Below are 57,671 nucleotides of genomic sequence, written 5' to 3'. Positions count from 1 at the left end.
TATTTCTTGTGTAAGTTTCAAAAGTTCTTATTCCTCTTTCACAAAGAATTACATTTTCATTACCTTCTGACATAATATATTCTGCTGACATTAAAAATTCTTCTATAGTTGCAGATAATCCTCTCTTTAGAAGTATAGGCTTATCTGTTTTTCCAAGCTCCTTTAAAAGATCAAAATTTTGCATGTTCCTAGCCCCAACTTGTATAACATCTACATCTTCTATAAATTTCTCAACTAGATTTGCAGACATAATTTCGGTTACTATTGGTAATCCAGTTTTTTCTCTTGCTTTCTTTAAAAGTTCCAGTCCATCAACCCCCATACCTTGGAAACTGTAAGGTGAAGTTCTTGGCTTAAATGCACCACCTCTTAGAAATCCTGCACCTGAAGCTTTAACATCTTCTGCTAAAGTTACAATTTGATCTTCACTTTCTACAGAACAAGGACCTGCCATAACAGCAATCTTGCTGCCTCCAATAGTTTCATTTCCAATTTTTATTATTGTATCGCAGGGATGAAAAAGTCTATTTGCCTTTTTATATGGCTCTTGGACATGAACTACTTTTTCCACTTCTTCATTAGCTTCAATCTGATCTGAATCAACTTTACTAGTATCTCCAACTAATCCAATTATACAGTACTGTTCTCCATTTGATTCATGAACTAAAAGCCCCTTTTCTATAATATGTTCCTTAATTCTTTCAATACTTTCTTTTGATGCATTTGGTTTCATAACAATAATCATTTAAATAACCCCCTAATTTGAATTTATTTATAAAAAAAAGAGGACCCTTAATGAGTCCTCTTTTAATATACTAAAACACCAAAATTTACTATGTGTTATATTTACACAACTTCAACTTGTTACAATATTAAACTCATTAGAAATAGGAATATTCATTTTTTTGCAATACAAATAACCAGCGCTATAATAATAGCCCCAGTTGTTACTAAAGTAATAACCATATTGCATTGTCATTCCCTTTCTAATAAGGTTTTCCATAGATTTTCCCTCCACTTAATGTTACAATCTATTTTTATATCAATATATAAATTCTGAAATTTGAAATATAAAATTCAGTTTGTTGCAAATTTAATTATTGTTTTAAATTATATCACTATTTTTTAGCATGTCAATATAAAAAATTTCAGATCAACTAATTATATTTAAACTTTCTTTAACACTTTTATACTTAGTGCAATATACTATATTAAGTCCATAATATCTCCATTCATCCTAGACAAGCTACATGATTTCAGTATGGAGGTGGTATATCAATGATAGGTTCATTCTTATTTCCTTTATTACTTTTAGGCGGACTTGGAAGAAGAGGCGGGTTTGGCCGTGGTGGTTTTGGTCAAGGATGCTGTAATCCTTGCTGTGACCCTTGCTGCAAGCCTCGTTGTAACCCTTGTTGCGATCCTTGCTGCTGTCATAAACACCATAAACATCATAAGCACCATAAGTGTAAAGAATATTGTTGCCAATGCTATCCGGTACAACCAGTACAACAATGTTGCCCTACAAACCAATGCTCATTCTTTGACTGGTTCTGCTGATAAAACTGATAATTAATTATAGATTATTAACTAATAAATAATTTGTAAATTTGTCTAAAATGCCCCGTTAAGTAGATTCTACAGTAAAATTTTACTTCATCTACTAGACGGGGCTTAATTTATAGATTCAATTTATAGTTTATAATGTGTGATTTGCTATTTGATAAGCCCCTTTTCCCTTAAGAAATCATCTGCAACATTTCTTGGATCTTGTCCTAGCTTATCAACCTTATAATTAAGTTCTCTCATAGTTTCATCATTTATCTGACCTGATAATTTATTTAAAATATCTTTTAATTCTGGATGCTTCTTCAATACATCATTCCTTACTATAGGAGCTGCATGGTATGGCGGAAATAGGCTTTTATCATCTTCAAGAGTTACAAGATTATAAGCCTTTAATAATCCATCTGTAGAAAAAGCATCTGTAATATCTGATTCTTTACTATCTATAGCTGTATATCTAAGTCCTCCATCTACAGGTTTTACATTTTTAAATTGAATTTTGTAGAGTTTTTTTATACCTACATATCCATCTTCTCTATCTGTAAATTCCATAGTAGGACCAAATGTAAGCTTATCTTCTATATTTTTAAGATCTGATATTTTTTTTAAGTTATACTTTTCAGCTGTATCTTTTCTTACAGCTAAAACATAAGTATTATTAAATCCTAATGGTTCTAACCATTGAATATTATAGTTTTCATTAAAATACTTCTTTACAATGTTATAAGCTTTATTTCCATCACTTATAGCCTTTTGTTGCATAATGTTTACTAGACCTGTTCCAGTGTATTCCACATACATATCGATGTTTCCTGACTTTAGAGCTTCCCATGCCACACTAGAACCTCCTAAATTTAATCCAGTTCTTTTTACTTTTAAGTTAGTATTTCCTTCAATTAATGAAGCAAGCATATTTCCAACTATCAGTTGTTCTGTAAAATTTTTTGAACCTATAACTATGCTTCTATTTCTATCATAAGCTTTATATCCTACTGTCCCACATGTTATAGCAATTATTAAAACTAATGTTGTGGCAATAATTATCTTGTTTCTCTTTTCATTTTTTCTTGTTCTTCTTTTTACTTTTAGAGCTTTACCATTGCTATTTGACTTTATTCCTTCTGGTACAACAGAATCCTCTATCTTACCTATTATGAAATCCATCAAAAGTGCTAATATACACGCAGGTATGGCACCTGCTAAAATCATGTAATTATCAACTCTTTGAACACCTGTGAATACTAAATATCCTAATCCCCCTGCTCCTATAAAAGCAGCGATAGTGGTAAGTCCCACAGCCGTAACAGCCGCTATTCTAATACCTGCCATTATAACAGGAAGAGCTAGCGGAAGCTGAACCATTTTAAGTTTTTGGCTCCCTGTAAGTCCAATTCCTTCTGCTGCTTCAAGCATATCTGGGTTTATATTCTTAAGTCCTGTATAAGTATTTTTTATGATCGGAAGCAGAGAATATAAGAATACCATTAGTATTGCTGGAGTACTTCCTATCCCTAATACAGGAATTAAAAACCCTAATAATGCTAAACTAGGAACTGCTTGAATTACATTAGCAAGTCCTATTATTGGCCCAGCAAGTTTCTTCTTTCTGGTTATTAATATTCCTAATGGAATTCCTATTATTATAGCTACAATTACTGCAGCTACTGTCAATCCTAAATGTTGAAGCAATAAGCTTATTATTTGATCTTTCCTTCCTCCCAAATAAACGAGAAATTCTTTCATTATATACCCACCTCCTCTTCGTCTAAAAATTGTCCACTAAGAACGCTTATTAGACTACTTCTAGTTATAAGCCCTGATAACTTATTTTGGCTATCAACTACAGGTATATATCCAACCTTTTTCTCATTCATAACCTTTAATACATCTACTATAGAGTCTTCTTTACAGACAGACACCACATCCTTATTAATAATATCTCCAAGGGTTAGCCTTCTATCTTTATCTCTGCTTCTTCTTATATCTTTCAAGGTAACTATACCTTCTAATCTATTTTCTTTGTCCACTACTAATATACTATCTACATGTCTTTCGCTCATTATCTCTGCAGCCTGAAGCATAGTTCTACTTCCAACAGCTTTAACAGGATTTTGTATCACTATGTCTTCAGCCTTTATGTACTCTGGCTGATTCCAAATTCTATTTTTACCTATAAATTCTTCCACAAAACCTTGTGATGGATTTTTTAAAATATTTTCTGGTGTATCATACTGAACTATTAGGCCATCCTTCATAATACATATTTTATCTCCTAACTTTAACGCCTCGTCCATATCGTGTGTAACAAACACTATAGTTTTTTTAAGCTTCTCTTGTAAATTAAATAGTTCATCTTGAAGTTGATTTCTAGTTATAGGGTCAAGAGCGGAAAACGGCTCGTCCATAAGTATTATTTCTGGATTAGTAGCAAAGGCTCTAGCAACGCCTATTCTCTGCTGTTGTCCTCCACTTAATTCACTTGGGTACCTATCTATATACTCTTCAGCATCCATTCCTACCATTTCTAATAATTCAATGGTTCTATTTCTTATTTCATCATCACTCCAACCTTTTAAATAAGGCACAAGACCTATATTATCTCCTACAGTCATGTGTGGAAATATTCCAGTTTGTTGAATTACATAACCTATATTTCTTCTCAATTCTATGGTATCTTTTTTGCTTATATCTTCTCCATCTATGGTAATTTTACCTGATGTTGGCTTTATAAGCTTGTTTAGCATTTTTAAAGTAGTAGTTTTTCCACATCCACTAGGTCCTATTAGTACAACTAACTCACCTTTATTTATTGTTAAGTTGATATCTTTTAAAATTTCCACATTTTTAAAGGACTTTTTAACATTTTTTAACTCTATCATGTTTTTCCTCCTTTTTCTATTAATCAAATTTCCACAAAATCTTAACCTAAGAGACAAAAACAACTTATCAAATTATATAAGTTGTTTCTTCGTACAACTTTATGTTATCACTAAAGTTGTTACTTGTCAAAAGTAGTATATACCAATTAATTTTGAATAAATTCCCTTTTTCTGTGGATTTTTTAAATTTTCTCACTATTTTAAGTTAAAAAAATAAGGCTATGTTTTAAAAGATTATTGATAAACTATAATATCAAAAAAATCTTAAAAATAGCCTTAATCTGCTTATTCCTCATATTCTAGATATCTTTTTATTCTTTGAGATAACCCCTCGTCTCCAACAACTAGAATTTTATCTCCTTTTTTAAACTCTAGATAAGGTCCTGGAGATATTAATATTTCTTCTTCCCTTTTTACTCCAATTATTGTTCCACCTGTATTGTGCCAAAATTCACTTTCACCTATAGTTTTGCCTAATATATGAGACTTTTCAGGAACTTCTATTTCTATTGGTTCTATTAAATTAGTACTTTTAAATCTATATGAGTAATCTATTATTTTTTCATTTACTTCCTGTATTTGTCTTTCTATATTTTTTCTATCTTCAAGTAAACGCTTCATAGAGCTTCTTAACATACCTATACTCTCTTTTTCTTTAAAACTTTCCATGAATCGGTATGCTTTATCTGGTGATTTTATCAAAATGCCGCTACCCTTGTTTACCTCTACCACTCCTTTATCTTCAAGAAGTTTCATAGATTTTCTTATTGTCTCTGGAGAAACGTTATATTCCCCTGCTAGAATAGACCTTCCCCTTAATTTTTCTCCTTCTAAATATTGCCCTTTATAAACCTTACTAGCAACATCCACTGCTATTTTAACATATCGCGGCATTTCTATTCCTTCGCCCATGCTGTATCCCTCCAAAAACTCTTTCGTAATCACATATCCGAATATGATTATAGCACAAACCAAGAAAGTTGCGTAACAACTTTCTTACATGACTTAAATAAATGCGTTAGCATGTGGATATTTTTCAAAACAACTTATAAAAAAATATCCTATGAAACAACTTATCTTTTATTCAATGATTAGCAAGCTTTTTAACTTGCTATCTTTAAAGTAATATCTCTGCTCATTCTAATTGTTTACTTAATAATTATATATACTATATGGTAATCTCACATGGCTTAATTAATTGCAGTGAACAAATGCTGTAATTAATACTACTATAATTTCAACAGGCTTCTCCTAAACCCCTGGCACCCTCATCAGGTTAAAACACTATGCACTTTTCTGGTAAATCAATTAATGTAATACTTACTATAGTTAATAAATCATATATGTTCTAGCTAGTAATTACTATTAAAATTTTCACTATATGTATGGTATAAGTAATAGCGGCCTTGACTTAACTAATTTAAGGTGCTAAAAGTTAGAAGTTATATAATTCATAAAGAGAATTTTGAGCAAGTCTTAGAAGTTCTTAGTTTGTGAATTTAAAAATTCCCGTAATTCCCACCTAGGACGGGTGGGAGCCAGACCTGCAGCAGGACGCTGCATAGGGCTGGGTAGGGAATTTTTAAAGGCACAAACTTAGAACTTCTTAACGCAGCGAAGATTCTCTGTTGAATTATATAACTCCGATTTTTAGTACTTTACTTTGTACTTTCAAGGCCGCCATTTTACAGTACTTTACTTAAATTATACTATCATTCGTTCGCTCCACTTACCGCATCTATCACCAAAACATCCAACTACAGATGCTCCATCTTTTATATTTACAACTTCACATCTATTAGGACAACCTTTACATTCAAAGCTGTTAGATACAAATTTTGCATCGGCAACTTCCAACCCCTTAAAGCTTGTTCTCCCTACTTTTCTCACTGCTTCTGATCCTATTATAGCTGCTCCAATAGATCCCATAACATCATGGTGCTCCGGAACACTAATTTTAAATCCAAGGGCATCTTCAAAGGATTTCTTTATACCTTTATTGGCAGCAACTCCACCTTGGAAAAATACCTTTTGCTCTATATCCTTTCCCTTTCCTACGTTGTTAAGATAATTTCTAACTAAAGCTTCACATAGTCCTCTAATTATATCGGCTTCATTATATCCTAATTGTTGTTTATGTATCATATCCGATTCTGCAAAAACTGCACACCTTCCCGCAATTCTAACAGGCACACTGGACTTTAGTGCATAATCTCCAAACCTTTCAATTGGGATTTCCAATCTTTCTGCCTGCCTATCTAAAAAAGAACCTGTTCCGGCAGCGCATACAGTATTCATTGCAAAATCCGTTACAACCCCATTTTTCAAAGTTATTATCTTTGAATCTTGCCCACCTATTTCTATTATAGTACGAACATCTTTGTCAATTTGAAGAGCTGCAACAGCATGAGCAGTAATTTCATTTTTGACTGCATCAGCACCTAATAAAGCTGCTGCTATATGTCTTCCACTACCTGTAGTACCTACAGCTTCTATTTCAGAACTATCATACTTATCTTGCAGCATTTTTAATGCCTGCTGTACTGCCTTTATTGGTCTTCCTTTTGTTCTTAAATATATTTTTTCTAATACATTCATCTCTCTGTCTAAAAGTACAATATCAGTACTAACAGATCCTACATCAACACCCATATAATACATTTTGCTGTCTCCTTTCAAGTAAATCTAAAAACGCTTCGATTCTAGTTACATATCCACCTTCTCCTGTCATTTCATCAACTACTAAACTCATAATTGGAAAATCTTTATCTTTTGATATAGAAGGCAATATAGATTTTGTTATGATTTCAGGCATGCATCCCATTGGGAATATCTGAATAGCACCATCAAGATTTCCTTTTTGAGCAAGCATTGCTTCTCCTATACACTCTCTCGCATGGCCTCCTATATAGTAAGGTAAATATTCTTTAGATGCTCTTCTAAGATCCAAGGAATTTAAATTTAATACTTTCATGGCTGCATCTTTAACCCACCAACTAGGTGTAAGCTTTCTTTTACTACATACACCATAATCCATTAACTTATCTTCTATGTTTAAGTTAGAAAATGGATCAATTACAGTATATATTTCACCTATAACAGCTACTTTTAATGGATTTTTATTTTTATCAATGGGAACTTTCTCTATCTTTTTTCTGTATAACTCAAGTATCTTAATAGCTTCTGCTGGATTATTTTTAGCAAAAACATCTCTTTTGCATTGATTTAATAGCTTTTTACATTCTCCTCTATTAACCTCATATCCAGCTAGATAATGTGCTCTTTCTTCGATTTTATCTATAAGATTTATAGCTTTAAGAGCTCTTAGTGCCGCTATAATTTTTTCATTATTACCCTTTGTACTTCCAGATATTAGATAACCAATTCTTTTCATTAACTCTTTTTTACCTATATCTTTAGGATAATCCATAACTATAAATTGAAGATCATGCCCTAACTTTTTAAGTAAATTTAATTGAAGTTCGCAATATTCTCCAAATCTACAAGGGCCGCAACTACCTACTAAGAGTATAGTATCTGCTCCCTGTTCTATACTTTGTATATAGTTACCTATCATTATTTTAAAAGGTAAACACATCTCTTCTGGCGAATGAGCAGCACCTATTTCTAATGCTGCTTTATTGTTAATTGGAGGAACTATATAATCTATTCCCATACCATCGAAAAATATTTTAGCTGCAATATATACATTACCCATGTGCGGAAATGTTACCTTCAATTCTCTTCCTCCTCTCTATCATATCAACAAAAGCTTCTATTCTTGTATTCACTCCTGCTTCCCCTGTCTGTTCATCTATTTTTAAAATGAGAAATGGAAAATCTCCAATTCTATCCTTTATAAGTTCTATAACCACTGAATCTATACCACAAGCAAAGGAAGATATATATATAATCCCATCTATCTTATTGATTGAATGTAAATATGAGGCTGCTCCATATGAATTTCTAGCAAAACTCCAAAAGGGTCTTTTAAAAAGCTTACTTACCTCTTCATCTATGTTTGCTTCTGGTACAAACTCTTCAGTAGTTATCCCAACTCCAAAATCGTGAAGCTTTTCTACCAAATTCATATTTACAAAATTATCGTATATGTTATAAGGATGTCCTAACAAAGCAATATTGATATCATATCCATTATCATTTATTCCACTTTTAAAATTTCTTTGAATTTCTAATGCCTTTACATATGCTATATCAATAGCATATAAATTTTTTGTAACCATAAAACCAAGCTTTCTAAACCAGTTATATAAGTTTTTCTCTGAATTTATATATAAGGGTAATTCAGTTATTTCGGGCATATCAGGTATAGAGTTTTTAATCATTTCAGGAAGTCCACAAAATTTAGGACAAATATATTCTTTATCTCTAATGCACATAATTCTAGGAACAATAATCAAATCACATCTATCTCTTAGACTTGCTACGTGTCCATGAAATACTTTTATCGGAAGACATGCTTCATCTACAGAATACTTAACTCCATCATTGAGTATTCTCTTATTTGTGTCATCAGATATTATAATTTCTGCCCCTAGTTCCTTTAGAAATGTTTGAATAAAAGGATAGTATTTATAATATAAAAGTCCCTTAGGGATTCCGATTTTCATGTAATTCCTCCTTTATTTTCTAGATATAATCCTACATTTATTTATTATTGAACAATAATAAAACTTTTATTCACATTAATATTTATTAGTGAAAAAATAAGGCTATATTTTAAGAGATTGTTGATTTCGTATAATATAGAAAATAATTCTAAATTTAGTATAACTACTGTAGCTAAACTTTCATTAACTCGCACAGCTCAGACAAATGAAAGTTCTTAACGCTACAATAGTTATACTGAATAAGAATTATAATTTCTCATTATAATGAACTTAACAATCTTTAAAATAGCCTTAACCTACTAATGGAAAGTTTTAAATGAATGCAAAGATCAGCATTCATTTAAAACAAAACCCAAAATAAGACTATATCTACTTGAATTTTCAAGACAACTAATGTAAAATATATACAAGATTTCATTGACCATTAGGTCAATAATAAACGAGGTGCTAATATGAGTATAAAAATTTCAAATTTAAGCAAGAGATTCAAAGCAGGAAAACAAGATTTTTGGGCATTAAGAAATGTGAATTTAGAAATAAAAAATGGAGAGATTGTTACCATTTTAGGCCCTTCTGGTTCAGGCAAGTCTACTCTTTTAAATATACTTGGTGGAATCGATAGAGCTGATGAAGGTGAGTATATTATGGGTGATTTAAATGTAACAAATCTAAATGATATGTCCCTTACAGAATACAGAAGATCTAAAGTTGGGTTTATATTTCAGTTCTATAATCTTATTCCCAATCTTACAGTACTAGAAAACGTAGAAGTAGGTACAAATATAAGCAAAAACCCACTTGATATAGATAAAGTATTAAAGTCTGTTGGAATGTATGAAAATAAAGACAAGTTTCCATCAGAGCTGAGTGGTGGAGAACAACAAAGAGTATCTATTGCAAGAGCAATTGCTAAGAATCCTGAAATTTTACTATGTGATGAGCCTACTGGAGCACTTGACTATAAAACTTCGAAAGAAATATTAAAACTTATAGAAAAAATTCACTCAGAGTACGACACTACTATATTGATTGTTACTCATAACAATTCTATAGGCCAAATGTCTGACAAAATAGTAAAACTAAAAAGTGGAGAAATTAGAGAAATAGCAGTTAATGAGAGCAAAATTTCTGCTGAAAGGATTGATTGGTAATGGTCTTAGACAATAGAATTAAAAGAGTATTATCTGAGCATAAAGGACAATATATAGGTTCTATAATGCTAGTTATTTTAAGCTGCATGCTATTTACAAGCTTTAATTTAACTTTTAAGAATACTAATGACAATATGGACTCTTTTATAGAAAAAAATATCCTTAGTGATGCTACTGCAGTGTTTCAAAAGCCAATAGAAAATATAAGTGAAATAGAAAATAAATTTAATACTAAAGTTGAAGAAAGAAAACAATTTGATTATAAGCTAAAAAATAGCACAACTTTAAGAGTTTTTAGTAAAAGTTCTAAGATTAATATACCTTATATAACTGAGGGCAGTGATATCCAAGGGGAAAATGAAATATTACTAGATCCATCATTTGCTAAATTCCATAATATAAAACTTAGAGATACTATAAAGCTGTCCCCTTATGAATTTAAAGTTGTTGGATTTATGTCTCTTCCTGATTATATGTATCCTCTAAAATCCGAAGCAGACATAATGGTAGATTCTAATGCATTTGGTATTGCAGTTATCTCTGAAAAAGATATCCTTAAATTTAACAACACTTTATCCTATTATAATTTTAAATTTATAGATAACAATTCTTCTAAGGTTAAAGAGTATATATCTAAAACAAACCCAATTTTATTTTGGCAAGATAAAAGTGAAAATCCACGATATACACTTATAGCTAAAAAACTTGAAAGCTCTGCACAACTTGGTATCCTATTACCTATAATTATATTAATTTTAACATGTCTTTTGCTCTCAATTATAATGTGGAGAATGATTAAAAGTGAGTTCATTCAGATAGGAACTCTTTACGCTTTAGGTTATACAAAAAAAGAAATATTAAAACACTATATAAAATTTCCAATAATAATTTCACTATTAGGTGGAATACTTGGTACAATCCTAGGAATTATTACTGTAAGTCCATTGCTCCATTATATGATTACCTACTTCAATATTCCGAGTATAGATAGTTCCTATAGTACTTTATATATTGCAATAAGCCCAATTATTCCATTGATATTTTTGGTTACATCTGTATGGATTATAGCCTCAAAGGCATTGAAGCTTTCTCCTCTACAACTAATGAGGGGAAACATAGGCAATAGAAAAGTAGGCAAGTTAGAAAAGAGATTAAAATTATACAGATTTAAATTTAAAACTAAATTTAAAATAAGAGAGCTATGGAGGAATATTCCTAGAACTCTAATCCTAATTTTAGGTGTTACAATAGCCTCTATGTTTCTTCTTCTAGGCTTTATAAGTAAAAATTCCATTGATTCTATATTAGAAGAGGGTTATAAAAACACCTATAAATATGAATATAACTATATACTAAATAAAATTCATAATGAAAATACTTATGGAGGGGATGAATATAATTCTTCATCTTTTAAAACAGGTGAAAATGGAGAAAATTTCTCTATTTATGGCTTGAAATCTAATGCTAAATCTATAAACTTAGTAGATAAAAATAACTCTCCTTTAGTTTTTGATAGGACTATAATTACTCTACCTTTAGCAGAAGAATTGAATCTGTCAATTGGTGATACTATACAGGTCATAAACAACTATACTAATGTTAAATCATCTTTAAAAATAGATGCTATAGCTAATTCATATATGGATAAAGCAATATACATGCCCCTTAATAAATTTAACAAAATAATGAATTTACCTGAAGATAGTTTTATTGGAATATACTCAGACAAGACTCTAAACATTGATAATTCTAAAATATTTAAATTAGGAAGTAAAACTGAATCAATTGCAGCCTTTAATTCCATAATAGAACCTTTAAAATACTCATTAATTATAATGGGGCTGATTTCAGCTATAATTTCACTTATAGTAATCTATATAATTACCTCTCTTATAGTTGAAGAAAATAAAGGAAGTATATCTATGCTTAAGGTATTAGGATATACAAATAAAGAAATAAATTCACTTATAATAAATTCAGGCCGCATACCTGTAATAATAGGTTATTTGATTTCAATCCCGCTTCTAATAGCTTCAATTAAAAAGCTTATGGACAGTGTTACAAAGGGAATTAACTTCTCACTTCCTATAAATATTAATTATATATACACTATAGCTGGATTTGTTATAATATATATAACCTACGAATTATCGAAGTATTTAGCAAGGAAAAAAGTTTTATCTGTACAGATGTCAGATAGCTTAAAGATACAAAGAGAATAAAGGAAGTGTAAATATAAAATTGTATAAAGCATTTGAAAATATTCCAATTGAAAAAAAAGAGAAAATAATTCAAGCTAGCTTAGAAGAGTTTGCAAATAATGGCTATGAAAGTGCCTCTACTAATAAAATCGTTGAAAAAGCAGGAATATCTAAGGGCCTGCTTTTTCATTATTTTAAAAATAAAGAAGGTCTATTTATATATCTTTATGATTATTATTATCCTATTTTTTTTAAGCAGCTTATGAAATTTAATGAATCTAACAATAATACAGATATTTTTGAAAAACTTAAATTATTAACTTTAGTAAAATTCGATCTTATGAATAAATATCCATTGGCTATAGAGTTTTTTAAAAAGTTTCCCACTGCTCCTAGACACCTAATAGAAAAAATCAACAAAAAGTATGAAAGTGAGAATGCAGTCGGATTTAGCAAATTATACTCAAACATTGACTATTCAAAATTTAAGGGTAATGTGGATGTAAGCAAGTGTTTAAAAGTCTTAACCTGGACCTTAGAGTCCTATGGAGAAGACTATATTATGAACAATGTAGACTCTTCTGGAGGAATAATTATAGATAAAGAAAAACTATTAAAGGATCTGGATGAATACTTAAACATACTTAAAAACGGATTTTATAAATAAAATTCAACTCTCTGTGGCCTTTTCACAGAGAGCTGTTATAATTTCATTAAACCTCGCAAGCTTATCCTTCCTATTAAAGTATAGCGGGTATTAAGGTAAGTACTGTTTTGCAATTCTAGTTTCAGGTTTATTATCAAAAGCATAAAGCACTACTAAAAATAGCCACTCTAAAGGCTTCATAATTATATAGACAAAGTCTGCACTCCATGCAGTGTTAATATGACGAGATAGGGGATATCCGTATTTGTCATAAATATATCGAATAATTTTATGAGTTTTAGGAGCCTTTTCTTGAAGCAATTGCTCAAAAGCATTAGCCACAAGTAACTGCCTATTTACGACTATCTTAGTGTTTCTTCTAATACCATATCTTAAAGGTTTTACTAGTTTTTTATGTCCTCTTAGTGAAACAGTACAAAGATAGTGCGCATCTACCTCTACTGGAGGAGGCGAAATTTTTTTAGATAGAACCCAGTCGCTGGTTTCGGTAAATGCCTTTACAATAGCATCTGGTTGCTGACCGAAGAGGGTAAGTATAAGCATTAATACAATAAGAACAGGCAACATTAAAGCAATAGCTATTCCTATCCAGCTTTTACTTTTAATTAAAAGACTGTATGAAAAGTATAGCAGTTTATTTTTATATTGCCTTTGATCATCTGAAATATCTAATACATAATCTTTTAGGATATTCTTCATAAGTGTAATAGAACAGATAATAAAGTTTAACGGAAACAAACTTAAATAAAAGACCAGTAAGTTAAAAATATTATTTGAAAGCTGAATAAGGCATAAAGAGCTTATAAATATTCCAATAAGCATAAATGAAAACATTATTATAAGCTGTAAGGGTGGCAATGCTGTTTTCTTTATCCTTAAAACAATGTATCCAATTATTCCAACCATAAATAAAGTTACAATAGTAGGAAAGTGCCAGGATGCTATAGGGGAATGAAAAGTTAATGTATCAGTAGGAATTTTTATAGCTTCAGTATAATCTTTAAAGTTTATTATGGCTATCAATGTAATTGTAAAAGCTATTCCACAAACTATGGTAAGAAAGTCAGTAATATTAATAAACTTTTGTTTCATTGATTTATTTTTAAAGGAAAAAATTAATCCAACAATATTAACTGCAGTTAGAAAAATTGGAAGTCCAAATAAAATTAATAAAATAAATAAAAATATAGCCGTCCTCATAATTCACCTCTCCCTAAAATGGCTAGAATCAAAACGCCAAAAAAACTACTTCATCTTCTAAACTCTTTATAATACTCTCAAAACTTATGGACGTCTCTTGATAATTATAAGTTTATAACAATATTTTCTCAATGTTAAAACAAAAGGAGTGCCTTAAAATTTTATCTCAAGGCACTCCTTTAATCTTTGGTTAGCTCAATCCCATTTTCTTTCTCTTATCTATAATATGTGCTTCTATATTATTAGCTACTTCTACTGGGTCATCTCCAAGAGCAACTTTTCCTCCTGTTATGCCTTCTACTTCCTCAGTTAATAACTTTACAAGCTTAGGAGCACCAGTCATAAATGGAACTGGAGATAAATGAGTGTATGCACCATAAGCTACTGCAAATATTCCATCTATTGTTGCCTTTTGTTCCATCCATTCTGGAGCGGTAACTGCTATTGGAAGATCAGGTACATCCACATTTAAATGATCTGCAAGGGCAGTTACAAGCATTGATATTCTTCCTGTATCTGTACAAGTTCCAAAACTTAATACTGGAGGTATTTTTAATAAGTTACATACTTCTTTTAGACCTTCCCCTGCTATGTCATTGGCTGCTTCTAGAGTACAAAGTCCAGCTACTTCTAATGCGTGATTTCCACATCCTCCAGCAACTACTAGTATGTCTTTTTTAATTAATTCTTTTGTAAGATTTACTGTGTTCCAGTCTTGTGGCCCATTTCTTAATGTTGAACAGTTTGCAAGTGCTACTACACCTTTAATTTTTCCTGCAGCTATCACATCCACTAATGGATCAAGCTTATTTCCAAGAGCTCCTAAAACTGCTTCAGTTGAAAAGCCTGCAATAGCCTTTTGTGTAATCTTAGGAACCATAGGTGTAACTTTACCTTTACGCTTTTTGAAGTTTTCTATAGCTAAGTTAATTAATTGATCTGCCATCTCATTTACTTTTTCAGGATAATACGGAATCTTATATTGTAATCCTGGCAAGTCTATTATAGTACTTATGCTTACTAAGGTTGCTTGATACTTTTCAGCATAATGATCTATAGCTGGTGGCGAACAGTTTTCTTCCATTGCTAGAACGTCTACTGTACCTGTAGCTAAAAGAGGTTCTATGGATAACCAGTTACCCATTAATCCTACAAAAACATCATCTACAGGGAATCTTTGAAGCAATTCTTGGCCTGTTTCAATGGAACCTACTACACGAAGTCCCTTTGCTCCAGCTGCTTTTGCTCTTTCTTGAACTTCAGCTAATCTAGCCCTTTCTATTGTTGCAGCCCCTCCCCAAGGTTGGTGACCATTGAACACTACATTTACATAGTCTGGATCCATAATACCCAAGTCAACATTTACTTCATGAGGCATAGGTGTTCCAAATAAAATATCTTGAACCATTTCAAGTCCAATTTGAGAGTTGTATATTGTTGCTATTCCTAACCGCAATGCTTTTGCTGCTAACGATTTATAGCTTCCATCTACATTTGTTAAACAGCTTGCTACGCAGTTTTGTTCTTCATGAATTGTTCCTTTAGGGTAAATATTTATCTTTTTCCAAAGTTCTTTTCTCTTTCTTGGTGCAAAAGCCTCTACCATAAGGTTTTCGTCATCTTCACCAATCTCTTGTTGCCTTTGTAGTAATTCTGCTAATTGTATAGCCATTTGATTTATTTCTTGATTTGTATCAACTCCTAACTTTTCACACATCCATTTTAATTTATTAGTATCTTTAATTATGAATGGAGTTTTTCCTTCTCCTGTTGCTTTTAATGTACGAAAAGCTTCATATGCATGGTGACTGTATGTGCCTGCTCCCATTACATTTTTTAATAGAAAGTTTCTCATTGCCATAGCATCTGGTCCAATTCCGCATACACCTTTCTCTGGTTCCCCTTTATCATTTATTCTGCATGGACCTTGAGAACATAACTGACAACTTAGTCCTTGAAGACAGAACTTACAACGAATTTTTTCCTGTTTAGTCCATCTGTCAAATACATTTGACATTCCATCTTCTCTAATTCTTTTTAACATTTCTTCAACAGAATCATGATAACTTACACGACCTTCAGCTTTTTCTAATATAGTTTCACTCATGAAATACTCACCTCTTTTTAATTTTTCTATAATAAGCTTTCCACCTAAAATTATAAATATGTATTAAATGTTAGCAAAAATGAGTAGCAGCACCCCAGGGGTGTAAATTTGATTCTGGAATTACAGAAATATTAATAACATATATATTTGATGAAGCCTTTTCGGTTAGCGATTTTAAAGAGCTTTATTTTAAAAGATGGGCAATTGAAGTTAAATATAATGAACTTAAAAATAAACTACAAATTGAAAATTTTACTGGTAAAACTCAAATGGCTATAGAGCAAGACTTTTATGCCACAATGTACTTAGCAAATATGGTTTCCCTAGTCAAAAAGGATTCTGAAATAAGTATGTCAGAAAAATATAATGATAAAAATTTAAAATATGAATACAAAGTTAATACTAATATACTAATCGGTAAACTTAAAGATACACTAATTACGTTAATAGCTATAAACAATCCATGGAAAAGCTCACGAATTTTAAAGTTTATCCAAGAAGAAATTGAAAGAAATGTAATTCCAATAAGACCCAATAGGACATTTGAAAAAAAAGAAAATAGAAATACTCAAATGATAAATAGAATGAATAAAAAAGAGCATTGTAAAATACAATATTATGTATTTGTGAGAAAGCTTTCATTAATATTGATGAGGGTTTCTTTGTTGTGCTTAAAATAAAAAGTATACATATATCACTAATAGTCTATTTAAGAAAAGTCCGTGAAAACACGCACTTTTCTTTGAAAATATATCGTATTGTAATTTTTTGAAGCTTAGCTTAATGACATTGACCCCTGGGGTCTTAGCGAAAGGTTTACCTTGAGCTTGCTATTGATGGAAAAAACATCAAGTACCTTATGCGTGTGAGTACCGCATTTTTGAAAGTTGTTATTAATGCACCAAAAGAAGATCAAATTATGGAAGTTACGTATAAGGGCAAAAGTATAAAAATGAGGGTAATAAAATTTGATTTAGATTCAGGAGAAAAAGAGATTCTAATTTCAAATATATTTGAAGATAGTTTTACAGTAGCAGATTTTAAGAAACTCTATTTCAAAAGATGGGGAATCGAAGTTAAATACAATGAATTAAAAAATAGACTTCAAATCGAGAACTTTACTGGAGAAACACCAATAGCTATAGAGCAGGATTTTTATGCGACATTGTACCTATCGAATATGGCAGCTTTAGCAAAGAAAGATGCTAATATAAAGATTGAAGCTGAAAACAGCAAGAAAAACTTAAAATATGAGTATAAGGTAAACACTAATATTTTAATAGGAAAACTAAAGAATTCATTAATACTAATGATGCTTGAAGAGAGACCACGTAAGCGTTCCAAGATGCTCCGACAAATAATAAGTGAACTTTCTAGAAATACAATACCAATCAGACCCGAAAGAAAGTTTGAAAGAAAAAAAGGAGAATGCGAAAAAGCCAATAAATATTCACTGAACAAGAAAAGATGCCTTTAAATAACTCTAATTCTTTTTCTAAAATGCAATAGTGTACGAGCCTTTATTTCCAAAACATGAAAGGCTTATTAGGGTTGCAATAAAATCGATAAATATGAAAAATCCTATTTAAGCAGCTTCAAAAATAACTTCTCAAAACAAAAAACTGTAAACTTGCAATCATTGATTTAGAAATACAAGTTTACAGTTTAAATATCAGTTCTTGTAAATAATTTCTACTTTAGCTTGATGACATTGCCCCAGGGGTCTTAGCGAAAGGTTTACCTTGAGCTTGCTATAAGCTTACCCCAAGAATCATAAATATAGCTTACTACCTGTGAACCACTATTATCAAGTAGTCCGATGATATCGCCTAGAGCATTTCTTATATAGTAGTATTCTACACCATTTAAGTTTATTGAAACAAGGCGTTCAGAAGAGTCATAAGTATAATATGTTTTATCAGTACCATTATCCTCAGAGGTTACTCTATCCCCTACAAGATGATACTTTGTCATTACTCCATTTACTGTTTTTCAGTTCTTATGCCATCAACATTGTACTTAAAGCTTATATCTTTATCATTTCCCTTTATACCTACTAGTTGTCTTCCTTGCTCCCAGGTAAAGGTGTAGCCGTCATAGGTTAGAGGATTTCCTATGGCATCATAGGTGTGAGACATGTCCTTTCCACTATCATCTATTTTACTTGCCTTTGCAGTAGTAATCTTAGTTTATAGATTGTTAAGAATGTACTGCCGCCTTCGGCTACTTTCTTGCTTAAGTATAAAACACTTTAAATTTAGCTCCTACGGGTGGCGATCTCCATCAACTTCTTTGATATATCTATATAATCTATAAAAAGAAAACTCATAGCAACATATGATGTATATATTGCTACGAACTTTACATTCTACTTATGGACATGTTCTCATATTTATACACGCCTCAGTTAACAATTCAAATTACCTCGTTAATAAAATAATCTACATGTCTTTTTTTCGTAGGTCTATAATTTCAATATTTCCTTTTAAATATGAATTTAATTTAGGAAAAATGTCATCCATAAAATTTCCATTATTCTTTTCTCTAATACTTAAACTGTTAAAATCGTCCTCTTCATTACTATTTAATATATAAATTATTTCTTCTATACTTTTATCTTTTGTAACTATTGCACAATTAAAGCTCTGTTCAATATTTAATGCCTCAATAATTTCTTCAATATTTTTAACTTCATACCATATAATATTTGGACATTCATCGCTATACATTGGTGAATTATATATCCACAATTTATTATTACAAATAAACCTATTCATTATAAATAAACGATTTATCTCATAATCATCGTCATTAAAAATGTCTTCTTCTATTGGAAAAAGAATAACCGCCTCATTAGCAAAGCATTTAATAATATTAGCTATATTCTCCAAGTAACAACAGTAATCCTTAAAGTCACCACTATCAAAAGCTTCAAGTTTATATGCTGAATCATAAATAAATAACTTCATAAATCTTTCCTCCCTCTATGGCAAATAATGCATTGGATCTCCACTCAAGTGGTAATGGTCTGGATAAATCTTACCCGTAGGAGTTTTAGTCCCATTAGGATTATAATTGTATTCTGGTTGCCCTATATGCATTTCACCAACTCTATTTCCGTTATTATCGATTATTGGTTTCTTTATCATGTCCCGAGATGGTAGTTTTTTATCTCCAACTTCCAATCCTTTTGGGATTGATTTTCTTTTCCATCTCTTTCTACCTTTTACATCCACAGTAGGATTCCCAGTTTTTCTAGTTTTGGATCTCAAACTACTACTAGTACCTTTTATATTGCCACTACTACTTGATGTAATTTTATCCGCACTATCAATGTAATTCACATGTTTTCTTGAATACAAATCACATGCCTTGTATCCTAAATAAACTATTACTCCTAATGTTGCTAGTGATACAGCTATAATTGCCTCTATCGGTATTGCACTAATGACAAATGCAACAAAGCCCCAAGAATGCCCATCATGGTCCTCTCTATTAATAGGATTATTATCACAATAGCTAAGCATGTTGTGAGATAGTAACTTTCCAACTTCACCCATAACTACATCCGCATTAATGAACCTACCCCACTCTTGGTTATAATACCTACTTTGTAGATAGTACAATCCAGTCTCTGTATCATACCTATATCCTCTATATCTATACGGATTCTTAACTCCTACACTATCCTTAAGACTTCCATCAATAGATATAAGCTTCCCCCATGAATCATAAGTATAGCTTACAACCTGAGCTCCAGTTTTGTCAAAAAGTCCAATAATATCACTTTGAGCGTTTCTTACATAGTAGTATTCAGTTCCATTTAGATTCATACTTGCAAGATTACTCTCATCATCATAGGTATAGTAAATCTTATCAGTACCATTATCCTCAAAGGTTACCTTATCTCCTACAAGATGGTATTTTGTTGTTACTCCATTTACTGTCTTTTCAGTTCTTATGCCATCAACATTGTACTTAAAGCTTATATCTTTACCATTTCCCTTTATGCCTGCTAGTTGTCTTCCTTGTTCCCAGGTAAAGGTGTAGCCGTCATAGGTTAAAGGATTGCCTATTGTATCATAGGTTATTTCCTTTCCATTAAAGCTTGTAAGCTTATCCTTCCAGTTGGAATCCCCATATCCGTAGGATATTGCTGAAGTCGGTGTTCCTAAAGCTCCTGTTGTGTATGGATATTCTGCTTTATTTAGAATATTTCCTCCGGCATCATAGGAATAAGTTATGGTTTTATTTAATATTTCATTATCTTCTCTTGTAAGCTGATTTAGTTCATCATAGTAATAAGTTATTGCCTTACCACCTTCGGTGATTGTTTTAATATTACCATTAGCATCATAGCTGTAAGATATCTTTTTCCCATTATTGTCTATTTCACTTACTTTTGTGGTAGTAGTGTTTGTAAGTTTGCCAGCCTCAAAGGTATACTTTGTTATAAAGTCACTTAATCCTGTATTTAGTGATTTATCAGTTAGTCTTCCTAAGTTATCATATTTATAGTTTACCCAGTTTCCTCTTCCATTTGTGTATAGACTATTTATTTCTTCGGAAGACAATGCTGTATTGTAACTGCTTAGTCCCTCTAGCTGTCCATTTAGCTGGTAAGTTCCTAAGAGGGTTCCTCCAACTGCTGTTTTTGCTCCTGTGAAGTCTTTAAAGCTTGTAGTGCTTCCTGAATAAACTTTATCATTTATATATAGTTTGGCATTTAAGGTGGTTCCAGATACGTTCCAAGTGAAGGCTCCGTAGTTCCATGTATTTGCTGTTACAGCTTCTGTAGATGTTATTAAAGTTACCCAGCCTCCGGCGCTGTCTCTTACAGCTAGGTTAAGCTTGTTGTTACTGTCTAAGTAAAGGCTTAGTACGCTTCCATTTCCTTCTGATGCTAGTATATATCTATTTGTTGTACCACCTTTGGTGTTAAACCATACTCCTAAGGTTCCTTGGTCTTTTTTTATCCCTAAATCATATAGGATTTTAGTGCTTTCAGATGTTGTTAAAACATTTTTTCCCTTTTGTTCTGCAGCTACTACTAGATCTTTTGTAAAGCTAGACCCTGTCTCACTATATGGCTTTGTTCCTTTTGAACCTATGGTGCTGTTGTTTAGTGGGAAATACTCCATATTTCCATTATTGTTCAATGGATTATTGTAGTAAATATTTGTAGGTCTGTTATCTTTGTCATAGTCATAGGAAGTCATATATCCTATTCCATTTACTTTTTCTTGGAAAGTACTTAAATTATTTCCCTTGTCATAGCTATAGTTGATTATGTTTCCATTAGACTCTTTTATTTTTGTAAGCCTGTCTGAAACATCGTAGATGTATCTATAGCTTACTCCGTTTATCAAGTCTTCAAGGATTCCTAAGTTGCCACTGGCATCATAAGAATATTTAAATTTTTCTTCTCCGTTAATTAGTTTAGAACTTATTCTATCCTCACTATCGTATTTATAAGACACTTTGTGTCCATTACCGTAGGTAGAGCTTAAAAGTAGTTTTGTTCTATCTTGAAATACATTAGTGATTAAATTCTGATTTCCTACATTAACTTCAGTATTGTTATCTGCTCCGTCATAGTTAAAAGTATAGCTAAATCCATTGTGACTTACTGTCTTTATTTTATCATTTTCATAGGTGTAACTATTTTTTATGGTATTTAACCCAAGATAGTTTCCTCTTCCAGCACTACGAATAACATCTATATCTGCTTTAGCTAAAGCTTCCTTAGAGTATATAAACTGATCCATTAACCCGTTTATTGAGTAGAGTCCTGAGTTGTGCATGCCTAGGGAAGTTGTAGCTCCTGTAAAATCTTTTATAGTTGCTATGTCTATGTTAGTTACTGTGTATACTTTGTCATTTAAATATAAGTTAAATGTCAGTATATTATTAGCATTTTTGCTCCAGTTAAAGGCTGCATAGTTCCATGCACTGTTTGTAGCAGTATCTGTAGAGGTTATAATTGTCCTCCAGGTTCCATCAGTATTTCTTACTGCTAAGTTTAATTTATTGCTTGTATCTAAATAAAGGCTTAGCATAGAAGCATTGCTGCTTAACTGAGAATCAAGTACATATCTTGTAGTTGCACTAGTACCTGGTTTTATCCAGGCTGCCATGGTTCCTGAATTTAATCCTAATCCTAGAGAGTATACAGACTTATTATTATCTACTGCTTTTAGTACTTGATTTCCATTTTCATCCTCTGCAAATATTGCATTATTTATAGATGGTCTTGTACCCTTTGTTCCTGTGGTGCTTCCTTCAAGAGGAAATACTTCAAGTTTTCCCTCTGAGGATATAGCTTGTACTTGTTTTAGCCTATCCATGGAGTCATAGGAATAAAATATAGAATTTCCCTTTGCATCTGTAACTCCATCTAAGTTTCCTTTAGTTGTATCATAATTATAAGTTACCTTGTTTCCAGAGGAGTCTTCTACTGACTTTAGGTAGTTTCCATCTGCTGTATATTCTGCGTTAGATGGTATAGTTAGTCCATTTGTATCTCCTATTTTAGAAGTCTTAGGGTTTCCGTATTGATCATAGCTAAAAGTATACTTTACATTTTCAGCTGAGGTTGCTTCTGTTAAATTATGTTTTGTATCATACTTGTATGTGAAGGAGCCCCCATTTATATTTACCATCTTGTTAATATCATTGTTATCAGAGTACTCAAACTGGGATTTTTTATTTGCTAAATCCTGAGTTGATATTAAATTTCCCTTATCGTCATATTGATAGCTCTCTCCAAATTCCTCCTTATAGAGCTGAAGACCATCAAAGTATGCTGTATTTTCATTGCCATAATAAAGGGCATAAAAGGTCATACTTTTATAATCTGCACCTGCTTTTATTTTTGCTGATATGTACTGCCATTCTGTAGAATCCTGATTAAAAGGAACCTCTTTCCATTCATAAGTTCCATCAACTTTTTCTATTCCTACATCAAGAGCAACTTGTCTATTAGCTGAAATTGGAACCGATTCTGCTTTAGCCCATCCAGATACAACAAATACATCTCCAGCATTACCTGATAAATTTATCTTTTGATATATGCTCTTACGTTTTAATGCACTTCCATTAATTTTAAATACCTTTTTCTTACTATCTAGTTTTGTAGGATATAATGGATCGTATGAAGTAACTAAAGTGTCTTGTGTATCCGTATAAGGATTCTTACTCCAAAATTCTGGAGTATCTGATCCATAAATAAAGTTTGGGTTTTCTAATATATTATAGCGGTTAGCTATTGATCCATCTTCTAACTGAATAGCATCAAAATATGCTGTACCACTTTCCTCTACAATACCTAAATTTGCTTCAATAGTATCTGATGCTGCGTTAGCTGGAAGGGTAAAAGTCACTTCTTGTCTTTCCCAATCATTAGTCCCTGAAACGTAATCAGAATATACTGTTTGAGTATTTCCATTTTCATCTTGATAGCTTATAAAAGCTGCTGCACCCTTTTTGTTATCATTAGATACATTATCTGTTTTTATATAGGCTGATAGAGTATAGGTATTTCCTTTAGTTAAAGTTACCTGCTGTTTGTGAAAACGCCTTTTTATATTGTCATTCTTTACTGTTTTTAAGGACTTACTTCCTAAGTATTTAATGGTAGTATCATATGTTGATGAACCATTAGTGTTTCCATCATTAACTGCTGTCCAATTAGCTTCTATTTCTGCATTATGATTTTTTAAGTAATTCATTATAGACTTTTGAAGTTTAGATTCTAAGGATAATTTATTAGGTAGCTCTTCACCAATAGAATTCTTAGCATTGTATTTATAATAAAGGGCATTTCCATCATCATCTCTTATACTTACAGTATTACCATAATCATTAAACTGATATATGTTTTTCTTCCCTCTAAAATCATTATAGGTAGTGCTATTATAGCTATACTTTACATTGAGTCCCTGCCCAGGTGAACCATCTGCATTTGTTTCAATTATTTGATTTACGCGATATGGTGCTGACGTATAATATACATACTGAATCTTGTAACCATCATAGTTTGTAGCGTATGTTAAGTTATTATTAGAATCATATGTATATGTGCTGTATTTTCCATCTGGGTAAGTTATCCTTGTAAGCTTTATTCCATCATAGTAAAAGTTTGTCCTTCTATTACTTGGATCAATTATACCTAAAAGATAACCACTTGCATTAATATCTAATGTAGTAAGTCTACCTGCTCCATCTGTTATATACTTTAAAGCTGTTCCATCATAATTAAGGGTTATAGTATTAGAATTATTATCTTTAATCTTATAAAGGTATCCTCCATCCGTAAAAATAAGTTGATTGCTTTTTTTATCCTTTATTACATACTTTTCAGTTGTACTAGTTGAGTTTATAGTCATTGTAATATCAATGCCAGTTTCATCTTTATAAACTTTTTCAGTTGAATTATATTCTAAATAATGTTTTGTTCCATCTTCATCTGTGTAAATATAGTTCTGAACCCCTTTATCCATTATAGGATTTATCTTCTGACTTAAATTTAGTCTCCAACCTAGTCCATAGCCTATACTATTATTTTTTTCATTGCTATTAAATATATGGTTTATTGAAATAGGCATTCTATTTCCATTCATTGATAAATCATTATGAACAAGAACAAGATTACCATTGTAATCGTTAACATAGCCTGTGCCGGCTCTTCCTACATCTTGAGAATGGTATGTCCAATAGTTTTCAATCCCTGTACTGTCAGTATAATATATAGTGGCTGTTGGTCTTCCATTTGCAATCCCACTTTCCGAGTCTGAAGATATAAACTGATTGTATCCACTATCTTCATTATGATTTTTAAGCATCAATCCATAATTATTTCCTGTGGAAGTCCACTCTTTAGCAATAGATGTGATATCCCATTGAAATGGGTATCCACCAGCATCTCCACTTACAATAGCGTACTCTTCTATCTTACTGTTAAATCCTGGCTTATTGTTCCATGTTATTGAACTTGAACTCCACTCTGAGTTGACTTTATGAACATCTATTTGATTTGGTGTAGAATTTGATTGGTTTAACCACAAATATAGATAAGCCTTTGTGATTATATTTGATGAACTTATATTGGGTAAGTCAAAGTATATATAAGATCTATTAATACCAGTAACGCTCCCCTTACCAACCTGTAAAAATTCTACTCCTCCATAATTTGAATTTGGTACTCCCTCTGCTACATAGCTATCATGTATATCATTAATATCTTGAGAAGTTTCTACTGTTGGGTCAATAACTATAGGGTAAGTTCTATCTGAACTATCCAGCCATTCTTTATTTGGCAGTATGTTTAATACGTAGTTATTTCCCTTTTCTTCTAAAGTTACTTCTATGTCTTTGCTTATTTCCCCTTTACCGTCATACATAAACGGAGCTTCCATAGTATATATAAGTTTTGAGTTTTCTGCGTTGTCATAAAAACCTATACTTTTATCTTTATTTAATTTTGCAATTAAGTTTTTAGCCTTTAAGGTAAATTGGAAATTTGGATTGTCTATTTTCTCATTTAAAACTATAGCTTCTTTAACTTTTTTTGATGTAACATTGTACTCTAAGTTTACTTTATTCTCTATGTTTTCGTACTTAATTTTCGAATTTATATTTTTTAAAATCTTTTTATCTTCGTCATTGTTCTGACTTTTAGCTAGACCTAGTAATGAATTATTCTCTTCTATAGTTGAAGGTACTACCTTACCTTCAACTTCTGCAATAGGACACTCTTCATCTGTACTATTACTTTTTGCTGCTTGTTCTTCTTCCTTTTCATTATTGGAAGCTGCAATGCTATTTTCATTACTTGAAGCTTCAGTAGTAGATTCTTCTATATTAGTAACAGATTTTTCTGTATTAGTAGTTTCTGTACCTTCAGCTTTTTCTTTCTCCACTGTTTTCTCACTAGTTCCAGAAGTATTTGTTGGTTCATAATTTTTCTTGACTTTGCTTACTTTCCAAGAGATTTCATATTTATCTTTGTTTATGCTTATCAACTTCTCTGAGTTTGACTTTTTAGCTATTTTAACTTTAAAATCATTTTTCTTGTTTTCTAATATACTGTTACCTTGATCATCTTTAGCTTCCACTAAAGTGTTGTCTATATCCTGCCACTTACCGTTTTCCTTGTAGTGAACTGGATCTTTGTATATTACTGCTTCATATGTATTGTCTTCAAGTAAAAAGTGTTTTATGTTTTCTTCCCTTTTTTCTTCCACCTCTTTAACTATATTAGGGGGACTTTTAGTTTCAACTTCTGTTTCCTTAAATTCAGGCTCTACATAGGCTTGTTTACCATTTAGTGTCTCTGCAAATGCTTGTGTTGGAAGTGCTGCAACAATAAAGAAAGCCACTAAAAGCCTGGATATTAGTCTTTTGTAACTGTTCACCATATTTCCTCCTTTGCCTTAGTTGTTAATATTTTGTTAATATAAGTGTATAACACCTAAACGGCAAGCTTCAAGGAGTAATATATGGTACAGTATGAATACATTTCCTAAAATACAATTCCTTTGTTACTTAATAGCCCCCTTAAGACATACCCTTACACATTCTTTATATTGTATACAATCTTCATGGTTAAATATATTTCCCTTATATTCATTCTGTAAAACACCATACCTATTCCCCGTATATTACCCAAATTCCTTAGTATGCCTGTCCCAAACATATACATAAACCTAAAAAAGCTTGGAGTTTTAACTCGCAAGCTCTTTAAACTTTCTTCTATATCCTTCTTCTATTACCTTTAACTTTATATCCTTTTCACTTATGTTGTCATAATCATCATTATCTAATATATCCTGAATTGTTAACTGTAAAAACTTACTTTTTAATATTGGTTCATAAGTTACAAAAATCTCTTCTTCTATTCTCTTTTGAGTCTTAAAGCTATCTTCATCAATTATATGTTCTACTGTAACTCCATTATGCTCTAATACGTACCCAATTAAAATGCTTCTATGGCAGTTATATGGGTTTTTTTCAGAACACATAAGTGCTATCTTGTGTCCTCTTTTTATTCCCTCTACAATCTTATGTATTCCTTTTTTAAAAGAAGCACATTCCATAATTTTATCAAAATCAATATTACCTTCTTTATCAAAAGCTTCCTCTTCTTTTCTCATTTCTCCTAGTTCACGACCCATGTATATATAGTTTATACCTGATTGCTTTATACTTCTCTCTAACTGCTCTTTATTGTATTCATTATAATATTCATTTGAAAAATAAGGTTCACTTCTAACATCCATTACGCAATCTATTCCATATAACTTAATAGTATTAATAAATTCTTCTAATTTTCTTGTAGAATGTCCAATTGTATAGCAGATCATTTTTTAGCCTCCATTTATGAAAATATTTTAAGCAATTCCTTGCTTCCTTTGTACTTTATCAATTTTTTGTAAAAGCTTTTTCATTGTATCATCAGGATTTCTATAAAATTCACTTCCTTTTATCTTAAAAAATTTCCAACCAACTCTTTCAAGGCAAATCTTCTTTTCGTATTCCTCTTCCCAACTTTCTATAGATTGTTTTTCACCATCACACTCAATGGCAATTTTTCTATTAAACCCTTCTAACACAAAGTCAATCTTATACTTTCCTACTAAAACTTGAGGTTTTATTTCATATCCATTTTCTCTAAACATTTTATAAATATCTTTTTGAAATTGGGATTCAAATATATTTTTTAGGTCAATATTTTTATTGGCTACCGAGCTAAGATCTAAGCAATAACTCAACAGCTTAGCTCGTACACAATTTTCATTTAAATCTCTTAAATCTACAGAATGGAATAACCACATTTGGTTTCTTGCTCTACTGCTAGCAACATTGAATCTTCTTAAATCTGAATCCTTTGTTAAGGCTGTAAACTTCACGTTATTAGCTATTACCATAGACAAGAATATTATATCTCTCTCATCCCCTTGAAAAGAATAAGCATTTCCACAAACAAGATTCCTAGCAATCATTTCTTTTTCTCCTATTCTTTCCTTTAACAGATTCTCTATTACTTCGCATTGTGCATCTCCAAGAAGAGATATTACACCCATGCTCATTCCATTGTATCTATAATCCCTGCAGCATTCTGCTATTTTATTAACTAATGCCTCTGCTTCTTTAATATTAATAGGCTTTAGGCTATTTCGTTCTCCTTCTACTTTAATTGCTCTTATTGGAGAACCTAATTGTTCACCACTATTAAATCTCCTTAAAGGTATAATTTGATTTGAATAACATGTTCTATTGCTAAATTCAATTATCTCAGGTACACATCTGAAATGCTCTTTTAGCATTATTCTATTTGGGAATACTCTAAGAGCTGTATTGTATATGCTAGTTCTCATATCAAACCATTCGTAATGAGGTATTTCCTTTAGATGTTTATCAATAAGGTCTTGGATCTTGTCCATATCTATCCCAATAACTCCAGGACTTATCTGCTTATCATCCCCTACTATTATGGCTCTTTTAGCTCTAAATAAAGCTGAAATAGCAAAAATATCACATTGACTACTCTCGTCAATTATTACTACATCAAATAACCCAGGTGTTAAGCTAAAGGTTTCAATTACCTTATTTATAGGCATTATCCAAACAGGAATCACCTCTTTTAATCTGTCCATCTCTTTTTGAGCAAGCTTTAAATAGTTTAATGAATTTCTTCCTTTACCTTTCCCTACTCTTTTTACAGAGTCAGACCAAGCATATAAGCTCCTTTTTTCTCGTTCTTCAATTTTAGTTATTTGATTATGCCATGATTTTTTATATATAATTTTTCTAATTAAATTACTTTCTACATCTTTTTCTGCTTCTAATTCCTTTTCTATATCCTCTATCTTATATCTATTAGCTTCTTCTAATATGCTATCAAATTGTCTCCAAGTCCAAGCTATGCTAAAGTTTTTATATTTAGTTAACATGTTAAGCTTATCTTCATCGTTAAGTATTCTTCTAACTAATTTAGGACAATCTTCATAAATTTGTTGCAGTAGCAATTGTAATTCTATTATATTAGGTCCCATCTCTTTAAGCTTATCTATTTTTCGATAAGCACTTTTTAGTGATAATATGTCTAACCTTTGTATAGCTCTTGATACATCTTCAAAGCCATTAATGTTTGAAGTAAGTTTATCCATGCTTACTATATAAGCTTTTATCCTTTCGTATTCAAGTATATATTTAATACTTAATATGCCTTTTCTTAAATAATCATAGGTATCTTTTTTATACCAATCAATATTATTTAGAAAGGTAATTCCATTCATAGAATTAATTATTTTATTCTTAACTTTTATGTCCCAATTAATTATAATGTCTATCTTGTTTATAGCCTCTTCTAGGTTAACTAATGTTTCCACATTTAGATGGTCTATTTCAGCGGCACCATATTCCTTCATAGTGTTATTCCATATATTTTTTAGATTCTTTTCTGTAGAACATTGTTCAATATAAAGCTTCACTATTCTAACTTGATCCCTGCTTTCTAAAGGCTTAGAATCTATAAAACATCTTTCTAAAGTACTCTGACATTCACTATGGAAGATTTTAAAAAGCTTATTTATTTTACCCTTTTGATCATATTGCTTATATATTGTATTAAACCTATCCTCTAAAACAAAAACATCTATATCTTGTGGAATTTCTATTTTATGACCGCTTATTTCTCTCCTTATACTTCCTATTCTCTTTATATAGTAATTACATTTTAAAATTACCTGTTGAAGCACAAGTTTAAGAGTTTCTCCTTTTTGAGAACAATCTAAAACTTTCTGAAGCCATGTTCCTTCTATTTCTTCTAGCATTTTCTCTCCATTTTCTAAAAGCTTCATTATCTGTTCATATTCATATTCAGAATTATAAGATATACACCAATCTTTTACGTCTTTGCTATATTGGCTATAATTTTTTCTAATTTCATTAAATCTTTTAATTTTAGATGAAAGTTCTTCATAAGATGGTATATTATAAAGTAGTCCTCTTGTATTGTTGAATATTTCTATTTCCTCTTTGCTTGTATTACTCATAAAATATATTAATCTTGAAAATTTAGCATCTGTTATAGGTGCTTTCTTGCCTATATCCACCTTATCTTCTATCCAAGAGTATTTACTTTCATTATCCTTTAACCATTTTGCTATTCCTAATAGTTTATACTTTTTGCCGCAATAATTTATACTGCCATTTTCAACTTTTTCTGCTTCTCTTAATTTACTATACAAAAACCTCTGTCTATTTCTACATAAACTTAATTGATTTTCTAATTCCTGTGCTTCCATACTTAATAGTTTTGAATTAAGTTCAAGATTCTCAATTATTTTGTTTATAGAGTAATCAAACTCTTTTAAATTCTTTAAATCATTGCCTGCTATATTCATACATAGTGGTCTTATTTCCTCTGGTACCTTATTAATTAGTAATTTTAATGGATTATCAATTTGACTTGTTATTAATACCCTTTTTCCATGAGCCAAAAGATGGCAAATTAAATTAGCTATAGTATGACTCTTGCCGGTTCCTGGGGGCCCTTCTACCACCACACCGTAGTCTTCTGAAAGCTTCTTTACTATTTCACCTTGTTCCTTATTGTATGGCAAAGGAAATAATAAATCTTTCCCTATCACTTTCCAGTACTCTTCCTCAATCTCATTATCACTTTGAAAGTTTTCATCTACTAGAGCCTTTATGGTATCCGGAATATTTTCATTATTAGCTATTTGGCTTAGCATTTCTTCAATCTCTTTTTTCCAAGCTCTATTATTTGATTTACGAACAATTATAAGTGGTTCGCTATAAACTATTGGCTCTCTTCCTATAGTTATATTTTCTATTCCAATCCACTGCTTTTCTATCTTATTATGTAAGCTGCTTGGATTTAAATAAGTTAGAATAATCTTTAGTATTTCCTCTATAGATTCAAAATTTTCTGGTGTAGCATTTTCTTCATCTATTAAACTTTTTAATTTAATTATTTCTTGTAAGTTAGATATATTTAATTCTTCTAATATATCTATCTCTAGATTAATTTTATTGTTAATAGGCTTTAAAATAAATTTTGAATCCTTAGTGTCAAAAATCAGTTCAGCTTTTACAGTAAGCAATGGATGGGCTACTTCTTTACTCTCTGCTCTCCAAATCAAAAAACCATAACCATATACAATCTCTAATTGACAACATTCTTTTTGAAGTTTTAAGTATAATTTAAAAAAATCATCGTAAATACTAGTGTTTTTACCAATTTCCATCCAACTTCCATTAGTGCTACTTCTTTTTACAATGCCTCCACCCTTCACTAATGTTTGCTGCCAAAATATATTGTCATATTGGGAAATGTTTATGGAAGTTTTTCTATTTAGTTTTTTTACACTTTTTAGATAAGAAACAACCTTTAATAGCTTGTCCTTATTATCCATAGGTATCCCCCCTATGATACTTTATTTTACATTTCATTTTATTTATTACAAAATTTACCTTATTTTTTATTTAATTATACCATAAAATTCCAAAAGGTGGTATAAAAAAAATGTATGCCATTTCGACATACATTTCACACTAGTTTTTTTAAATTTACTTACATGAATCTCTTTCAATAAATTCATAAGGCAATACAAATACTTTTTTATCAAGAGGTTCATTATTAATTTTCTTAATAAGCATTCTTGTTGCTACAGATCCCATATCATATAGTGGTTGTGCTATTGTAGTAAGTCTTGGATAGAAAAATTCCGCACCATGAGTGTCATTAAATCCTACTACATCTATATCCTCTGGAACTTTGAATCCATTATCTCTCAATGCATTTATTGCTCCCATAGCAACCTCATCATTAACACAGAATACAGAATCGATATCCTTTGTTTTTGACAAAATGGATTCCATTGCTTCATATCCATCCTCTGCTTTTAGAGAGTATTTGCAGAAGTAAGCAATGTCTTCATCATAAGGTATTTCCTTCTTCTCAAGTCCAGCTTTATAACCTCTATATCTTATTGCACTAGCATTTATAGACTGTTTGTCAGTTCCTATATATGCTATTCTTTTGTTACCTTTCTTAACCAAGTATTCCACTACATCTATTGCTGCCTGCTTATTATCTATTACAACACTTGGGAAATCAGTTTCTCTTCCGTTTGTTTCAATTAAGACTATATGGATATTACTATCCTTTATAGTTTTAAGTATGGTTTTTTCAAGAGAGTTACTTATATATATAACTCCATCAACCATTTTTTCTCCAAGAACCCTTAAATACTCCAATTCCTTATCTGGGTCTAAGTCTGTATTACATAGTATTATATTATATTGATAAATATTAGCAACATCCTCTGCCCCTCTAACTATCTCTGGATAAATTGGATTTGAAATATCAGGGATTATTATTCCTATTGTTTTTGTCTTTTGAGTTTTCAAACTTCTAGCAACTATATTAGGTCTGTAATCTAATTTTTCTATTGCTTCTAGCACCTTTTTTTTCGTCTCTTCATTTACCACATCTACATTGTTCAAAACTCTCGAAACTGTAGCAATGGATACGTTTGCTTCTCTAGCCACATCTTTTATTGAAGTTGCCATATTACCAGCCCCTATTTATGTTATTTTTTATTTATTATACAACATAAATTATTATAAATACAACCCGTGTTTAAGCCAATGTAAATATTTACATTAATTTAACATTATATTTTTACAAAATTTAAAATAATATATAGAGCATTTTAGATACTTTCCTAATTTTCCTTAATATTTAGAATTAAAAACTTTATTTTTAACATACTAAAATTAAGTTATGTTTTAAAGGTTATTGATGACCTATAATATCGAAAATAATTCTAAAATTTGTCACTTAAATTGAGGTGAATTGCATGAATGAAGCACTAATAGTTTTAGTTAGGAGCATAATATCTTTCTTTAGCTTATTAATATTTGCCCGTTTGCTAGGCAAACAACAGATTAGTCAGCTTACTTTTTTTGATTACATATTAGGAATTACCATAGGCTCTACTGCCTCTACCCTAACTACTGATTTGACCAGTAGAGCTTGGCCACACTGGGTTGGCTTATTGGCTTGGACACTACTATCACTATTACTACAATTTATAACCATGAAATCTAAAACAGCTTCTGATTATTTAGATGACGTTCCTGCAGTAGTAATAATGGATGGAAAGATTTTAGAAGGAGCTATGAAAAAATCAAGATACAGATTAGGGGATCTCCTTGAACAATTAAGAGATAAAGGAGTATTTGATTTAACCCAGGTGGCATTTGCCATAATGGAGAAAAACGGAAAGCTATCTGTGCTTAAGAAGGCTCAATTTCAGCCTGCAACTCCCAATGATTTAAATCTAACCCCGGCCCCTGTAGCATTAAGTTCAGAGATAATTTACGACGGAATAATTATTGATGAAAACTTAAAAAACATAAATAAAGATATTAATTGGCTATATACTCAATTAAAAGCTCACAACGTTAAGGATCCATCTGAAGTTTTTGTGGCTACTTTTACTCCACCTGACACTGTTTATATAGATCTTTACAAAGATCATATGCAGTAGTTAATATCTTAGTGATATGAAAGGATGTAAAACTTATGAAAAAATTTTTCCCTTATTTGATTCCTATAACTGCCATAGCAATTTTTATTGTTGTTATGTTTAGTGGAAAATACTTGAAAAAGCCACGAAATCCATCTGAAGATGTATTAGGATTTGTACAAATGGCTATGAATCATACTAAAGCTGAAGATTGGAGCAAGGTCAAAGAAGATATAACTCATATAGATAAAGCCTGGAAAAAAGTAGTTCCCAGAATACAATTCAGTGTTGAAAGAGATGAAATATATAGAATTGGTGTAAATATAGCTAGATTAAAAGGTGGAAGCACGGCACAGGATAAATCAAGTGTTTTAATGGAACTAAATGAACTTTTAGAAAATTGGGATGAGCTTACTAAATAGAATTAAAAACTAAGGCTATTTTAAGAGATTGTCGATAACCTATAATATGGAAAATAATTTCTTATAAGCGATTCACACCAAATCTATGATTTGGTGTGAATCGCTTACTCCTTGGAGAAACCACAAGGAGTTTCCATATAATGAACTCAACAATCTTTAAAATAGCCTTTAACTTATTCTATCGGATTTACCTACCCTAAAGAATATCTACCATTTTCTATTACAATAATTCTTTTCTTAGCTCCTCTGCTGACTTAGGTGATATGTATGCAAGAGGAATGTCAAATATAGTACGTGCCCCTCTCTGACCTTCCTTTGAAAGTCTATACACAGCTCTTGCATATGCTACTATAACACTAGCAGTAAACTGTGGATTATCTCCTAATTGAAGGCTAAACTCTATTCTTTGATTTTTACCTCCAGCAGTAACTCCAGTTCTTATAACAAATCCTCCATGAGGCATTCCTGAGTGTTGCTTTGCAAGTTCTTCTTCTGTAATAAAATATACTTCGGTATCATAATCAGCAAAATAGTTTGGCATATTTTTTATGTCTTCTTCTATTTTCTTAATATTTGCGCCTTCTTCCGGTACTACATAGCAAACTCGATTGTGCTTTTCACTAACAGCTAATTCAGGATTTTCTCCAGTACGTACTCTTTCCATAGCTTTCTCTATAGGTACAGTATACTGTATTCCATTTTTAACACCATCTATTCTTCTTATAGCATCTGAGTGCCCCTGGCTTACTCCCTTACCCCAGAAAGTATAATCCTTTCCCTTAGGAAGTACAGCTTCAGATAATATACGGTTCAGAGAGAATAAACCTGGATCCCAGCCTACAGATATGAGACTTAATGTACCGGCATTTTTGGCTACTTCATCTACTGTTTTAAAGTATTCAGGTATTTTAGCATGCGTATCAAAACTATCAACTGTATTAAAATTAGCTGCTATTTCAGGGCACTGTTCTGGGAGGTCTAAGGCAGATCCTCCGCATAATAGCATTACATCAATTTTATCCTTATAATCTTCTATTTCTGAAATATGTACCATTTTATTACCTTTATTCAGCTTACTAGGGTCTCTTCTAGTAAATATAGCTTCTAATGTAAAATCAGGATTTTGAGATAATGCTAACTCTACACCTTTACCAAGATTTCCATATCCTACTATTCCCACTCTTATCTTGTTTTTCATACCAATACCTCCATTATATATCAAAACATTGATTATTTTAGAAGCACTAACCTCTTTTTAAGAAATTAGTGCTTCTATCATTATAGTGCTTTATTAACTTTCTTTTTCAACAGCTATCTTAAGATCTTCTCCATTAATCTTAAATTCTCCATATGTCTTCTCTTCATTGTATGCTATTGAAACTGTTAGAGTCTCTTTCTTTATATGATCTTCAAATTTCTTTATTACAGCTTCTAACATTTCATTGTCAGCTACATAAAGTCTTATCTTATCCGCAACTTCAAATCCGCTTTCTTTTCTTAAGTTTTGAACTTTACTTAAGATTTCACGAACGTATCCTTCTTCTTTAAGCTCTTGTGTAATTGTAGTCTCAAGTGTTACTCCTACTTCTCCTTCTCCAGCAAAAGCAAATCCTTCAAGTCCTTGCATTGTTACAAGGAGATTTTCAGAAGTAAGCTCTATTTGATCTTCTAATCCTTCTACATCTATAAATACGGATTTACCATTATTTATAGATTGAGCAAGTTCCATTTGGTTCATTGAGCTTATAGCTTTCCTTATTGCAGGAATGTATCTTCCATAAGCTTTTCCTAGTACTGGAAGGTTTGGTTTTATCTCAAAGTCAACGTATTTTGAAAGATCTGCGCCAAACTCAATATTTTTAATGTTAAGTTCTTCTTTAATTATGTCCCCATAATATTCTGGAAGAGATTTTGTGCTTACAAGCATTTCTAAAAGCGGCTGTCTATTTTTAATGTTTGCTCCATTTCTAGCGCTACGTCCAAGCTTAACAATTTTATATGCTAAATCCATTTGTCTTTCAAGTTCACTATCTACAAGGCTTAAATTATATTCTGGCCATGTGCATAGGTGAATACTTTCAATAGCATCTTTATCTAGGCTAACAACTAGGTTTTGATAAATTTCTTCTGCCATAAATGGTACAAATGGCGCTGCAACTTTAACTACAGTTGTAAGTACTTTATAAAGAGTTGTGTAAGCTCCTATCTTGTCTTCAGTAAGTTCTGTAGTCCAGAATCTTGATCTGTTACGTCTTACATACCAGTTTGAAAGTTCATCAACAAAATCTTCAAGCTCTAGTGCTGCTTGAGTAATTCTATAGTTATCTATGTGTTCTTCTACATTTTTAACTAATGTATTAAGCTTAGATATTACCCACTTATCCATAACATTTTCTGATACAAAGTCTTTATATTCTAGTGGATTAAATTGGTCTATTTCAGCATATAAAACATAGAAAGAATATACATTCCATAATGTGCTTAGGAACTTTCTTTGTGTTTCCTTTACATCCTCTTCTGAGAATCTTGTTGGAAGCCATGGTGCACTAGCTGTGTAGAAATGCCATCTTGTAGCATCTGCTCCTTCATTCTCTAGCACATCAAATGGATCTACTACATTTCCCTTTGATTTTGACATTTTAAGTCCATGCTTATCTAAAACGTGTCCTAAAACTATACAATTTTCATAAGAATTTGTATCAAATAATGCTGTAGATATTGCAAGTAATGTATAGAACCATCCTCTTGTCTGGTCTACTGCTTCTGATATAAATTGTGCTGGGAAAGTCTTTTCAAACACTTCTTTATTTTCAAATGGATAATGATGTTGAGCGAATGGCATAGAACCTGAGTCAAACCAACAGTCAATAACTTCATTAGTTCTAGTCATTTCTTTTCCACAGTGTGGACAAGCAAGTTTAACTGCATCTATATATGGTTTGTGTAGTTCTATGTTTTCTGGAACATTTATTCCTTTTTCCTTAAGCTCAGCTACACTTCCTATACACTCTCTGTGACCACATTCGCATTCCCAAATTGGAAGAGGTGTTCCCCAGTATCTATCTCTTGAGATACCCCAGTCAATAACATTTTCAACAAACTTACCAAATCTTCCTGTTCTTATGTTATCTGGATACCAGTTTATCTTATTGTTGTTTTCAACAAGTTTATCTCTAAGTGATGTCATTCTTACAAACCAGCTATCTTTTGGATAGTAAAGAAGTGGTGTATTACATCTCCAGCAGTGTGGATATGAGTGAGTAAACTTCTCTGATTTATAAAGCATTCCATTTTCTTTCATATATTCAAGTATCTTAGGATCAGCTTTCTTAACAAATAATCCTTTCCATGGTTCAACAGAATCTACAAATTTACCTTCAGAGTCAACTAAGTTGATAAGTGGTAAGCCGTATTTCTTTCCAGTTTGGCTGTCATCTTCACCATATGCTGGTGCTGTGTGTACAATTCCTGTACCATCAGTTAAAGTTACATAGTCCCCATGAACTATATAGAAAGCTTTTTCTTGTGGAACTTCAAACTTAAATAACTGTTCGTATTCTGTTCCAAGTAATTCTTCACCTTTAAATTCTCTTACTATTTCATACTCTCCTTCTAAAACTTTAGAAGTAAGGTCTTTAGCAAGAATTAAATATTCTCCGTTGTTTAGCACTTCCACATAATCATATGCTTTATTAATTGTTAATGCTACGTTACTTGGTAATGTCCAAGGAGTTGTTGTCCAAGCAAGTATATATCTATTTTCTTCTCCTTTAACCTTAAACTTAACAAATGCAGTTGCTTCTTTTACGTCTTTATATCCTTGAGCAACTTCATGAGAAGATAATGCTGTTCCACATCTTGGGCAATATGGAGTAATTCTGTGGCCTTTGTATAAAAGATCTTTTTTCCACATTTGGCTTAATGCCCACCATACTGATTCTATATAATCATTGTGATAAGTTACATATGGGTTATCCATGTCAACCCAGAATCCTAACTTTTCTGACATGTCTTTCCAAAGACTTGTATATTTAAATACGCTTTCTTTACATTCTTTAACAAACTTTTCTACACCGTATTCTTCTATTTGAGGTTTACCTGATATTTCAAGTTTCTTTTCGATTTCAAGTTCAACTGGAAGGCCATGAGTATCCCAACCTGCTTTTCTTAGAACTTTATATCCCTTCATAACTTTATATCTTGGAATTAAATCCTTCATAACTCTAGTAATAATGTGACCTACGTGTGGCTTACCATTAGCTGTTGGAGGGCCATCATAAAAAGTGAAATATTCACCCTCTTCATTTCTATCAAAGCTCTTTTGAATTACATCTTTTTCTTTCCAAAGATTTGCTATTTTTCTTTCCATGTCTACAAAGTTTGTAGAAGTTTCAACCTTATTGTACATTTCTTTATCTCCTCTCTTTCACTGCTCTGTGAAGCTAAGAATCTTATTTATTTTATACCCTAACTTTAGAATGCAACTACCATTAAATAAAAAAGCTCCGTCCATAAGGACGCAGCTGCATAAACCACCCATGTGAAAAACTTCAAGTACTAACATACTCTATTTCTTAACGCGAAATAACGGATAAACTTACTTAGCCAAAGACTTTTTCAGTTCTCGACTCCCAGGTGATTTTCTTTAAACCTTAGCTATGGGTTTCCAGCAATCCCCACTCTCTAGAAGCATACAGATTAAATACTTATCCTGTTCACAGTCATTTAATATAATATTTAAATTTTTTGTCATCAAAATCCTCAATTTACACTATATTATATTACAATAGTTTTTTGTTGTCAATTTACGCTTATTTAATTATTTTATCAAACAAAAAAGATTGGTTTTACCAATCTTCTTTGTTTCTAATATGTCTCTAATATGTTATATAATCTCCTAGCCCTTGCCAGGTATGTTATGCTATTTAAAAAAGGATAATATGAAATATAGTCTCCTAATCTTAATTAGGTATGTATTAATTCAGTGACGCTTTTATTCTATCACTATCATTTAAATTAGGCAATACTTTTTTAATACTTTTTTATTTTTTATTAAACTTTTTGCCTTATATACTAGTATTATATTCAAATTTCAAAAATAAATTACAATTCTAACGAAATTCTAAGTTTTGAATCTAAAAGTTCCATAAAATCCTTATTTAGCGTAGCGATATGTCTTCCAAGTCTAGCTTTTGAAACTACTTTAATCTGTTCTGCTAAAATAGTTCCTGTTATGTGGCTTTTTTCGCCATTTTCAAGTGTATAATCACTTTCTCTAAGTTCTATATGTACTGCAATCTTTTTAGGTCTATTAGATATTGGAGCAATAATTGTTGTTGGAGCATTCTTATTTCCAGTATCATTTTGAATTATTATTACTGGTCTAATTTTATTTTCTTCTGACCCTATATTCTGCCCCAGTTCGCAAGTCCAAATTTCTCCTCTTCTCGGAATAACTTTAATATCCCTAGATGCATTATCATTCATTATTATTTGTTCATTTACCCAAGATACATAATTATTAATCTTTTTAATGTTATAAGCCTTCTTTTTTATAGGATGCACATTATCATTTTCTCTAAGTTTATCTTTTATTATATTAACGTATATCTTCATTGCTTCTTCAATTTCTTGTTTATTTTCATTTATAAACTCTTTTAATTCTTCCTTGTTCATGTCATTCACATTTTGCTTCATAGAATATTCCCCCTTGCTTTTGAATTTAAGCCCTGCTGACCCCATGAAAAAGCTTTTTTATTACCATTTGTATATCTCTTTTAGCTGAAAAAATATTGTAACAACATAAATTATTATAGATACAATTACAGGCCAATTTATAACATTTATCTTTTCTTCTTTATAATCTATATTATTAACTCTATAAACTTTATAACTGTAGGATAACTTTTGCATAAGTAATACTATAATTCCTATACAAATTATAGCTAAGGTTAAAAGTAAAAAAAATGTATTTATTATTTGCATAGTACTTAAAGAAGCTAACCCTGATTGCTGTATTGTCTCTACCTGCTGTCCACTAAGCTTCATTAACTTTGTTGATAATTCTGACATAGCAACTTGTGTACCATTAATAGTAAAATGACATAGCATTGATGAAAATATAGAATTTGTTATTCTCACTAGATAGGCAAATATTATGCCTATAGCAAAAGCATAAAGTAGCTGATTCCCATCTAAGTGAAGCATACCAAAAAACAACCCTGTCATAATAGCAGATTTTCTTATGCTAATGTTTTTATATCCTGATAAGATTACTCCTCTCATAGTTATCTCTTCACAAATTGCTGGTGTCAATGCCACTACTCCCAATCTTATTATAAAAGGTATATCGTTGAGAGACGCAACTACTTGACTTATTCTATTTGGAAATACAAATTGAGTTATTAGTGATAAAAACATAGCTATTGGCTGAGCTAAAAGGCCTATTACAATAACAATCAACACTGTCTTAAAGCTTATTTTATTTAATTTTAATGTATCCTTAATAGGCTGCTTTGTTACTATAAAATAAATTATAGTTGGCACTATAAGTAAAAGCACTTGTGGCAAGACTAAGTATAAAGCTATTGGTAATTTTGCAGATTTAAATACAGGTACTAAAAATGCTGGAGTAACTGCATACAGAGTTAACAAAATCATTGCAAATAAATTAGATCGAAATAATCTTCTACTGTCCATTACATAAACTCCCTTTTGTATTATATGGTTTATATGGTAATAAAAAAAATCGTAATATAAATATAATAAAGGAAGAGGCACAATATTACAACTGACTTTTGTAATATTAACATCTCTTCCATTATAATTTTTGACTTAAACTTAAACTTTTATAACTTTAAATTAGTAGATATTTTACTTGCCTAGGGTTTTCATTATACCCCTTGCAATTGCTTCTGCATATTTTTGTTGATAACTTGGATCTTTAAACATTTGTTCTTTTTGAGGGTTACTTAAAAACTCTAATTCCACAAGTACAGCAGGAGCATTAGTATGTTTAACTACATATAGTCCACTTGGTTTAATTCCTCTATCCTTTGCCCCGAACTCACTTATAAGCTCAGCTTGTATATTCTTAGCTAGTGGTATTCCATTTGTTCTATCTCTATCATAGAAAGTTTCTATACCTGAAGTTGTTGGACTTCCATCTACACTATTAGTGTGTATAGATACAAAATAATCTACTTTTGCATTATTTGCTATATCACAGCGTGTCTGAAGTTCTACATTTTTATTGTTTGGCCATGGAACGTTATCACTTGTCCTAGTAAATACAACATCTACTCCATTTTTAACAAGAATATCTCCCAACTTTAAAGAAACTGCTAAAGTTATATCCTTTTCTTTAGTACCCTTTGGCCCTACTGCTCCAGAATCATATCCACCATGTCCTGGATCTATGGCAACTTTATACCTTGCTGTACTTTTAGGAGATACATTTATTGTTAAGATTACCTGTTTATCATAGTTTTTAACGCGTCCTCTAATTACGGTAGTTCCTAATTTGCTTGTATCTACAGTAGTTGTTTCCCAAACAACGTCGGCTTGTACTGTTTTCCCATCAGTATTTACAGCAGCAACTTTCATAGGTAAATAATACTTATCTCCTTGACTTACATTTACTGTAATATCATTTACTGATTTGATAGTATCATTAGAGCTGGTATAATTATTTATTATGCCTTCGGCTATACCTTCAGCTATTTTATCTTGGTAGCTAGGAGTATTAAGAAGTTTTTCCTCATCTGGATTTGATATAAAACCAGGATATACTAATATGCCAGTTCCATTAAATCCTTCTAATATATCTGAAGTTTTTTCTTTAACTCCTCTATTAACTCCACTAGTTTGAGATATCATACCATCTTGCACGTTTTCCGCAAATACTTTCCCTATAGTATCATTAGGTGAGTGATAGGTTTCTATTCCTTTCACATCAGATTTAGTATAGTAATTTGCACGAACTCTTACAAATAATCCCGCTCCAGATTCATTTGCTATTTTAGTTCTTTGTTCTATGTCACTTGCCTCATTCCAAGGAACAGTATCTCCTTTTCTTGTGTAAACTACTTCAAATCCTTTGCTTTGAAGCAAATTACCTAACTTCAAAGCTATAGCTAAATTAACATCTTTTTCTTTAACACCTGTTGGTCCTACAGAGTTTAATAGATTTGCTGCACTAGATGGATCTATGCAAACTTTAGGTTTATTTGTTATTGCCTGAGGAGTTACTGTAACCTTTAATGTAACATTTCCATTGTATCCAGCTATAGTCCCTTTATAATAGTAAGTACCTTCTTTAGATGTATCAACATAAGTTTTATCCCATTTTACACTTACCCTAGAATCTGTATTATCACTCATTACTGCATCCACTGTTGTTGGAAGCGTGTATTTCTCTCCTTTATATAATAATACAGATATATCCTTCACACTTTTTATATATGTAGCCTGTTTAGCATCTAAATATTTTAATACAGCATTTGCTATAGCTTCTCCGCTATTAGTTTTAAATGTACTACTGTTTAATATTTTTTCTTCTACAGGATTAGTTATGAATCCTAAATCTACATAAACTGCAGTTGAATTCACACTGCTTAATGTTTTTAATGTACTTTCTATTATCCCTCTATTAGGTAGTCCAGTTTTAGATGGAAGTTCATCTTGAATGTAAGAAGCTAGTTTTTTCGATTCAGTATTACCTTGCAAATAATAAGTTTCTGAACCTGAGGCGTTTGTAGATGAATATGCATTACAATGTATACTCACAAATACGCTTGCCTTAGCATCATTGGCTATCTTACTTCTAGCAGATATACTATCTTCCTTGCTCCAGGGAACGCTATCTCCTGTTCTTGTGTAAACTACTCGCACTCCATTTGCTTCCAAAATCTTTCCAGCCTTTAAGGCAACATCTAAGTTAATATCTTTACCCTTTATGCCAGTTGGTCCAACTTCAGATCCTATGTCATTAGCTGCACGTCCTGCATCTAATGCAACAACGTACCCTTTTGGAGAAACGGGTCTCTCTGTTTTGTTTTTTGTAGCAAATACCATTCTTGTTGATTCTTTTAGTTTTGTGCCTTTTGCAGACTTAACAGAATCCTTTACTATCAATGTATAGTTTTTTTCTGGTTCATATTCACCTACAGGTGATACTAATACTGTTCTGCTGTCTTTATATTCTACTTTCGCATTGACTTGACTATTACTTTCATTTAGAACTATTATATTTGATGAATTTATCGTGTTTTTATCAATATCCTCATTAAATTTTATAGTCCATATCTTATCAATTTCTGCCCCTAGCTGTTTTGGCATATCTTTATAAGAAATAGCCCATGCTTTTGAAGGTACAACTACTACAACTAATAGCACCATAACTAAAAATATTGCAATTTTTCTTATATTGTTCAAATTATCCCCCCTCCCAAAAGATTTATATAATCTAATTGTATTTTATTTGGATAAATATTTCAATAAAACCACAACATTTTTTAATTACTATTAAAAATATGATTTAATATAATATTCCTCCATAGATAACTACGATTAAATATTGAAATAGTATCATATTTATGAAAACTTATAATAAAATTCAATGCTTCATATTCAATATATCGTTATCTTAAAATTATTTTTAAGATATGAATTGCTATAAGCAAATTACCTTGGGTAATTTTATTTAGTAATGTAGGATATACTATATGCTATAATATTTGTAATAATAAGCTATATTTTAAGAAATTGCTGATTTCGTATAATAAGGAGTTTCTCATTATAATGAACTCAACAATCTTTAAAACAGCCTTAACCTACTAATAAAAAATTTTAAAATTAAGCTAAATTGTGAAAGGAAGTGTATTATATGGATATAACTTGGATTGGGCATTCCTCTTTTCTCATAAAAGATTCAAAAGGCAGAAAGATTCTAACCGATCCCTTTGATGATTCTGTAGGTTATAAAGTATTTAATGACAAAGTTGATTTAGTTACCATAAGTCATCACCATTTTGATCATGACTATATGGGTGCTGTTAAAGGTTCTCCAGAGGTTATAGATGAAGTTGGTTTATTTCATAAATGTGATATTCCTGTAGAAGGTATACCTTCATATCATGATGATGCAGAAGGTTCTAAACGTGGTGAAAATATAATTTATGTAATTACAGTTGATGGATATAAAATATGTCACTTAGGAGATTTAGGACATCTGCTTTCAGATGATGACATAAAAAAAATAGGTGATATAGATATACTTCTTATTCCAGTAGGCGGAAATTACACAATTGATGGAAAACAAGCTGCTTCTATTGCTAAGTCTATCAATAGTCATATCATAATACCTATGCATTATAAAACTCCATGCATAGCTTTCCCTATAGATGGAGTGGAAACTTTTATAACAAATATGAAAAATGGTGAAAGAATCGGAAGCCATATTCTAAAAATTAAAGAAAATCTTACTGAAAGAAATATTGTAAAAATCCTAGAACCAATGGCTCAATAAAACTTAAAATTTAAGGCCATAAATATGGGCTGCTCCAATATTTATGGCCTTGTTAATATTTTCAATAAAAATATTATTCAGAAGCTATTTCTTTATATTTTATTACATCTTTAAGTTTGATAATCCTTTGATTGCTAGAACCAGTATACTTTAGTGCTCCTTCAACTAAATTCTTTTCAAATTTTCCATCAACAAGTATATCTATATGTGACAGCAAATCTAATTTGCAAGTATCTCCACTTTCAACTATTTCTTCAAGAGTATATCCAGTATAACACCAAATATTAAGACCTTCGTTTTTTATAAACCTGGCAAGAATACTAAGTTCTTGGGCTTGTTCAAAAGGCTCTCCACCTGAAAATGTAACTCCTTTTATTAATGGAACATTGGACTTTATTCTATTTAGTATTTCTTTAATTTCTACTTCATCTCCATATTGAAATGACTGCATTTCCTTATTATGACATCCATCACAATTATGATTGCATCCTGATAGAAATAGGGCACTTCTAAGACCTTTCCCATTTACCATGGTATTATCTAAAAATCCAGCTACCTTTAACTTCATACCTTTACACTCCACTAGTTTAGATAAGTATTTATATGCTTTTCATTATTGTGTGAAATTCTATCTGCACGCTCTGCAACTTTTCCCGATCCAAATCTTTCATCCAATGATAAATATCCTGTAACTCTAGATATACCTTGAATATTATTACTTCCACATTTAGGACAAGTGTTTTCTTCAACTTCTATTGTTGTACCACATTCTCTGCAATATTTCATATGGAAATTTACGCCTATATAATTTATATTTGTATTCTTGTATGCATAATCCATTACAGCCTTTACCGCTTCTGGATCAGGGTATCCATCCATCTCAATATATGTTATATGTCCACCATTACATAGCTTATGAAAAGGTGCTTCTAAATCTATCTTTTCTTTAATTGATATTTTATGATATACAGGTATATGATAACTATTTGTATAGTAATCTTTATCTGTAACCCCTTCAATCTTACCAAACACAGCTTGATCTTGAAGTATAAACTTTCCTGAAAGCCCTTCTGCTGGTGTTGCATAACAAGACCAGTTAAGTTTATCTATTTCCTTATATTTATCACAAAATTCTCTAATGTATGTAACTATTCTTACACCTAAATCATATGTCTCTTTGCTCTCACCTTGATGTTTCCCAACTAGTGCAATTAATGTTTCTGCAAGTCCTATAAATCCTACTCCCCAAGTTCCTTGTCTAAGTATTGGCTCTATTGAATCTTCTGGCCCTAAATTTTCTGATCCACGCATTAAATGCTCTCCTGCAACAAATGGTAAATCTTTTACCTTTAAATTTTTAAGTACACTATATCTATGTAACAATGATTCTCTAGTAAGTTGTAGTCTATTATCTAAAAGAGAGAAAAACTTATCTATATTTCCTTTTGCCAGAATCCCTACTCTTGGCAAGTTTATAGTAGCTGGAGCTATATTCCCTCTACCTGCTGGTCCTGGTTCTCCATTTATATTTGACATTATGTAAGTTCTACACCCCATAGTTGCAGCTATAACACCTTTATCATAGTACTCTTTATTGAAGTCGGCATCCAAATTCATAAACATAGGGTTCATTCTCTTACTAGCAACCCTGCATGCAAGCTCATACAGATAATAATAAGGATCATTTTCTTCTCTATTCACACCATTTTTAACTCTAAATATTATGTTAGGGAATATAGGTTGTTCTCCTTTTCCGAGACCTCTTTCATATTCTTCGAGGAACATTCTGTCTATCATAGCAGCATCCTCGCTTTGTGGAAGTCCTAGGTTTATTGAGCTAAACGGCACCTGACTACCAGCTCTTGAATGCATAGTGTTTAGATTATATACTATTCCTTGCATTGATTGACGAACTACTTTTTCTAATTTTCGCTCTACTATTTCATCTAGATTTTCAACATTACCAAAGCTTTCTTTATATTCTTTTCTTATTTCTTTTCTTGACATATCCACAAATTTAGCCATGTCATTATCAAAATTCACATGTGACTGTCCACCAAACATATCATTTTGAGTACTTTGCAATAATATACATGATAGCTCTGCTGCTGATTCTATCCTTTTAGCAGGAAGTATTGTGCCATATCCTGTATTAAAACCTCTTGATAAAATCTTTCCTGTTTCTATATTTAAACAATTTGTTGTTAAGTTGTACGAATCTAAATCATGAAAATACACATCTCCATTTTCATGAAGTTTTGCTAAATGCTTAGGCATCATACCTAAGTTATGCCACTTATTTGATTCACTTGCTATTCTTAAAAGTTTTGAACTAAAGTTATTTCCAACGTTTGCATTATCCCTATCCGTTTCTACACCTATTTTTTCAATAACTTTCATTAAATCCGATTTCTTTTCTCTTATCTTTGTTCTTTCACTTCTATAATTTGAATAAGTCCTTCCAATTAATTTATATCCACTTTCTAATAAAATCTTTTCAACTATATTTTGTATCTCTTCAACAGTTATTTCTTCGCATTCCATATTTTCAATTTCTCGTATAACCTTTTGTGTAAGTTCAATAGCTTCGCTTTCTTTTAAATTAAAAGCAATTTCTTCAGCCGATCCTTTTATAGCATTGGTTATCTTTATAGAATCAAAGTTAACATGTCTACCATCTCTTTTAACCACATATAGCATACCAAATACCTCCAACCACTACATATTGTACCTTGCCTATTATACTCTACAATATTTTTATTATCAATATCGTAATATATCATATAAAATTAATAGTCTCTACATAGTTTCTTTTTCTTCTTTTTATTACGTTTTTTATACCTTTAGTAGAATTGACATGAGAATATTGCTTCCATATATTTATCCACTCGGAAATTTAATGAAAATAATTATTATATCTATTTTTATGATAAGGCTTATTTTTATAATGAACTCTTATTTAAACCTCCTAATAAAAAATAGCAACAGAAAAATATCTGTTGCTACTATCAATTTACACCAAACTTTATAGTTTTATTTCTACTCTTTCTAATTTCATTAGTACTTTAATTTCTTTTACACCTACTGTTTCAGTTCTCACACTGCCTCTATTGCTTATCAGTAATAATTTACTGCTGTCTAACTTCTTAATTTGTCTTATATATCTTTCTCCACTCTTTTCTATAAGGCATATAGAGTTATTTTCCACTTCATGAACTATATGTCCAAAGGCTATATCTCCTTTTGCAATCCTATACCCTACCATATCGTCATCTTCTATTTCTAAAAATAAAACTTTATCTTTAGCATAACCTTCTATTTTATTATTCATAATAGGCATCTGTCTTCCGCCTAATACTTTATTTAAGTCATATCCATATATAGGTACAGTTTTTAATACTGAACTAAAGGCGTCGTTCCATACATCATTTACTTTTTCTATAGTCTTTTTAGGTTCTACTATTTCTTCCTTAGTAAAAATTTCTGTTTCAAAAGACATTGTTATGTCATTTAGGTCTTTATCTAAAACCTTAGATATTTTCTGCATAACACTTTCATTTATAACTTTCCTTCCACTTTCAACTTCCTTTATGAAGCTCTCTGAGACACCAATTTTTTTAGCTAATTGTTTTTCAGTCATACCTGTACTTAGTCTAGCCTCTTTAATTTTAATACCTACTCTGCTCATATAAATTGCCTCCGATTTACCATATAAATATATTTATCTGATGCTTTAAATATATTTTAATATAAATCCTTTACTTTTTCCATTATTATGTTTATAGATTATAAAGTAAGAGCCTTGAAATTATTATATTTCAAGGCTCTGTAAAATGACTATTTCATATTTTCAAATCTACTTTTCTCTTCCATTAAATGCTCTAGTAGATAACTAAACTTCCACTTAATAGAAGTAGGTGTAACAACTGCAAAAATAGGTTTTGAAGCATAGATAGCTTTCATTTGCCTCATAGCACTAGTAATTTCTTCATCGTTACATTGATAAAACAGCACCACTTTTTCATTGGGCAATTCACCGTTTATGGACTCACTTTGCTTTCCATCTATTATATCTTCTAATACTAAATCATACTTTTGTTCATCTATAACTTTATAACCAGGTAAATTATTTTCCTCTAAAATTCTTTTTAAGGTTTCTTCCTCATTAATGTGGAATCCATAAACTAGCAAAGTGCTCTCATTATTATGACTCATAACTTTACCCCTTTTACTACTTTACCTTTTCTGGTTCAGCATATTCAACACCAAAAGTATCAACAGTAACAGTTTCCATTACTTGATCTTCGTAAGGTCTGTCACTATAGTCAGTTTTTGCATTAACTATTTTGTCTACTGCATCCATGCCTTCCATAACCTTTCCAAAAGATGCGTATTGGTTATCTAAGTGTGGAGAGTCTTCCACCATTATAAAGAATTGGCTTCCTGCTGAATCAGGTACCATAGTTCTCGCCATGGATAGTACACCTCTAGTATGCTTTAAATCGTTTTTAAAGCCATTACTAGAAAATTCACCTTTAATTGAATATCCTGGGCCTCCCACTCCAGTTCCCTGTGGGTCTCCCCCTTGGATCATAAATCCAGGAATTACTCTGTGAAATATAACTCCATTATAAAACCCTTTATTTATAAGAGTTATAAAGTTATTTACTGTATTAGGTGCTATTTCAGGATACAATTCAGCCTTTATCACATCACCATTTTGCATTTTAATAGTTACTATTGGGTTCACTAAATCCCATCTCCTCTCAAGTTTATTAATATTTTCACATTACTTACTATGATAAACTAAATTATACCATAGTATACATAGTTGTTATAAGAAATTTTACGTTTATTTTACACAAATAACTTGTACGATTAATTTACATGATTTTTTCACTTGTCCAATTTATATCAATATTTAGATTATAAACTTCGTTGTCCAATTTAATGAATAGGCACCCTTTTGGAAGCATAATTAATACTGAATCTTTTAGTATATTACATTCTTCATTTTGAAGAATTCTATCTCTGGATAATTCTATCTTCTCATCATCTGAGCATTTCTTTAATCTCCCTTGAATATTCAAAATCCCAACCTTGTTAGTTATATTTATTCCTTCCGAAATTTTAATTTCATCCTCTTCTCCCTGCATAAGGCACAACTGAGTATTTTTATCCGTGCTTAAAACTTTTATATTTCTTATAGTACATATTTCGTTACTATCCGAAGGGTTTTCTATAACAATATAGTTAAATTCTTTTTTATCACAAAGTTTAACAGAAGACACTTCTTCCTTACTTTTATTGGATAATTCCTCTTCCTTTTCCTTTTTTACAGTAAATACTTTCATTTTATCACCTTATTTCTATGGTATTAGAGATGTCTCTAATACTAATTTATTCTCAGTGCATTTTTAGGTGATATACGCTAATAAAAAAAGCTCCTTAGTGGCTTTCGCCATGGAGCCTTTTTAGTGGAATTACTTCTAAACTTTAAAACATGTATTTAACTTTTTAATAATTTTTTAGATGTTTCTATAATTTCTTCCTCTTCTAACGAATTGAAGATTTCAACTTTTCCATTTGTCTCTTTGGGATTAAGACATCCATTTGCCACTATCATTCTCTTTAATTGATTTGCAGTCCCCATACTTCCATCTATTATATCTACATTTTCACCTAAAACTTTACTTAGCTCTTTTTTTATAAAGGGATAATGTGTGCATCCGAGTACTACAGATGCTATTTCATTATGTATCAATTTAGAAAATCTACTTTTGATGAAGTTATTTAATTCTTCCCCCTCAGTTATTCCTTTTTCTATAAATTCTACAAGCCCAGGACAAGGGAGAGGACATATTTGTGCTTCGGATTTATACTTTTCCATTAAACATTGAAACTTTTTTTCCGATAAAGTCATAGGTGTTGCCATTATAACTATTTTACCTATTTTTTTTAGCTCTACTGCTGGTTTTAGAGCTGGCTCAATTCCTATTATAGGAATATCTTTATATTTTTTTCTTAAATCTTCAATAGCAGCACTAGTTGCTGTATTACATGCAACTACAATTGCTTTAACTTTATGCTCAAGCAAAAAATCAGCCGCCTGAAAACTTAACTCTTTTACTTCATTAACACTTTTTACACCATATGGAGCATTTTTAGAATCTCCAAAGTATATAAAATCTTCATTAGGAAGTACATTAATAGCCTCTTTTAATACGCTTAGCCCTCCTACTCCTGAATCAAAAAATCCAATAGGTCTATCTGCTTTACAATCTTTCATATGTAAATATTCATTTTGCAAAATAGCCATCACCTCCACTTGTTTAAATCCTCTATGTTAAGGTAATATTATATCGTTTAATATACAAGAATCATTTTATAATAAAATTATACTGCACAATTATTTATATTACTACATTAATACTATATACACCATATTTCAATAATACTTTGGCATAATAAGTTTAATTTTAAATATATAATCTTAATTCTGATATTAATTTTATAATTACCTATAGTAAAGGAAACTCCTTTTTAAACCTTTTCACTGCTTATAAAAGGAGTTTAAATACGTTGACAATTTATTAAATTCATAATAGAATTTTTATAGAATTATCAAAATGGCATTTAATAAAATAATAAATATTAAAAAATTATATAGGGCTATTTAAGTATTTTTATGAAGAGGAGGATATTTATGTTTAATGATCTAGTTTATACAATCCCAAAATCACACCATTCTGAGAGTTGTTTAAAAGAACTTTTAACTTTACATCCTGAAATAAAATTTGTATCCGTCATTGGTATAGATTTATTAGGTAATGATACTGATGCTAAAATTCCAATAAGGATATTTTTAGATGATATAAATGGATTTCTAAAAGGAGCTATACAAACCGACGGTTCTTCTGTAGCTTTTCCAGGTATAGCTACTTTAAACAACGCAAAAGTAGATATGGTTCCAGATACTGAAGTTAACTGGTTTATAGATTATAATTTTGAAAATATAGACGAAGAGACTGGAAAGCCTATTGGAACACTTAGACTTCCTTGCTTCTTAATCCACGAAGGCAAAGCAATAGATTCAAGACACATTCTTAAATCTTCCATTTCTAATATTGAAAATAATCTTATGGAACTTTATAAAAAACACCCTAACTTACTAGATGAATACGACATAACTATCGATGATATTGAAGATGTAATTGCAACTGCAGCAACTGAATTAGAGTTTTGGGTAAAAACTCCCGAAGAAAAAGCTCATATTGAAGAATTAACAACCTCTCAAGTGCTTCAAGAACAATATTGGACTAGAACAAAAGGTTCTGTTAGAACTGCTTTAGAAGAAACCTTAACTCTAATGGACAAATACGGATTAGAAGCTGAAATGGGACATAAAGAAGTTGGCGGCGTTAAAGCAACTCTTGGAGAAGACGGTAGTTTAACCCATATAATGGAACAGTTAGAAATAGATTGGAAATATTCAGATGCTCTTCAAGCAGCAGATAACGAATTGTTCGTCAGAATATTGCTTAGAGAAACATTCAGAAGACACGGCCTAGATGTTACATTCCTTGCTAAACCAGTTGATGGAGTAGCTGGAAGCGGAGAACACACACATTTGAGTATAGCATTAAAATTAAAAAACGGAAAAAGAATAAATCTATTTGCATCAACAAGAGGTCATTTTTTAAGTATATATGGATATGCTTCATTAATGGGCGTATTAAAAAATTACGAAGTTATAAATCCTTTTGTATCTGCTACTAATGATTCTTTTAGAAGATTAAAACCTGGATTTGAAGCTCCTATATGTATAGTTACTTCTATAGGACATTCTGTAGATATGCCTTCACGAAATAGAACTATACTACTAGGCGTTATTCGTGATACTGCAGCTCCTATTGCTACTAGATTTGAATTAAGATCACCAAATCCACATACAAACACCTATTTAGCATTGGCTGCACTATTTATGACTTGTAACGATGGTATAACTTATGCAGTAACTAATAATAAAACAGAAGATGACCTTCTAGCAGAGCTTTCAAAAGAAGCTGGTGTTGAAACTGATTATCTTGAGAAAGACAGAGCCTATAGAAGTGAACACGATGTGTTTGAAGACTATACTGAAGAAGAGAGAAACAGATTGTTCGGAAAAGCTCCAGCAACAGTGCATGAAAACCTTGTAGCACTAGATAATTATCCTGAAAAGGTATCAGTGCTTAAATCTGGAGATGTATTTACTGATCAAATATTAGGCAGCTTTAGATCAGCTGTTCAAAAAAGATGGATTACAGAAATTAATTATAGAATAATTCAAAACTATTCAAATGAAATTAGAAGTTACAAAATACTCCATGATGCTCAAAAAGCTCATGACATCGATGTAACTAGATGGCAAAAGGTTAATGAATTGAGATACTATTTAATGAAGGACTCTTATTCTAGAAAATCTTTATTTACACGTACAAGAGAAGCTATAGAAAATAACGATTTTAATACTGTTTCTGAACTTCAAATTGAAATGGATGCTAAAATGTTAGAATTAAGAGAAGTATATTTAGATTATCGCAGAAATCTTCTAGATATATAAGTATTAATATTTATAAATTAAGAATTAATATTAAAGGATGAATTGAAAAAACTCAATTCATCCTTATTTTTGTCAAATCTATACTTTGATTATTATCCAAAATTCTCTATATCTTCCTTACCAAATGCAACTTTGTGATAGTAGTTTATGATATCACTTCTTTTTATCATTCCTATAAAAACATGATCATCATCAACTACAGGCACAAAATTTTGATTTGTCGCAAGAAAAATTAAGTCTTCTATATTAGCATGTATATTAACTGGTTTATTGTGCATATGTCTAGGTATTTCTTTTAATAAAACTTTATCTGTATCTTTAAAATTTAAACTTGGACTATTTTTAAGCTTCCATAGTAAATCTCCTTCAGTAATAGTACCAACATACTTTCCTTTGTCATCAATGATTGGAATTGCCGTATATCTATACTTCTCCATCTTTTCTAAAACTTGTTTCATAGAGGAGTTTGGTTTTTCATATATTATATCTTTTTTAGGTGTTAAAAAAAATGCTATGTTCATATTTTACACTCCCTATCATATATATTTTAAATATACTCACATCTATAATTATAAATTTACAGAAGATAATAGTCAAAATATATTATATATTGACTTTTGGTCAATTTTAAATTATTATTTACTTAAACTTAAATTTAAAGGAGGATACTACCATGGACTTTAAGAACACTTTCTCCAAAATAAAGAAAACTGCTGTAGATACCGCTTCAACTGTTGCTCAATCTGCTAAAGAGAGCTCAGCTGTTGTAGCTAAAAAATCCGGTGAACTTATAGAAATATCTAAACTCACAGTTTCTATAAATTCAAATGAATCAAAAATGAAAGACTTATATTCTGAAATAGGTAAAAAAGTATTCGAAAAACACGAAAATGGACAATACATTGATCCAGAGTTAGTTGAAAATTGTAATGAAATATTAGCACTTAAAACCTCTATAAATGAAATGAAACAAAAGGTAAATGAATTGAGAAATAAAAGAATTTGTACAAACTGTGATACTTCTTTACCTGAAGATACTGCATTTTGTCCAAAGTGCGGAAATAAAATTGATAGTTTAAATTTTGATGAAGTTGAAATAATAGATCCTGAGAAACAAGATTAAAGCAGTAATTTTTGTAATCTAAAAAGAGTTAAATTAATAGCTATTAATTTAACTCTTTTTAATCTTATTAAAATATATTTCCGTTTACATTACAATTTATAAATTTATTAGGCTTTTTTATATTTAATACATCACATATGGCATCTGATATTCCTACTTTATCTATTTTACTTCCAAAGTTAGATTCCTTTAATTTTTCTCCTATGGCTAGTACCGGAAATACTTCATTTTTCTTTTCTTTATTCTTATCCTTCTCTTCTATTTCATATTCTGTAGTAACAATCACTTCATAACCAGCTTCAAGCCAAATAGGAATTATCAACTCTAAAGTATTATCAATTTCTATAATTTTATCATAATATTCCTTTGAATTAATTCCATATCTAAAGATTGCATGTTCAATACCCATTAAGTGAACCAATAATAAATTAGGATCATATTTCTTTCTTATGTATTCTGAGTCGGTAATAACATCTGAGTCACGATAAGAGGAATTTGAATAAAACGTAGCATATTGAATGTTTGAAGTTTCATCGATCTTTTGCTTATGATCCTCAATTTTAGATTCTTCATCTATCCAGTGAATACTTTCATTATTATAAGCTTCACTTACCCAATAGTAAGCTGCTGCTCCTGTTTTAAGTCCATGCTCTCTAGCTAATTGAAATACATTCTTTTCACATTGTCTCTTTAACACCTGATGGTTAAGCATTGCATTTACATAAAGTTCAGTTCCCTCAAGCATATCTTCACATAGAGGCTTTGATAAGCATGTCTTTTCTGCATTTACTTCATAGAGTTCAGCTATGTTCTTACCGCTTAACTCATTCAAATAATTCATTTTTGAAATAGCTGCATCATAGCTTAGAGCCTGTATTACAACTAAAATTATTTTGTTTTCCAAAATTATTACACCTTTCCTTCTAATAACAGTTCAAATATTATTTATATTTCGACAAATATGCCACATACTATATTATACTTCAAAAAAATACTCTTATCACCAACAATATTATTAAAACTAAATAATTATAAAGTAAACTTTTATCCTTCATCTTTATATATAATACTATACCGATTATTTTTCAATACAGATTATGAAATATATAGAAAATATTTTGAGTATTTACTTATTTTTTAAAAATTTTCATGATTAATAATTTAGAAATTTGCAAGTAACTTTTTTTAAATATGCAATTGCAATATGGTTTTAACTAATATATAATATTGATATGCTAATTTTTGAATTTAATCAAGTCGGAATATTGCAACGATTACATTTTTTTATTTATATAGATATTTAAAGAGGAGTGAAAAATATGGTAAAAAGGTTTAAAAGGGTTTTAGTGGCAAATAGAGGTGAAATTGCTATAAGAATATTCAGAGCTTGTAACGAACTAGGTATTAGAACTGTTGCTATATACTCTGAGGAAGATAAGTATTCTCTTTTTAGAACTAAAGCAGACGAAGCTTACTTAATCGGAAAAAATCAGGGTCCTATAGAAGCGTACCTAAATATTGATGAAATAATAAACCTTGCTCTAAAAAAAGGTGTAGATGCTATTCACCCTGGCTACGGATTCCTATCAGAAAACGCTGAATTTGCTAGAAAGTGTCAAGAAGCTGGAATAGAATTTATAGGACCTACAGCTGAGATGATGGAAAAACTTGGTGATAAGATCAAATCTAAGATTGTAGCTCAAAGTGTTGGAGTTCCTACTATTCCCGGAGTAGAAAAACCTGTTTCATCCGAAGAGGAAGCAATACAATTTGCCAATTCCTGTGGTTACCCAATCATGCTAAAAGCTGCTGCTGGCGGTGGTGGTCGTGGTATGAGAATAGTTAGAACTGAAGAAGAATTACTACCTTCCTTTAAAAGTGCTAAAAGTGAAGCTAAGAAAGCTTTCGGCATAGATGATATATTTGTAGAAAAATATTTAGAAAAACCAAAACATATAGAAGTACAAGTACTTGGAGATAAGCACGGCAATATAGTACACTTACACGAAAGAGACTGTTCTATACAAAGACGTCACCAAAAGGTAATTGAGTACACTCCTGCCTTCTCTCTTCCAGAAGAAAAAAGGCAGGCAATTTGTGAAGATGCATTAAAGATAGCCAACTCTGTTAATTACCGCAGTGCTGGTACTCTTGAATTCTTAGTGGACATCCACGGGAATCATTATTTTATAGAAATGAATCCAAGAGTTCAAGTAGAACACACTGTAACAGAAATGACTACAGGAATAGATATTGTTCAGAGCCAAATTTTAATTGCTATGGGTTACCCTCTATCTTCTCCTGAGATAGGAATATCTTCTCAAAATGATGTAAAACCTAGGGGATATGCTATACAATGTAGAATAACTACTGAAGATCCATCAAATAACTTTGCTCCTGACACAGGAAAGATAGATGTATACAGAACCGGCTCTGGTTTTGGAGTAAGATTAGATGGTGGAAATGGATTTACCGGTGCTGTAATTAGTCCCTACTATGACAGCTTACTTGTAAAAACAATAACTTGGGCAAGAACTTTTGACGATGCTATAAGAAAAGCCCTTCGTTCCATGAAAGAATTAAAAATATCAGGTGTGAAAACTAACGTTGGTTTTCTAGTAAATGTATTAAATCACCCAGTATTTGCTGAAGGTAATTGTACAACCGGATTTATAGAAGAACATGGTGAACTTTTAGAAATTTCATCTAAAGCCGATAGAGAATATAACATTCTGAAGTTTATAGGTGAAAAAGTAATAAATGAAACTCACGGAGTTAAAAAAGACTTTGACGTTCCTGTAGTGCCAAGAGTCGACATTCATCAGCAGTTACGAGGTACAAAACAAATATTAGAGGAAAAAGGTCCTAATGGCTTAGTTAATTGGATAAAAGAACAAGAAAAATTACTTCTTACCGATACAACAATGAGAGATGCTCATCAATCTCTTATGGCTACAAGAGTAAGAAGCATAGATATGGTTAAAGTTGCAGGAGCTACTTCTGTTCTTGAAAAAGATCTATTCTCAC

General features: G+C 31.0%; 43 protein-coding genes (2 of these 43 cut by a window edge). 12 read left to right on the top strand and 31 right to left on the bottom strand.

Going from position 1 to position 57,671, the window contains the following annotated elements:
* Positions 1-745, bottom strand: the 5' portion of a protein-coding gene (aroF, locus tag ACWW38_RS11515) for a 3-deoxy-7-phosphoheptulonate synthase (protein WP_456257696.1). 269 nt of this gene lie to the left of the window's left edge; only the first 745 of its 1,014 coding nucleotides appear in the window; its start codon is at positions 743-745; its stop codon lies beyond the left edge, outside the window.
* Between the two features lie 111 nt (positions 746-856).
* Positions 857-1,003 (bottom strand): hypothetical protein, encoded by a 147-nt coding sequence (locus tag ACWW38_RS11510; protein WP_456257695.1) that lies wholly within the window; start codon positions 1,001-1,003, stop codon positions 857-859.
* 318 nt (positions 1,004-1,321) lie between these two features.
* On the opposite strand from ACWW38_RS11510, the gene ACWW38_RS11505 reads away from it, so the two are divergent.
* Positions 1,322-1,576, top strand: coding sequence for a hypothetical protein (locus ACWW38_RS11505; protein ID WP_456257694.1), 255 nt, complete (start codon positions 1,322-1,324; stop codon positions 1,574-1,576).
* Positions 1,577-1,716: 140 nt separating this feature from the next.
* Here ACWW38_RS11505 and ACWW38_RS11500 read toward each other — a convergent pair whose 3' ends face one another.
* The 6 genes from ACWW38_RS11500 to ACWW38_RS11475 all read right to left on the bottom strand — a co-directional run bounded on the left by ACWW38_RS11500 (position 1,717) and on the right by ACWW38_RS11475 (position 9,076).
* Positions 1,717-3,309 (bottom strand): ABC transporter permease/substrate-binding protein, encoded by a 1,593-nt coding sequence (locus ACWW38_RS11500; protein WP_456257693.1) that lies wholly within the window; start codon positions 3,307-3,309, stop codon positions 1,717-1,719.
* Complete coding sequence (locus tag ACWW38_RS11495) at positions 3,309-4,445, bottom strand: betaine/proline/choline family ABC transporter ATP-binding protein (protein WP_456257692.1); 1,137 nt, start codon at positions 4,443-4,445, stop codon at positions 3,309-3,311. Before ACWW38_RS11495 ends, ACWW38_RS11500 begins: the two co-directional genes overlap by 1 nt.
* A 285-nt stretch (positions 4,446-4,730) precedes the next feature.
* Positions 4,731-5,357 (bottom strand): TrkA C-terminal domain-containing protein, encoded by a 627-nt coding sequence (locus ACWW38_RS11490; protein WP_456257691.1) that lies wholly within the window; start codon positions 5,355-5,357, stop codon positions 4,731-4,733.
* A gap of 792 nt (positions 5,358-6,149) precedes the next feature.
* Positions 6,150-7,106, bottom strand: coding sequence for an acyl-CoA dehydratase activase (locus ACWW38_RS11485; protein WP_456257690.1), 957 nt, complete (start codon positions 7,104-7,106; stop codon positions 6,150-6,152).
* Entirely contained in the window at positions 7,087-8,184 is a 1,098-nt protein-coding gene (locus ACWW38_RS11480; RefSeq protein ID WP_456257689.1) for a 2-hydroxyglutaryl-CoA dehydratase, read from the bottom strand. The genes ACWW38_RS11485 and ACWW38_RS11480 overlap by 20 nt, the downstream gene beginning before the upstream one ends.
* Positions 8,156-9,076, bottom strand: coding sequence for an acyl-CoA dehydratase activase-related protein (locus ACWW38_RS11475; protein ID WP_456257688.1), 921 nt, complete (start codon positions 9,074-9,076; stop codon positions 8,156-8,158). Before ACWW38_RS11475 ends, ACWW38_RS11480 begins: the two co-directional genes overlap by 29 nt.
* Positions 9,077-9,528: 452 nt before the next feature.
* On the opposite strand from ACWW38_RS11475, the gene ACWW38_RS11470 reads away from it, so the two are divergent.
* From ACWW38_RS11470 to ACWW38_RS11460, 3 genes are read left to right on the top strand one after another with little or no spacing between them, the layout of a single operon-like run.
* Complete coding sequence (locus ACWW38_RS11470) at positions 9,529-10,227, top strand: ABC transporter ATP-binding protein (protein ID WP_456257687.1); 699 nt, start codon at positions 9,529-9,531, stop codon at positions 10,225-10,227.
* Positions 10,227-12,449 carry an ABC transporter permease gene (locus ACWW38_RS11465; RefSeq protein WP_456257686.1) on the top strand — a complete coding sequence of 741 codons (2,223 nt, stop codon included), beginning with the start codon at positions 10,227-10,229 and terminating at the stop codon, positions 12,447-12,449. The genes ACWW38_RS11470 and ACWW38_RS11465 overlap by 1 nt, the downstream gene beginning before the upstream one ends.
* A gap of 19 nt (positions 12,450-12,468) precedes the next feature.
* A complete protein-coding gene (locus tag ACWW38_RS11460; protein WP_456257685.1) occupies positions 12,469-13,095 on the top strand; it encodes a TetR/AcrR family transcriptional regulator in 627 nt (208 codons plus the stop codon).
* A gap of 90 nt (positions 13,096-13,185) precedes the next feature.
* On the opposite strand, the gene ACWW38_RS11455 is transcribed toward ACWW38_RS11460, so the two are convergent.
* The gene (locus tag ACWW38_RS11455; protein ID WP_456257684.1) at positions 13,186-14,295 is read right to left on the bottom strand and encodes a DUF6688 domain-containing protein; all 1,110 of its coding nucleotides are present in this window, start codon (positions 14,293-14,295) and stop codon (positions 13,186-13,188) included.
* 190 nt (positions 14,296-14,485) lie between these two features.
* Positions 14,486-16,402 (bottom strand): anaerobic carbon-monoxide dehydrogenase catalytic subunit, encoded by a 1,917-nt coding sequence (cooS, locus tag ACWW38_RS11450; protein ID WP_456257683.1) that lies wholly within the window; start codon positions 16,400-16,402, stop codon positions 14,486-14,488.
* A gap of 269 nt (positions 16,403-16,671) precedes the next feature.
* Between cooS and ACWW38_RS11445 the strand changes: the two genes are divergently transcribed.
* Positions 16,672-17,082 (top strand): hypothetical protein, encoded by a 411-nt coding sequence (locus ACWW38_RS11445; protein ID WP_456257682.1) that lies wholly within the window; start codon positions 16,672-16,674, stop codon positions 17,080-17,082.
* A gap of 152 nt (positions 17,083-17,234) precedes the next feature.
* The gene (locus ACWW38_RS11440; RefSeq protein ID WP_456260456.1) at positions 17,235-17,879 is read left to right on the top strand and encodes a transposase; all 645 of its coding nucleotides are present in this window, start codon (positions 17,235-17,237) and stop codon (positions 17,877-17,879) included.
* Positions 17,880-18,139: 260 nt separating this feature from the next.
* On the opposite strand, the gene ACWW38_RS11435 is transcribed toward ACWW38_RS11440, so the two are convergent.
* From ACWW38_RS11435 to ACWW38_RS11405, 7 genes are all read right to left on the bottom strand, one after another.
* Positions 18,140-18,376: a hypothetical protein gene (locus ACWW38_RS11435; RefSeq protein ID WP_456257681.1), complete on the bottom strand. Its 237-nt coding sequence runs from the start codon at positions 18,374-18,376 to the stop codon at positions 18,140-18,142.
* Positions 18,377-18,384: 8 nt separating this feature from the next.
* On the bottom strand, positions 18,385-18,540 hold the full coding sequence (locus tag ACWW38_RS11430) for a hypothetical protein (protein ID WP_456257680.1): 156 nt from the start codon (positions 18,538-18,540) through the stop codon (positions 18,385-18,387).
* 303 nt (positions 18,541-18,843) lie between these two features.
* Entirely contained in the window at positions 18,844-19,371 is a 528-nt protein-coding gene (locus ACWW38_RS11425) for a hypothetical protein (RefSeq protein WP_456257679.1), read from the bottom strand.
* A 15-nt stretch (positions 19,372-19,386) separates the two neighbouring features.
* Complete coding sequence (locus tag ACWW38_RS11420; RefSeq protein ID WP_456257678.1) at positions 19,387-26,817, bottom strand: DNRLRE domain-containing protein; 7,431 nt, start codon at positions 26,815-26,817, stop codon at positions 19,387-19,389.
* A gap of 309 nt (positions 26,818-27,126) precedes the next feature.
* A complete protein-coding gene (locus ACWW38_RS11415) occupies positions 27,127-27,765 on the bottom strand; it encodes a DUF488 domain-containing protein (protein WP_456257677.1) in 639 nt (212 codons plus the stop codon).
* A gap of 27 nt (positions 27,766-27,792) precedes the next feature.
* Positions 27,793-31,845: an AAA domain-containing protein gene (locus ACWW38_RS11410; protein ID WP_456257676.1), complete on the bottom strand. Its 4,053-nt coding sequence runs from the start codon at positions 31,843-31,845 to the stop codon at positions 27,793-27,795.
* Positions 31,846-31,999: 154 nt separating this feature from the next.
* Complete coding sequence (locus ACWW38_RS11405) at positions 32,000-33,004, bottom strand: LacI family DNA-binding transcriptional regulator (RefSeq protein ID WP_456257675.1); 1,005 nt, start codon at positions 33,002-33,004, stop codon at positions 32,000-32,002.
* A gap of 290 nt (positions 33,005-33,294) precedes the next feature.
* Between ACWW38_RS11405 and ACWW38_RS11400 the strand changes: the two genes are divergently transcribed.
* Positions 33,295-33,987 (top strand): DUF421 domain-containing protein, encoded by a 693-nt coding sequence (locus tag ACWW38_RS11400; protein ID WP_456257674.1) that lies wholly within the window; start codon positions 33,295-33,297, stop codon positions 33,985-33,987.
* Positions 33,988-34,022: 35 nt separating this feature from the next.
* Positions 34,023-34,388, top strand: a complete 366-nt coding sequence (locus tag ACWW38_RS11395) for a DUF4363 family protein (RefSeq protein WP_456257673.1) — start codon at positions 34,023-34,025, stop codon at positions 34,386-34,388.
* Between the two features lie 220 nt (positions 34,389-34,608).
* Here the strand turns inward: ACWW38_RS11395 and ACWW38_RS11390 are convergent, their stop codons facing one another.
* The 5 genes from ACWW38_RS11390 to ACWW38_RS11370 all read right to left on the bottom strand — a co-directional run bounded on the left by ACWW38_RS11390 (position 34,609) and on the right by ACWW38_RS11370 (position 43,823).
* Positions 34,609-35,586, bottom strand: coding sequence for a diaminopimelate dehydrogenase (locus ACWW38_RS11390; RefSeq protein ID WP_456257672.1), 978 nt, complete (start codon positions 35,584-35,586; stop codon positions 34,609-34,611).
* A 93-nt stretch (positions 35,587-35,679) separates the two neighbouring features.
* Positions 35,680-38,796: an isoleucine--tRNA ligase gene (ileS, locus tag ACWW38_RS11385; RefSeq protein WP_456257671.1), complete on the bottom strand. Its 3,117-nt coding sequence runs from the start codon at positions 38,794-38,796 to the stop codon at positions 35,680-35,682.
* Between the two features lie 695 nt (positions 38,797-39,491).
* Positions 39,492-40,085, bottom strand: a complete 594-nt coding sequence (locus ACWW38_RS11380) for a type II toxin-antitoxin system PemK/MazF family toxin (RefSeq protein ID WP_456257670.1) — start codon at positions 40,083-40,085, stop codon at positions 39,492-39,494.
* Between the two features lie 60 nt (positions 40,086-40,145).
* The gene (locus ACWW38_RS11375; RefSeq protein ID WP_456257669.1) at positions 40,146-41,087 is read right to left on the bottom strand and encodes a CPBP family intramembrane glutamic endopeptidase; all 942 of its coding nucleotides are present in this window, start codon (positions 41,085-41,087) and stop codon (positions 40,146-40,148) included.
* 174 nt (positions 41,088-41,261) lie between these two features.
* Entirely contained in the window at positions 41,262-43,823 is a 2,562-nt protein-coding gene (locus ACWW38_RS11370) for an N-acetylmuramoyl-L-alanine amidase (RefSeq protein WP_456257668.1), read from the bottom strand.
* Positions 43,824-44,274: 451 nt separating this feature from the next.
* Between ACWW38_RS11370 and ACWW38_RS11365 the strand changes: the two genes are divergently transcribed.
* Positions 44,275-44,916, top strand: coding sequence for an MBL fold metallo-hydrolase (locus tag ACWW38_RS11365; RefSeq protein WP_456257667.1), 642 nt, complete (start codon positions 44,275-44,277; stop codon positions 44,914-44,916).
* Positions 44,917-44,989: 73 nt separating this feature from the next.
* Here the strand turns inward: ACWW38_RS11365 and nrdG are convergent, their stop codons facing one another.
* From nrdG to murI, 7 genes are all read right to left on the bottom strand, one after another.
* Positions 44,990-45,484, bottom strand: coding sequence for an anaerobic ribonucleoside-triphosphate reductase activating protein (gene nrdG / locus ACWW38_RS11360; protein ID WP_456257666.1), 495 nt, complete (start codon positions 45,482-45,484; stop codon positions 44,990-44,992).
* 14 nt (positions 45,485-45,498) lie between these two features.
* On the bottom strand, positions 45,499-47,616 hold the full coding sequence (nrdD, locus tag ACWW38_RS11355) for an anaerobic ribonucleoside-triphosphate reductase (protein ID WP_456257665.1): 2,118 nt from the start codon (positions 47,614-47,616) through the stop codon (positions 45,499-45,501).
* A 325-nt stretch (positions 47,617-47,941) separates the two neighbouring features.
* On the bottom strand, positions 47,942-48,604 hold the full coding sequence (locus ACWW38_RS11350) for a helix-turn-helix domain-containing protein (protein WP_456257664.1): 663 nt from the start codon (positions 48,602-48,604) through the stop codon (positions 47,942-47,944).
* Between the two features lie 149 nt (positions 48,605-48,753).
* Positions 48,754-49,131, bottom strand: coding sequence for a DUF3783 domain-containing protein (locus tag ACWW38_RS11345; protein ID WP_456257663.1), 378 nt, complete (start codon positions 49,129-49,131; stop codon positions 48,754-48,756).
* Positions 49,132-49,147: 16 nt separating this feature from the next.
* Positions 49,148-49,666 (bottom strand): peptidylprolyl isomerase, encoded by a 519-nt coding sequence (locus ACWW38_RS11340; RefSeq protein WP_456257662.1) that lies wholly within the window; start codon positions 49,664-49,666, stop codon positions 49,148-49,150.
* Between the two features lie 133 nt (positions 49,667-49,799).
* Entirely contained in the window at positions 49,800-50,270 is a 471-nt protein-coding gene (locus ACWW38_RS11335; RefSeq protein ID WP_456257661.1) for a hypothetical protein, read from the bottom strand.
* A 155-nt stretch (positions 50,271-50,425) separates the two neighbouring features.
* Entirely contained in the window at positions 50,426-51,205 is a 780-nt protein-coding gene (murI, locus tag ACWW38_RS11330; protein ID WP_456260455.1) for a glutamate racemase, read from the bottom strand.
* 417 nt (positions 51,206-51,622) lie between these two features.
* On the opposite strand from murI, the gene ACWW38_RS11325 reads away from it, so the two are divergent.
* Positions 51,623-53,521, top strand: a complete 1,899-nt coding sequence (locus ACWW38_RS11325) for a glutamine synthetase (RefSeq protein WP_456257660.1) — start codon at positions 51,623-51,625, stop codon at positions 53,519-53,521.
* A gap of 92 nt (positions 53,522-53,613) precedes the next feature.
* On the opposite strand, the gene ACWW38_RS11320 is transcribed toward ACWW38_RS11325, so the two are convergent.
* Positions 53,614-54,042, bottom strand: coding sequence for a CBS domain-containing protein (locus ACWW38_RS11320; protein ID WP_456257659.1), 429 nt, complete (start codon positions 54,040-54,042; stop codon positions 53,614-53,616).
* 152 nt (positions 54,043-54,194) lie between these two features.
* On the opposite strand from ACWW38_RS11320, the gene ACWW38_RS11315 reads away from it, so the two are divergent.
* Complete coding sequence (locus tag ACWW38_RS11315) at positions 54,195-54,644, top strand: zinc-ribbon domain-containing protein (protein ID WP_456257658.1); 450 nt, start codon at positions 54,195-54,197, stop codon at positions 54,642-54,644.
* Positions 54,645-54,711: 67 nt separating this feature from the next.
* On the opposite strand, the gene ACWW38_RS11310 is transcribed toward ACWW38_RS11315, so the two are convergent.
* Positions 54,712-55,548, bottom strand: a complete 837-nt coding sequence (locus ACWW38_RS11310) for a hypothetical protein (protein ID WP_456257657.1) — start codon at positions 55,546-55,548, stop codon at positions 54,712-54,714.
* Between the two features lie 415 nt (positions 55,549-55,963).
* On the opposite strand from ACWW38_RS11310, the gene ACWW38_RS11305 reads away from it, so the two are divergent.
* Positions 55,964-57,671 carry the 5' portion of a pyruvate carboxylase gene (locus tag ACWW38_RS11305; protein ID WP_456257656.1) on the top strand. Its footprint extends 1,730 nt past the window's final position, so the window shows 1,708 of its 3,438 coding nt (coding positions 1-1,708); the start codon lies at positions 55,964-55,966; the stop codon falls past the right edge of the window.

Source organism: Clostridium sp. JNZ J1-5, from assembly GCF_053901425.1.
This window is presented reverse-complemented; position numbering and strand designations above follow the sequence as displayed.

Bases quoted from the DNA above. Each gene is read 5' to 3' on its own strand.
- ACWW38_RS11510 (WP_456257695.1), bottom strand. From the start codon at position 1,003: ATGGAAAACCTTATTAGAAAGGGAATGACAATGCAATATGGTTATTAC.
- ACWW38_RS11500 (WP_456257693.1), bottom strand. From the start codon at position 3,309: ATGAAAGAATTTCTCGTTTATTTGGGAGGAAGGAAAGATCAAATAATA.
- ACWW38_RS11495 (WP_456257692.1), bottom strand. From the start codon at position 4,445: ATGATAGAGTTAAAAAATGTTAAAAAGTCCTTTAAAAATGTGGAAATT.
- ACWW38_RS11490 (WP_456257691.1), bottom strand. From the start codon at position 5,357: ATGGGCGAAGGAATAGAAATGCCGCGATATGTTAAAATAGCAGTGGAT.
- ACWW38_RS11485 (WP_456257690.1), bottom strand. From the start codon at position 7,106: ATGTATTATATGGGTGTTGATGTAGGATCTGTTAGTACTGATATTGTA.
- ACWW38_RS11475 (WP_456257688.1), bottom strand. From the start codon at position 9,076: ATGAAAATCGGAATCCCTAAGGGACTTTTATATTATAAATACTATCCT.
- ACWW38_RS11470 (WP_456257687.1), top strand. From the start codon at position 9,529: ATGAGTATAAAAATTTCAAATTTAAGCAAGAGATTCAAAGCAGGAAAA.
- ACWW38_RS11465 (WP_456257686.1), top strand. From the start codon at position 10,227: ATGGTCTTAGACAATAGAATTAAAAGAGTATTATCTGAGCATAAAGGA.
- ACWW38_RS11455 (WP_456257684.1), bottom strand. From the start codon at position 14,295: ATGAGGACGGCTATATTTTTATTTATTTTATTAATTTTATTTGGACTT.
- cooS (WP_456257683.1), bottom strand. From the start codon at position 16,402: ATGAGTGAAACTATATTAGAAAAAGCTGAAGGTCGTGTAAGTTATCAT.
- ACWW38_RS11445 (WP_456257682.1), top strand. From the start codon at position 16,672: ATGGCTATAGAGCAAGACTTTTATGCCACAATGTACTTAGCAAATATG.
- ACWW38_RS11435 (WP_456257681.1), bottom strand. From the start codon at position 18,376: ATGACAAAGTATCATCTTGTAGGGGATAGAGTAACCTCTGAGGATAAT.
- ACWW38_RS11430 (WP_456257680.1), bottom strand. From the start codon at position 18,540: ATGTCTCACACCTATGATGCCATAGGAAATCCTCTAACCTATGACGGC.
- ACWW38_RS11425 (WP_456257679.1), bottom strand. From the start codon at position 19,371: ATGAAGTTATTTATTTATGATTCAGCATATAAACTTGAAGCTTTTGAT.
- ACWW38_RS11415 (WP_456257677.1), bottom strand. From the start codon at position 27,765: ATGATCTGCTATACAATTGGACATTCTACAAGAAAATTAGAAGAATTT.
- ACWW38_RS11410 (WP_456257676.1), bottom strand. From the start codon at position 31,845: ATGGATAATAAGGACAAGCTATTAAAGGTTGTTTCTTATCTAAAAAGT.
- ACWW38_RS11405 (WP_456257675.1), bottom strand. From the start codon at position 33,004: ATGGCAACTTCAATAAAAGATGTGGCTAGAGAAGCAAACGTATCCATT.
- ACWW38_RS11400 (WP_456257674.1), top strand. From the start codon at position 33,295: ATGAATGAAGCACTAATAGTTTTAGTTAGGAGCATAATATCTTTCTTT.
- ACWW38_RS11395 (WP_456257673.1), top strand. From the start codon at position 34,023: ATGAAAAAATTTTTCCCTTATTTGATTCCTATAACTGCCATAGCAATT.
- ACWW38_RS11390 (WP_456257672.1), bottom strand. From the start codon at position 35,586: ATGAAAAACAAGATAAGAGTGGGAATAGTAGGATATGGAAATCTTGGT.
- ileS (WP_456257671.1), bottom strand. From the start codon at position 38,796: ATGTACAATAAGGTTGAAACTTCTACAAACTTTGTAGACATGGAAAGA.
- ACWW38_RS11380 (WP_456257670.1), bottom strand. From the start codon at position 40,085: ATGAAGCAAAATGTGAATGACATGAACAAGGAAGAATTAAAAGAGTTT.
- ACWW38_RS11375 (WP_456257669.1), bottom strand. From the start codon at position 41,087: ATGGACAGTAGAAGATTATTTCGATCTAATTTATTTGCAATGATTTTG.
- ACWW38_RS11365 (WP_456257667.1), top strand. From the start codon at position 44,275: ATGGATATAACTTGGATTGGGCATTCCTCTTTTCTCATAAAAGATTCA.
- nrdG (WP_456257666.1), bottom strand. From the start codon at position 45,484: ATGAAGTTAAAGGTAGCTGGATTTTTAGATAATACCATGGTAAATGGG.
- nrdD (WP_456257665.1), bottom strand. From the start codon at position 47,616: ATGCTATATGTGGTTAAAAGAGATGGTAGACATGTTAACTTTGATTCT.
- ACWW38_RS11350 (WP_456257664.1), bottom strand. From the start codon at position 48,604: ATGAGCAGAGTAGGTATTAAAATTAAAGAGGCTAGACTAAGTACAGGT.
- ACWW38_RS11345 (WP_456257663.1), bottom strand. From the start codon at position 49,131: ATGAGTCATAATAATGAGAGCACTTTGCTAGTTTATGGATTCCACATT.
- ACWW38_RS11335 (WP_456257661.1), bottom strand. From the start codon at position 50,270: ATGAAAGTATTTACTGTAAAAAAGGAAAAGGAAGAGGAATTATCCAAT.
- murI (WP_456260455.1), bottom strand. From the start codon at position 51,205: ATGAAAGATTGTAAAGCAGATAGACCTATTGGATTTTTTGATTCAGGA.
- ACWW38_RS11325 (WP_456257660.1), top strand. From the start codon at position 51,623: ATGTTTAATGATCTAGTTTATACAATCCCAAAATCACACCATTCTGAG.
- ACWW38_RS11320 (WP_456257659.1), bottom strand. From the start codon at position 54,042: ATGAACATAGCATTTTTTTTAACACCTAAAAAAGATATAATATATGAA.
- ACWW38_RS11315 (WP_456257658.1), top strand. From the start codon at position 54,195: ATGGACTTTAAGAACACTTTCTCCAAAATAAAGAAAACTGCTGTAGAT.